The sequence below is a fragment of the Nannocystis exedens genome (assembly GCF_002343915.1).
GTDB classification, from domain to species: Bacteria; Myxococcota_A; Polyangia; order Nannocystales; family Nannocystaceae; genus Nannocystis; species Nannocystis exedens.
The window spans coordinates 1,440,834-1,498,504 of record NZ_NETK01000001.1 but is presented as its reverse complement, the minus strand read 5'-3'; the positions used below and the strand labels follow the sequence as shown (position 1 = coordinate 1,498,504).

47 protein-coding genes (1 of these 47 only partly in view) are annotated in these 57,671 nt (G+C 68.9%); 24 read left to right on the top strand and 23 right to left on the bottom strand.

The annotated features are described in order from the left end of the window. Positions 1-37: 37 nt before the first annotated feature. Positions 38-922 carry a hypothetical protein gene (locus tag NAEX_RS05840; RefSeq protein WP_096326525.1) on the bottom strand — a complete coding sequence of 295 codons (885 nt, stop codon included), beginning with the start codon at positions 920-922 and terminating at the stop codon, positions 38-40. Positions 923-1,033: 111 nt separating this feature from the next. On the opposite strand from NAEX_RS05840, the gene NAEX_RS05835 reads away from it, so the two are divergent. Beyond that, on the top strand, positions 1,034-2,848 hold the full coding sequence (locus NAEX_RS05835) for a WD40 repeat domain-containing protein (protein WP_096326524.1): 1,815 nt from the start codon (positions 1,034-1,036) through the stop codon (positions 2,846-2,848). 56 nt (positions 2,849-2,904) lie between these two features. Here the strand turns inward: NAEX_RS05835 and NAEX_RS05830 are convergent, their stop codons facing one another. Then, positions 2,905-3,312, bottom strand: a complete 408-nt coding sequence (locus NAEX_RS05830; protein ID WP_245913621.1) for a helix-turn-helix transcriptional regulator — start codon at positions 3,310-3,312, stop codon at positions 2,905-2,907. Positions 3,313-3,564: 252 nt separating this feature from the next. Here NAEX_RS05830 and NAEX_RS05825 point away from each other — a divergent pair, with 252 nt between their 5' ends. Genes NAEX_RS05825 through NAEX_RS52775 form a run of 3 tightly spaced genes read left to right on the top strand, consistent with a single transcriptional unit; the run spans position 3,565 to position 4,511 of the window. Continuing rightward, positions 3,565-3,954: a hypothetical protein gene (locus NAEX_RS05825; protein WP_096326523.1), complete on the top strand. Its 390-nt coding sequence runs from the start codon at positions 3,565-3,567 to the stop codon at positions 3,952-3,954. Continuing rightward, a complete protein-coding gene (locus NAEX_RS05820) occupies positions 3,954-4,214 on the top strand; it encodes a hypothetical protein (RefSeq protein WP_143825520.1) in 261 nt (86 codons plus the stop codon). The genes NAEX_RS05825 and NAEX_RS05820 overlap by 1 nt, the downstream gene beginning before the upstream one ends. 3 nt (positions 4,215-4,217) lie before the next feature. Then, positions 4,218-4,511 (top strand): transposase, encoded by a 294-nt coding sequence (locus NAEX_RS52775; protein WP_420814110.1) that lies wholly within the window; start codon positions 4,218-4,220, stop codon positions 4,509-4,511. A 1-nt stretch (position 4,512) separates the two neighbouring features. Here the strand turns inward: NAEX_RS52775 and NAEX_RS05815 are convergent, their stop codons facing one another. Then, positions 4,513-5,754, bottom strand: a complete 1,242-nt coding sequence (locus tag NAEX_RS05815; RefSeq protein WP_096326274.1) for an ISL3 family transposase — start codon at positions 5,752-5,754, stop codon at positions 4,513-4,515. Between NAEX_RS05815 and NAEX_RS49735 the strand changes: the two genes are divergently transcribed. Continuing rightward, a complete protein-coding gene (locus NAEX_RS49735) occupies positions 5,644-6,051 on the top strand; it encodes a transposase (protein ID WP_170135303.1) in 408 nt (135 codons plus the stop codon). The genes NAEX_RS05815 and NAEX_RS49735 overlap by 111 nt on opposite strands. A 290-nt stretch (positions 6,052-6,341) precedes the next feature. After that, positions 6,342-7,700 carry a hypothetical protein gene (locus tag NAEX_RS05810; RefSeq protein WP_096326521.1) on the top strand — a complete coding sequence of 453 codons (1,359 nt, stop codon included), beginning with the start codon at positions 6,342-6,344 and terminating at the stop codon, positions 7,698-7,700. Between the two features lie 756 nt (positions 7,701-8,456). Here the strand turns inward: NAEX_RS05810 and NAEX_RS05805 are convergent. The 3 genes from NAEX_RS05805 to NAEX_RS05800 form a co-directional block, all read right to left on the bottom strand. Further along, entirely contained in the window at positions 8,457-9,773 is a 1,317-nt protein-coding gene (locus NAEX_RS05805; protein ID WP_096326520.1) for an RCC1 domain-containing protein, read from the bottom strand. A gap of 126 nt (positions 9,774-9,899) precedes the next feature. After that, complete coding sequence (locus NAEX_RS47355; RefSeq protein ID WP_143141586.1) at positions 9,900-10,097, bottom strand: hypothetical protein; 198 nt, start codon at positions 10,095-10,097, stop codon at positions 9,900-9,902. 9 nt (positions 10,098-10,106) lie between these two features. Beyond that, a complete protein-coding gene (locus tag NAEX_RS05800) occupies positions 10,107-10,289 on the bottom strand; it encodes a hypothetical protein (protein ID WP_096326519.1) in 183 nt (60 codons plus the stop codon). A 383-nt stretch (positions 10,290-10,672) separates the two neighbouring features. Here NAEX_RS05800 and NAEX_RS49730 point away from each other — a divergent pair, with 383 nt between their 5' ends. Both NAEX_RS49730 and NAEX_RS05795 read left to right on the top strand, forming a co-directional pair. Beyond that, positions 10,673-11,377: a hypothetical protein gene (locus tag NAEX_RS49730; RefSeq protein WP_170135302.1), complete on the top strand. Its 705-nt coding sequence runs from the start codon at positions 10,673-10,675 to the stop codon at positions 11,375-11,377. Then, positions 11,268-12,596 (top strand): IS1380 family transposase, encoded by a 1,329-nt coding sequence (locus tag NAEX_RS05795; protein WP_096326518.1) that lies wholly within the window; start codon positions 11,268-11,270, stop codon positions 12,594-12,596. Before NAEX_RS49730 ends, NAEX_RS05795 begins: the two co-directional genes overlap by 110 nt. On the opposite strand, the gene NAEX_RS54360 is transcribed toward NAEX_RS05795, so the two are convergent. Beyond that, positions 12,530-12,988 carry an IS66 family transposase gene (locus tag NAEX_RS54360; RefSeq protein ID WP_245913941.1) on the bottom strand — a complete coding sequence of 153 codons (459 nt, stop codon included), beginning with the start codon at positions 12,986-12,988 and terminating at the stop codon, positions 12,530-12,532. The two genes, NAEX_RS05795 and NAEX_RS54360, sit on opposite strands and share 67 nt — an antisense overlap. A 707-nt stretch (positions 12,989-13,695) precedes the next feature. Between NAEX_RS54360 and NAEX_RS05785 the strand changes: the two genes are divergently transcribed. Genes NAEX_RS05785 through istB form a run of 3 tightly spaced genes read left to right on the top strand, consistent with a single transcriptional unit; the run spans position 13,696 to position 16,302 of the window. Further along, complete coding sequence (locus NAEX_RS05785) at positions 13,696-14,070, top strand: hypothetical protein (protein ID WP_096327535.1); 375 nt, start codon at positions 13,696-13,698, stop codon at positions 14,068-14,070. Beyond that, positions 14,067-15,557 (top strand): IS21 family transposase, encoded by a 1,491-nt coding sequence (gene istA / locus NAEX_RS05780; protein WP_096325671.1) that lies wholly within the window; start codon positions 14,067-14,069, stop codon positions 15,555-15,557. The genes NAEX_RS05785 and istA overlap by 4 nt, the downstream gene beginning before the upstream one ends. Further along, complete coding sequence (gene istB, locus NAEX_RS05775) at positions 15,538-16,302, top strand: IS21-like element helper ATPase IstB (protein WP_096325670.1); 765 nt, start codon at positions 15,538-15,540, stop codon at positions 16,300-16,302. The genes istA and istB overlap by 20 nt, the downstream gene beginning before the upstream one ends. Before the next feature lie 93 nt (positions 16,303-16,395). Here the strand turns inward: istB and NAEX_RS05770 are convergent, their stop codons facing one another. The 3 genes from NAEX_RS05770 to NAEX_RS05760 form a co-directional block, all read right to left on the bottom strand. Further along, positions 16,396-17,247, bottom strand: a complete 852-nt coding sequence (locus tag NAEX_RS05770; protein WP_096326517.1) for a transposase — start codon at positions 17,245-17,247, stop codon at positions 16,396-16,398. A 94-nt stretch (positions 17,248-17,341) separates the two neighbouring features. Beyond that, complete coding sequence (locus tag NAEX_RS52770; protein ID WP_096326516.1) at positions 17,342-18,334, bottom strand: restriction endonuclease subunit S; 993 nt, start codon at positions 18,332-18,334, stop codon at positions 17,342-17,344. Further along, positions 18,327-20,240 (bottom strand): class I SAM-dependent DNA methyltransferase, encoded by a 1,914-nt coding sequence (locus NAEX_RS05760; RefSeq protein WP_096333532.1) that lies wholly within the window; start codon positions 20,238-20,240, stop codon positions 18,327-18,329. Before NAEX_RS05760 ends, NAEX_RS52770 begins: the two co-directional genes overlap by 8 nt. 176 nt (positions 20,241-20,416) lie before the next feature. Between NAEX_RS05760 and NAEX_RS05755 the strand changes: the two genes are divergently transcribed. From NAEX_RS05755 to NAEX_RS05740, 5 genes are all read left to right on the top strand, one after another. Further along, entirely contained in the window at positions 20,417-22,042 is a 1,626-nt protein-coding gene (locus NAEX_RS05755) for an SIR2 family NAD-dependent protein deacylase (RefSeq protein WP_096326515.1), read from the top strand. A 215-nt stretch (positions 22,043-22,257) separates the two neighbouring features. Then, on the top strand, positions 22,258-23,640 hold the full coding sequence (locus NAEX_RS05750) for a transposase (protein ID WP_096325674.1): 1,383 nt from the start codon (positions 22,258-22,260) through the stop codon (positions 23,638-23,640). Positions 23,641-23,685: 45 nt separating this feature from the next. Continuing rightward, positions 23,686-23,988, top strand: a complete 303-nt coding sequence (locus tag NAEX_RS47350; protein WP_143141559.1) for a restriction endonuclease subunit S domain-containing protein — start codon at positions 23,686-23,688, stop codon at positions 23,986-23,988. Between the two features lie 24 nt (positions 23,989-24,012). Then, positions 24,013-27,135: a type I restriction endonuclease subunit R gene (locus tag NAEX_RS05745; RefSeq protein ID WP_096333531.1), complete on the top strand. Its 3,123-nt coding sequence runs from the start codon at positions 24,013-24,015 to the stop codon at positions 27,133-27,135. Positions 27,136-27,435: 300 nt separating this feature from the next. Further along, a complete protein-coding gene (locus NAEX_RS05740) occupies positions 27,436-28,122 on the top strand; it encodes a hypothetical protein (RefSeq protein WP_096326514.1) in 687 nt (228 codons plus the stop codon). A 755-nt stretch (positions 28,123-28,877) separates the two neighbouring features. On the opposite strand, the gene NAEX_RS05735 is transcribed toward NAEX_RS05740, so the two are convergent. Then, a complete protein-coding gene (locus NAEX_RS05735) occupies positions 28,878-29,585 on the bottom strand; it encodes a GbsR/MarR family transcriptional regulator (RefSeq protein ID WP_096326513.1) in 708 nt (235 codons plus the stop codon). Between the two features lie 667 nt (positions 29,586-30,252). Here NAEX_RS05735 and NAEX_RS05730 point away from each other — a divergent pair. Both NAEX_RS05730 and NAEX_RS05725 read left to right on the top strand, forming a co-directional pair. After that, on the top strand, positions 30,253-31,452 hold the full coding sequence (locus tag NAEX_RS05730) for a serine hydrolase domain-containing protein (RefSeq protein WP_420814159.1): 1,200 nt from the start codon (positions 30,253-30,255) through the stop codon (positions 31,450-31,452). A 77-nt stretch (positions 31,453-31,529) separates the two neighbouring features. Beyond that, positions 31,530-32,192, top strand: a complete 663-nt coding sequence (locus tag NAEX_RS05725; RefSeq protein WP_096326512.1) for a hypothetical protein — start codon at positions 31,530-31,532, stop codon at positions 32,190-32,192. 396 nt (positions 32,193-32,588) lie between these two features. On the opposite strand, the gene NAEX_RS05720 is transcribed toward NAEX_RS05725, so the two are convergent. The 4 genes from NAEX_RS05720 to NAEX_RS05705 form a co-directional block, all read right to left on the bottom strand. After that, on the bottom strand, positions 32,589-33,812 hold the full coding sequence (locus NAEX_RS05720; protein WP_096326511.1) for an IS110 family RNA-guided transposase: 1,224 nt from the start codon (positions 33,810-33,812) through the stop codon (positions 32,589-32,591). 286 nt (positions 33,813-34,098) lie between these two features. Then, a complete protein-coding gene (locus tag NAEX_RS05715; RefSeq protein ID WP_143141518.1) occupies positions 34,099-35,601 on the bottom strand; it encodes a hypothetical protein in 1,503 nt (500 codons plus the stop codon). A 211-nt stretch (positions 35,602-35,812) separates the two neighbouring features. Beyond that, positions 35,813-37,096 carry a serine hydrolase domain-containing protein gene (locus NAEX_RS05710; RefSeq protein WP_096326509.1) on the bottom strand — a complete coding sequence of 428 codons (1,284 nt, stop codon included), beginning with the start codon at positions 37,094-37,096 and terminating at the stop codon, positions 35,813-35,815. 30 nt (positions 37,097-37,126) lie between these two features. Continuing rightward, positions 37,127-37,870, bottom strand: a complete 744-nt coding sequence (locus NAEX_RS05705) for an amidohydrolase family protein (RefSeq protein WP_245913618.1) — start codon at positions 37,868-37,870, stop codon at positions 37,127-37,129. A 128-nt stretch (positions 37,871-37,998) separates the two neighbouring features. On the opposite strand from NAEX_RS05705, the gene NAEX_RS52765 reads away from it, so the two are divergent. Further along, a complete protein-coding gene (locus NAEX_RS52765; RefSeq protein ID WP_096326507.1) occupies positions 37,999-38,340 on the top strand; it encodes a helix-turn-helix domain-containing protein in 342 nt (113 codons plus the stop codon). Between the two features lie 40 nt (positions 38,341-38,380). Here NAEX_RS52765 and NAEX_RS05695 read toward each other — a convergent pair whose 3' ends face one another. Genes NAEX_RS05695 through NAEX_RS05685 form a run of 3 tightly spaced genes read right to left on the bottom strand, consistent with a single transcriptional unit; the run spans position 38,381 to position 42,473 of the window. Continuing rightward, positions 38,381-39,412: a hypothetical protein gene (locus NAEX_RS05695; protein WP_096326506.1), complete on the bottom strand. Its 1,032-nt coding sequence runs from the start codon at positions 39,410-39,412 to the stop codon at positions 38,381-38,383. 18 nt (positions 39,413-39,430) lie between these two features. After that, a complete protein-coding gene (locus NAEX_RS05690; RefSeq protein ID WP_096326505.1) occupies positions 39,431-40,540 on the bottom strand; it encodes a PAAR domain-containing protein in 1,110 nt (369 codons plus the stop codon). A 4-nt stretch (positions 40,541-40,544) separates the two neighbouring features. Continuing rightward, entirely contained in the window at positions 40,545-42,473 is a 1,929-nt protein-coding gene (locus tag NAEX_RS05685) for a type VI secretion system Vgr family protein (protein ID WP_170135495.1), read from the bottom strand. A gap of 1,096 nt (positions 42,474-43,569) precedes the next feature. On the opposite strand from NAEX_RS05685, the gene NAEX_RS49720 reads away from it, so the two are divergent. Continuing rightward, positions 43,570-44,115, top strand: a complete 546-nt coding sequence (locus NAEX_RS49720) for an alpha/beta hydrolase family protein (protein WP_211302354.1) — start codon at positions 43,570-43,572, stop codon at positions 44,113-44,115. A gap of 591 nt (positions 44,116-44,706) precedes the next feature. Continuing rightward, complete coding sequence (locus tag NAEX_RS05670; RefSeq protein WP_170135493.1) at positions 44,707-45,954, top strand: SGNH/GDSL hydrolase family protein; 1,248 nt, start codon at positions 44,707-44,709, stop codon at positions 45,952-45,954. Between the two features lie 98 nt (positions 45,955-46,052). On the opposite strand, the gene NAEX_RS05665 is transcribed toward NAEX_RS05670, so the two are convergent. The 3 genes from NAEX_RS05665 to NAEX_RS05655 form a co-directional block, all read right to left on the bottom strand. Then, positions 46,053-46,901: an oxidoreductase gene (locus NAEX_RS05665; RefSeq protein ID WP_096326500.1), complete on the bottom strand. Its 849-nt coding sequence runs from the start codon at positions 46,899-46,901 to the stop codon at positions 46,053-46,055. Between the two features lie 917 nt (positions 46,902-47,818). Beyond that, a complete protein-coding gene (locus NAEX_RS05660; protein WP_170135492.1) occupies positions 47,819-48,790 on the bottom strand; it encodes an NAD(P)/FAD-dependent oxidoreductase in 972 nt (323 codons plus the stop codon). 4 nt (positions 48,791-48,794) lie between these two features. Next, the gene (locus tag NAEX_RS05655; protein WP_096326498.1) at positions 48,795-49,187 is read right to left on the bottom strand and encodes a dihydroneopterin aldolase; all 393 of its coding nucleotides are present in this window, start codon (positions 49,185-49,187) and stop codon (positions 48,795-48,797) included. An 870-nt stretch (positions 49,188-50,057) separates the two neighbouring features. Between NAEX_RS05655 and NAEX_RS05650 the strand changes: the two genes are divergently transcribed. After that, positions 50,058-51,158 carry a calcium-binding protein gene (locus tag NAEX_RS05650; protein WP_143141517.1) on the top strand — a complete coding sequence of 367 codons (1,101 nt, stop codon included), beginning with the start codon at positions 50,058-50,060 and terminating at the stop codon, positions 51,156-51,158. Between the two features lie 93 nt (positions 51,159-51,251). Here NAEX_RS05650 and NAEX_RS05645 read toward each other — a convergent pair whose 3' ends face one another. After that, positions 51,252-52,031, bottom strand: a complete 780-nt coding sequence (locus NAEX_RS05645; RefSeq protein WP_096326496.1) for a hypothetical protein — start codon at positions 52,029-52,031, stop codon at positions 51,252-51,254. 208 nt (positions 52,032-52,239) lie between these two features. On the opposite strand from NAEX_RS05645, the gene NAEX_RS05640 reads away from it, so the two are divergent. Next, a complete protein-coding gene (locus tag NAEX_RS05640; protein ID WP_096326274.1) occupies positions 52,240-53,481 on the top strand; it encodes an ISL3 family transposase in 1,242 nt (413 codons plus the stop codon). Between the two features lie 272 nt (positions 53,482-53,753). Here the strand turns inward: NAEX_RS05640 and NAEX_RS05635 are convergent, their stop codons facing one another. Further along, positions 53,754-54,623, bottom strand: a complete 870-nt coding sequence (locus NAEX_RS05635) for a hypothetical protein (RefSeq protein ID WP_096326495.1) — start codon at positions 54,621-54,623, stop codon at positions 53,754-53,756. 867 nt (positions 54,624-55,490) lie between these two features. On the opposite strand from NAEX_RS05635, the gene NAEX_RS05630 reads away from it, so the two are divergent. After that, positions 55,491-57,671, top strand: partial view of a PAS domain S-box protein gene (locus NAEX_RS05630; RefSeq protein WP_170135491.1) — the 5' portion only. 444 nt of this gene lie beyond the right edge of the window; only the first 2,181 of its 2,625 coding nucleotides appear in the window; the start codon lies at positions 55,491-55,493; its stop codon lies beyond the right edge, outside the window.

Below are 57,671 nucleotides of genomic sequence, written 5' to 3'. Positions count from 1 at the left end.
GGCGGCAGCGGGCAGGAGTCAGGGTTCGGCACGAGCATCACGACCACGCCGCCGGGCCCGCTGCGGACGACTTCCCACGCGTAGTCCCCGAGCGGGCCGGGGATGGCGAAGATCCAGGCGTCCGCGTCGGTGGCTGGCGCCTTGCGAGACCCCGCGATGACGAGTTTGCCCTCGCGGTCCTCATCGGGCGGATCGTGAACAAGTCACGACCCCAACCGACGATCACGAAGCCGCCGTCGCGGAGCGCCGCCACCCCCATCGCTCCGTCCTCCTCCAACTGCCCCCCGCCCGAGGTCCACTCACCGAGCAGCTCTCCGTCAAGCGAGTACCGCACCACGACCGCGCGCCGGTATATTTTGTTGAACTCGCCCCAGACCGTGCGCTCGCCGACCACAACGATCTGATCGCCGACGACTGTCACGCCGCGCCCGAGCTCGTCGAGCACGTTGTCCTTATCGTCCTTCTGCGGCGTTGCAAAGGTTCGCTCGAGCAAAACCTCGCCGTCCTCCGCCGAGACCCACCAGACCTTGAGGTCATGGGTACCAGGCGTCACCTCGCAGGCCCCGACGACGACCACGCGGTCGCCAGCGAGGGCGACCCCGAATGCCTTGGTGGACTTGACCTCGTCGCCCGCCGTCCACACCAGCGGCAGCGCGTCGGCCGGCCGGACCTTGGACACCGCCCACGTCGGCCCTGAGCGCGTCGACGCCACGTAGACGGAACCGTCGTCGCCCGCGGCGATCGCCGGACCGCTGCCCGCGTCTGCGATGGCGACTTTGCCCAGCGAGACGGGCCCGGCCTCGACCTTGCCCGTCGCACCGTCGAGCTGCACCACGACGGCCATCGGCATCGTGAGCTGACGGCTCGTCGGTGCGACGATCTCGACTTCGTTCCTGGGGCTCTTCCTGGCACTCTTGATCACGGCGGTCCTTGTCGTTTTCGAGCCCCGAGAATCCTCTCGGGGTGATGAGGCCGCCACCTGAAATTTCAACAGCACCCGGGACATGGCCCTGGTATCCCTGGCGCAATCTTCATGCCCTGGACCTCGTATTTCCCGGCCCCGCTCCCCCGCTTCCCCGCCGCCCCGCGTGCTCCGACGCTGCGCATCTTCGCCGGCAAGCCGCACGCGCTGGCCTTCCTCGCCGACGGTTCGCTGATCGTCGGCGCGAGCCACGGCCTCACGCTGCACGATCCGACAGCATCCGCGCCGCCCCGGGCGACCGTTGAGCTCGGCGGCGGCGTGGAGTGGATGGCCGCGCATCCCGACGGCGAGTCGGTGGTGGCCGCGATCCGGGATCCGCGAGGCAACGCGGTGGTGCGGGTGTGGCCGACGTCGGCGCGCGTCGTCACGCTGCTGCGCGAGCTCGACTTCGGCTATCGATTCTGCGGCGGGCTCTCGCCGGACGGTGCCCGCCTGTACTGGCGCCGGAATGCGGCCTCGTGGATGCTGTCCGCGGCCGACGTCGCCACCGGCAGCGCCCTCGGCGAGGTCGAGCTGCCGGGGGATACGGGTATGGCCACTGCGCTCGCCGTCCGCCCCGACTACACGGTCTACATGCGGAGCGAGGGGCTGCTCGTCGTCCATCCCGACGGTCGCCTCGAGTCCCATGAGGACGGCATGTTCCTCGGACTCAATCCGTTCTTCGCCGACGCGCAGGGCGGCATGATGGGCGTCGACGGCAAGCGGATCGCCTTCTTCGACGGCGAGTTCGACGAGCGCGACGGCCTGCCGCACGATGCCGACAGCGCGACCATCTCGCACGACCGCACGCGCCTCACCTTCCACGCGCCACTCGAGCGCGTGCAGGTCTGGGACGTGGTGGCGAGGCGGGTCATCTTCTCGACCGAGCAGCCCGGCGTGTGGGGCGCGGGCCCTCACTGGCGCGGTCAGGGGGCGGCTTCCAGCGCGGCGCACGTCGCCGCGATCGACTACACCGACGCCAGCGTGTCGATCTGGAACATCGACCAGCCGAGCCAGCCGAGCGCGACCTTGACCGGGTACAGTCAGGGCGCGCGCCGCTTGCTGTTCCACGGGGCCACGCTGACAGTGCATACCTGCCAGCCACCCAACACGCGCCTGTCGGTGCTGGAGATCGACCGCGCGAGCGGAGCCGCGAAGATCCTCGACGAGACCGGGGTCCACGACGTCGTACGCACGCCCGATGGCCAACGCCTGCTCGTCATGCGGCAAGACATGCACCGGAGGTTCACGCTGCGCGTGCTCGACGCGGCCGGCGTGGACGTCGAGTCGGTGCCGGTGAAGGGAAACGGCGGCGCGCTGGCGTTGACGCCGAACGGCGCGATCTGGGGCTCGCTCGTGTACTCCCGGGCCCGCGACCCCTCCGAGACGGCCTGCCAGGTCCAGTGGCGCGCGTTCGGGGCGGCGAAAGCGGTCAAGACCCTCAAGCTCAAGGGCATCATGGGGTGCATCGCCCTGTGTGACACGGCCGTCGCCGCGATGGTCGGGGAGGAGCTGGTCGTGGCGGCGCTCGCCAAGGGGAAGTCCCTGCTGTCGATCCGGCTGCCCGACTGCGCCCATGCGATCGCGCTCAGCCCTGACGCCATGCACGTCGCCGCGGCTTGCCGCGACGTCGCGCGCCTGGTCCGGATCGCCACCGGCGCTGTCGTCGAGCTGGGGCCGGCGCCGCGCAGCGTGTGCTTCGGCGACGTGTGGCTGTTCGTCGGTCACGAGTCGGGCGCGATCACGCAGCACCGAGTCCCGTCCGGCGAGCAGGTCGCGGCGCTGTACGGCCACACCGACGAGGTCTGCGCGCTGAGCTGGGTCGACGGCGCACTGTGGAGCGGCTCGGCCGACGGCACGATCGTCCAGTGGGGCGACCTCGGCTGAGAACTCGCGGTATACGCTTCCCCGCCAACGTACCGTCGGCGTGACGCGCGAGGCAGTCATGGCTGGGCCCCGCCGAAGGCGGTCAACGGGAAGCCCCTCGTCAAGAGGAAGAAAACGTGGGGAGTGACCGCCTCCGGCACGATGAGCTGGAGCAGGTCGCCCACGCACCGGTGCTTCACCATGGGGTGACGTAACGGCAGGTTGTCGTGCACGCGGTACACGTTCCGCCGGCCGCTGCGCTGGCGGGTGATGTACCCCGACTCCTCGAGCTCGGTGACGATCCGCTGTACCGCCCGCTCGGTGATTCCGACTCGCTCGGCCACGTCGCGCAGCCGGATCTCCGGCTCTTGCACGACGCAGAACAGCACATGCGCGTGATTGGTCATAAATGTCCATTCCGGGAGGCTGTCCGGCACAATTCGATCTCCGCTGAACAGCATGAAGAGATCTTCACTTTCGGTCAACGCGGCCCTCCACGTTCGGCGCGCGTTCGCTCGCGCCTGCCAACACCCACGCGCCGCGCCCGCACCGACTACCAGGCCGCGCGCGGACCAACACCCCCCTCCCCGATGCTCGCGCCTCGGCCCCAACGCCCACGCGTTGAGCAACCCGCGCGCCAAGGGGAGCTTCCGCCCGGACCGTTTGTTCAGGCGCCGCCAGCCCGAGGCGGCTTCGACGGCCAGACCCCGGTCACGCAACCGCCGACGTTCCGGCTGGTGGAGGGCTGGAACGAGGCCGAGCTGACGGCGCCGGCGGGCATCCTGCCCGCCGGTCTCTGGGGACAGGTTCCTGCGGGCGACCCGTACCTGCTCCACGCGAACCTGCTGACGACCGACATCCTGAACGCGCAGTCGGTCTTCGAGGTCCGAACCGGCGCTCCGATGCAGGTGCGCGCTCAGTTCACCCCCTACGCGGGGAACACCCGCCTGACTCTGGTGCGGCCCAGCGACGCGCTCCGCATCTTCACGCCGCCGCAGGCCCTCGTGAAGCTCGAGATGCTGGTCGAGAGCATCGGCGGCACGAACGAGCTCGGCTCCCGCCTGTATCAGTGGGCGGAGTCGACGATCAGCCGGGCCAACAGCACCGGGTGCGTGTCGCCCAGGTGATGGCGAACGCCACGCTGGCCGCCTGGACCGGGGTTCTCCACGTCATCTACAACGACAACGCCGCCGGCAGCGTCAACCTGCCGCCGCTCGCCACGGTGCCGACCGACGCGGTCATGACGTTCACCCGCAAGGGGGGCGGCGTCCCGACGATCTTGCCCGCTGCGGGCGAGACGTTTGGCGCCGGCGTCAACGCGCAGGCGGTCACGCGCAGCGGGATCCTCATGAACAACAGCGAACAGTGGGTGTTCGCGGGGAGCTGAGGCATGACGACGAGCCAGAAGGAAGGGAAGGAGATCGAGCCCACTGCTGGGATCATTGACAGCCAAAGCGTGAAGGGTAGCACCCAGGGAGGTGGGTACGGATACGATGCAGGGAAGAAGGTCAAGGGGCGAAAGCGGCACGTTCTGGTGGACGTTCTCGGCCTTTCTCGCCGTAGCGATCACGTCGGCCTCGGTGCAGGACCGCGACGGCGCGGTGCCTGTCATCGAGACCGCAGCCTTGGAGCATTCGGAGCTCAAGAAGATCGGCTCTTCAGGGTTTGTGGTGGATACCGCTGACTCAGCGCGTGATCCCGGCAGGATAGAGGTCGAGGCCGCCGAGGTGGAAGTAGATCGCAGCTCGGAAGCGGTCGCGGTTACGGAAGCCGCGGGCGACGTACTTGAGCTTCTGGATGACCGAGTTAAGGCCCTCGGCAGAGGCGTTGGTGATCCGTTCGGTGGCTGCATGGATGATGCCGCCGAGGTGATTTTTGACCATGCGCGCGGCGGCCTTCATCGGCTCCAGGCGAGAGCGGATAGCCCAATCGTACCACATGCCCCATTGGTCCCGCATGTTGCTCGGCGAGGTGTGCTCCCAGACCTCCATCGCCGCCTCCTTGAGCGCCCACGCGCGGGCCGTCCGCAGCGAGCTCGTCCGCAGCGCCTCGAAGTCGTCCCAGACCTCCTTGCTCATCCGTTCGGGGTTGCGCAGCCAGAGGTACTTGGTGCCCTTGAGCCGGTTGTCGCCGAGGCCGTGGAGAGCGCGGTGTTCCTCGCGTCGCACGTGGTCGACGGCTTGACCGAGGCGCGCGGCGACGTGGTACTTGTCGAAGGCGATCTTCGCGTCGCCATCGGGGATGGCCTCGCGGACAGCTTGAATGTAGGGCTCGTGCATGTCCATGACGACCACGGAGACCGCAGCCCTCTCTGGGCGCGAAAAGCCGCTCAGGAAGCCCTTGAGGGCCCCCTTGCCGCGTCCGTCGGCGACGTGGATGACCCGCTTGCTGGCGGACTTCGGGTCATGCACGATCGTGACGTACTCGTGGCGCCGCTGGAAGGAGGTCTCGTCGACGGCGAGCATCTCCGGCAGCGCGACCTCGCGGCGCTCGAGTCCGCGTTGTACTGCACGCTCCTGGACGCCGGCGACCTGATCCCACGAGAGCCCGAGGCGCTCCGCGACCACTGCAATCGGCGCATCGCGGAGCCAGTCGATCACCAGCGCCTCGAACAGCGCGGTGAGCCGAGCGCTACCGTCCGCCCACGAGACGCGCATCGTGAGCGTACCGTGCTTCGGGCACGACGTCCGCGGTACGCCGGCTTCGATGATCGTCCGATACTGACACGTATCGAGGTGCCGCCATCGGCGAGTCCGCGTATCGTGACGGGGAACAGCCTGGCCACACTCCGGGCACGTCGTTGGCACATCGGGGTCGTGCTCGACCTCGATGACGATCTGCCCCTGCCCGAGCTGCAGCTTCACCGCAGCAACTCTCCAGGGAGCCTCGATACCGAGAATTCGGGCATAGAGTTCGGTCTCTGCCATTTCGCGCACGATATCACGGCGCGATTTCGCGCGCAACCTACGCCACCCTCAACCCTGAAGAGCCGGAAGATCTGGGCTGACAGCGTGTACAACGGTCAGCAAATCAAGGCTCTAGCGAACAGTACAGGTATCGACATTGAAACCGTGAAACGGACTGATGACATGAGTGGGTTTGTCGTCTTGCCTCGCCGATGGACGGTTGAACGTACCTTCGGTTGGCTGGATCGTTTCGGTTGCTCAACCGAGAATATGAGCGATCGGTCGCATCAAGCACCGCAGATGTCTATCATGCCATGATCACGATCATGGGCCGGCGACTCGCTGGGGAGTCACTGCGCTCAAAAGCTTTGCGACCGCGCGGCAGGAGGCGGCTACTTGATAGATCAGCGCGATGGATCAAAGCTCAGTTTCGCGCCACTTCTCTGGGGAGACTCTCTTATGCTTTTGCGATGGCTCGCAGCGCTCTTTGGACGCGACTCACGGCATTTTCTACCGAGGCCTCGACTTCTGGAGCGCGCCGCTCACGCGAGGCTCGTATGAGCGGCTTCAAGTCAGCGACTTCTACCTCGGGCTGCTATGCTCTGTGGATGCGCCGACGTGCGCCCCCGTCCCTGCACGAGCTCAAGGTACCGCTCGCCGATCTCGCGCAAGCCGAAGCTCTCGCCGACGGCGCGGCGGCGGCGGGCCCCCGAGGGCAGCGCGCCAGCGGACGGCGCGCGCGGCGTATCCTGGCGACGACCCGCCGCGAGTTCGATCGGCTCGCGGAGCAGATCCTGACCGCGCACCGCCGCCGCGTCGATGAGGCCGAACGAGGCCTCGCGCGCGCGGAATCCAAAGGCGCGCAGGCGGCGGACGACCGAACGAACGAGGCCGTCGCCGCGACGCGGGAGCTCGCGCGCGCGCGCGAAGCGCTCGAGCGCGCGCGCGGCGAGATCGAAGCGACGCGGGACGCGCTGCGCGCGCGCGCTGATCACATCGAGGTGCGCCTTCGCGAAGGAGCGGAGCGCAGCGGCCCCGCCCGGGCGGCCCTGCCGCGAACGCCGAACCGGATCGCAGCGCTGCTCTTTCCGCCGGCGCTGCTTCTCGTCTACGCCGCGCTCTTCGCGTGCCTCCCCCTTTCGAAAGGCTGGGAGATGATCGTCGCTACCGTGCTCCTGTTCGGGGCACCCGGCCTCATCGTCGTCCTCGTCCGAGCGAACTGCTTGCTCGCCGCCTCACCGACGACCATTTCGATGGTCCTCGCGATGATCGCACCATTCACGGCGCTCCTCGTCGATCGGGGCGCAGCCTGGCTCGTGCGGGGCCTTGCGAGACAGGTCGAGGTCGCCGAGGCCCCGGCGCACCGGTTTGCCGGGCTCGTGACGTTCGCGAGCGGCACTCTTCGGCCCGATCTCGCCGGACAATCGGTACGCAAGCAGGCGTTCCGGGGCGGCGGGCTCGCGCGCTACGTGCACCACGTGGTCCCGCTCGTTCCTGCCGGCTGGACCCCGTCGCAGCCGGTGCCCGCCTGGGTGGCCGGTCCCGACGAGACGGTCGTGACGACGGTGCTCGAGCGCGGGGAGATCGGACGGGGCGCTCACCGGCACGGCGAGCTCGCGCGCCGCCTCGATGCAGGCGAGATCGTGGTGCGCACGCCGCTACCCGAGCGTGTGCGGGACGCCGTCGTGCTCCACCGCTCGGATGCGGCGCACCTCGAGGAACTCGGGAGCATCGAGCGGGCCATCGCGGCGACCGAGCGGCGGCATGGCCTCCATTCCCATCCCGATGCGCCGATCGTCGTCCCCGTCGCATCGGCCGAGGCCGAGCGCAGCAAAGAACTGCTCTGGCTCGGCGGCGTCCTCTTCGTCTTCTTCAGCGTGAGCCTCTGGGCGCACCTCGCACTCGACGACGGGCGGCGCAAGAGACCCACGGACGCCTCGCGCGCGGGCACGGCATGCGTCCCGTGACCCCGCTTCTGGAGCTGTCCGCGCGGGCGTGGGGCGCCGACGGATGGCTGGGACATCGACGACCAGACGCTCGCGGGCACGTACTCCGCGCGAGCCGTGACGGCGCCCCCGCGAGCGTCCCGCCGGCGGGTCGCCGCACAGGCCGCACATGATGTAGCCGCGCTCGTACTCGGCCGCGCTGACGCGGATCTATCTGCCGCACGCGCAGGCCCGCATCGTCGAGGCCCGCTTGCCGCCCTCGCCGCCTTCGCCACCGGACTCGCCCTCACCGCCCGCGTCCGGGTGTTCGCACAGGAAAAGGCTCACTACGTTGTTGGGAGCGGAAGGCGCGTCAGCGCGCCAGGCTCGCGGCAGAGACCGCAGTCGGCCGTGACGACTCCGCGCGGGCCGTCGCGGGGCCACCGCGAGCGTCCCGCCGACGGGTAGCGATCACGGCGACTGCTTAGGTGGACGCCGGCGCGAGTCCGGACGACGAAGAGTGCCCGATACGGCACCCGCGCAACGAGCGGAGACAGCATCACGTTCTTGATGAGCACGACGCCGAGGTTCCATGCCGTCAGGCGCGGTGTGTCGCTGCCCCGCGGCCGGAGCGACATCCGGATCGAGGCGGCGCACGGCACTCGCGATCCGGTCGTCCCGTTCGCGGCCGGGCAGGCGACCGCGCCGCTCTTCGAGGCCGCCGGCTACTCGGTGGGCTTCTCGCCGTTGCGGCTCGCAGGCCACGCGCTGAGCAGTGTCGGCCCTGGCGGACTCGCGTCAGTCCCAGCGGACCTGGACCGGGGTGTGGCGGCGTTCGGTGGTCCCGTCGCCGAGCTGGCCGTCGCTGTTGTCGCCCCAGCACCAGACCCGGACGTCGGCGCTCGCGCCCGCGAGCGCGCAGGTGTGGTGGAAGCCGAGCGCCAGCGCACGGACCGGCGGCAGACCGCCGACCCGGGCGATCTGCTCGCTGCTTTCCCCAGGGACAGGCGCGTGGCCGAGCTGGCCGAACGAGTTGTTCCCCCAGCACCACAGCTCGCCGTCCGCGGTGCGGGCGCAGGCGTGGGCCTCGCCGGCGGCGAGCTCGGCCATCGGGGGCAGCCCGTCGAGCGCGTACGGCCGGTACTTGGCGAGGTCCTCGCCGTAATCCATCCTCTCGCCCTGCTGTCCCCAACGCCAGATCCGTCCGACCTCGTCGCGGGCGTGGGAGAAGTAGCCGCCGAGCGCGAGCTCGACGATCGGCGGCAGACCGACGGCGCGGACCGGAACCGGCTCGTGCTTGCACTCCTTCGGCGGCAGGCGGCGGCCCTCCCGGGGAAGCGGGTGTTTGTAGCGGCAACCGCCCTGGCCGTTGCCGAGCTGGCCGCTGACGTTGTGACCCCAGCAGCGGACCTCGCCGGCCTTCAGCGTGCATCCGTGGGCGCCCGCGAGGGCGAGGTCGTCGACGCCGGCGAGCGCCGCAATCTCGAGCGGGAACGGCTGCTGGCGTACGTGGCCGTCGCCGAACTCGCCGCGGCCCCAGCAGAAGAACGCGGCGCCGCGGCCGGCGCAGACCCGGCCGAAGTCGACGACGAGGCGGTCGGCGGCGAGGTCGGCGAGCCGTGCCGGTGTCGTCTGGAGTGCGACGTCACCGATGCCGAGCTGGCCGCGTCCGTTGTCTCCCCAGCAATAGACCGCGTGGTCCTCGGCGAGCGCGCAGGTGAAGTCGTAGTCCGAGGCCACCTGGACGACCGGCGGGAGGCCCGGAACCCGACGCGGTCGCAAGATGTCCTCGAGGTCAGGCTCTCCGACGCCGAGAAGCCCCTGGCGATTGAGCCCCCAGCAGAACACCTGGCCCTGGCGGAGGGCGCAGGTGTGGTTGACGCCCGGTGCGAGCGCGACGAGCTCGCCGCTCGGCGGGGCCGCTGGGGCCGCCGGGGCCCGAGCGGGCGCGACGAGCTCGCCGCTCGGCGGGGCCGCTGGGGCCGCCGGGGCCCGAGCGGGCGCGACGAGCGGCGGCGGCGGGCTCTCGTTCGGCCGGCCCGCGTCGTCCGGCCTGCGGTGCGGCGAGCAGGCGACAGCCACGAGAGCCGCGGCGAGCGAACGTGACCCAAGCATACCGGGATTGTACGCGCTCCGCGGGTGTTCGTGCTCCGCCGAAACCCGGCCCGCCGGGTCGGGTGCGGCGCTGGGGCGATATTCGGGACCCAGAGCTCGGCCGCGATCCGCCGCGCCCGCTCGTTGTCACGGGACACCCAAACCGGGACCCTCGGCGGCCTGCGCCAGGCCCGAGCAGCGCGCGTTCACCAGTGAGCGCTCGTCACTGGGGGATAAAGGCGACACCAGCGCACGCTCGAGCTCGCCGGCGTTGAAGGCCGCGCGTGCGGCTTCTTCGGACGGTGGGGCGAGCATCGACAGGACGAAGGCGAGGTGGAGAGTCATCGTCGGCTCCTACGGGGCTACAAAGAAGGTGTGTTGGCGTTGGCCGCTGCTCACCGCCAGGCCGAAGCGCTCCAGCGCCTCGCGGACGCAACGCGACGCGTCTGACCCAGAGGCCACCCCGCGCACGCTCGGCAGCTCGCCGGCCGAGAGTGTGACGACCAGCGGCTTGATCGTCGCGCCCGACTTCTCCATGCACCGGCGAACGTGAGCCTCCGCGCGACGCATGCGAGTCTCCCACGACGCGGCCGGACGCCGCGCCGCGGCAGGCGGAGGCGCTTCACGGGAGCTCACGGGGGACTGGTCGCGGTGAGGCGTGCGCGTCGAGAACTGCGGCGTGTCGGTGCTGGCCATCTCCGTCGTGCCGTCCCCCGCGTCTTCGCCGTCTCGGCTCGCTACGAGTTCATCCGAGTATCTGCGAAAGATCGCACCGAGCCGCAGACCGACATCGGCTGCGGCAGGCGCTCAAGCGGCTACAGATCCGCGGCTGACGTCGGCGTGCCTAATTGACAGAGTTTTCGCTTGCCGCTCGCTTGTCGCTACTTGGTTCCCAGTCAAAGTTTATCGTACAACCAATCATGCCCAGCATCATCCGATGTGCCATTCAGCACCATACAGTCATCGCTATCGTTCTCACCTGTGCCGTTTTGGAGACGAGCGCGCCAGCGTCGAGCCTTGTGCCGTCGCCCTCGCTGGAGCCGGCAGCAGTCGTGTCTTTGTCGCCTCTGTCAGTGGCGCCGCAGCCCGCCGAGGATGACATGGTGAGCGACGAGGACCGGCCTGCTGCGCTCGTAGGTGCTGGATGTAGCGGAGAAGGGGAAGCTGAACCCACAGACTCGGAGCTTCAGAGCGCGGTCACGCTGGCCCCTGTTGCCAGCTCGGATGACGAGAGCGTCGACAATCCTGCTGCCGTTGCCAAGCTGGCCGCCGCCAGAATCGATTTCCCTGGAGATGAGGGGCCGACAGGGACTGGGCCGACAGTGCCGGGTCGGTTGGCCGAGGTTTCAGACATCAATGGGTCGACTGTCGACATCGACGTCGAGGGCACCGCGCTGTCCCTTACCATTCACCACGCCAATGGCGAGGCCAGCAGAGTTGACAGCGAGACCCAGCTAGTCCGGATTTCTCACCACGGGAAGGAAAACCGGCCGCACTTCCCGAGTTCGAGCGGGTGTGAAACGATTGCTGACCACCCAGGGGTACGGCCGGAACACGACAAGGTGTATCCGCACCGAGTTCGATTTTCAACCGGCCGGGCGGAGGCGTGTCGAGGCTGCCTTTGACGGCGGACGGGTCAGCTCGGACGGGGGCCTGCTGTTGCTGCGGGAGCTGACCGAGAGTTCAGGTGTGTTTCGGGACTTCGCGGCCTGCTTCCGGGACCACCGCGACCCGAGCCGCATCGAGCACACCGTCGAGGAATTGCTCGCGCAGCGCGTGCTGGGCCTGCTGTGTGGTTACGAGGACCTGAACGACCACGACGTGCTCCGCGACGATGCCTTGCTCGCGCTGGCGATAGGCAAGGCCGATCCGACCGGCGAGCAGCGCAAGCGGGTGCGCGACCGGGGCCATGCGCTGGCGGGCAAGAGCACGCTGAACCGCCTGGAGCTGGCGAAGCCCACGGTGGCCGGCGACGAGCGCTACAAGAAGATCAGCTACGACGACCACGGCATCCAGCGCCTCTTCGTCGACACCTTCCTGGCCGCGCACGATCGGCCGCCCGCCGAGATCGTCCTCGATCTCGACGCGACGGACGACCCCGTACACGGCAAGCAGGAGGGTCGCTTCTTCCATGGCTTCTACGACAGCTACTGCTACCTGCCGCTGTACGTCTTCTGCGGCGACTTCATCCTCGGCGCCGCGCTGAACACCGCCGACAAGCAGCCAGTCAGCGGCGCGGTCGAGGAGCTCGAGAGGATCGTCAGTCAGATCCTCGCTCGCTGGCCGGCCGTCCGGATCATCGTGCGCGGCGATTCCGGCTTCTGCCGGGACGAGGTCATGCGCTGGTGCGAGGACAACGGCCTCTTCTTCGTCCTCGGCCTGCAGAAGAACTCGCGCCTGATCGCCGAGCTCGAGGACGAGATGACGCAGGCCCGCGCCACCTCCGAGCAGACCGGCAAGGAAGCACGCGTCTTCAAGGACTTTCGCTACGAGACCAACCGGACGTGGTCGCGAGAGCGCCGGGTGGTCGGCAAGGCCGAGTACACGACGGACAAGGAGAATCCGCGCTTCGTCGCCACCAACCTCTCGCAGGACGAGTACGACGCGCGCTCGCTCTACGAGGACCTCTACTGCGCTCGTGGGGACATGGAGAACCGGATCAAGGAGCAGCAGCTCGGCCTCTTCGCCGACCGCACCAGCGCCCACACGCTGCGCGCCAACCAGCTCCGCCGTAATCGTCCGACAGACTGCGTCTGGCTCGGTCGGGGGCGCCTGGGCTACATCGCGGTCGGATGCTCGCCGAGGGCGATACGGCGGAAGAGGTTGGCGGCGAGGAGCTGCTGAGCCTCTGGCTGCTTGAGCGTTTCCTGCCAGGAGGCGGGGGCGAGCTCGAGGACGCGGGGGCGCGGCCAGGAGGGCAGCAGGCACAGGAGGTCGCGGAGGTAGCCGAGGGGCTCGATGCCGTGCATCTGGCAGCTAGCCAGCAGGGACACGAAGAGCGTGTTGGCGCGGGCGCCGTCGTCGCTGCCGACGAAGAGCCAGTTTTTGCGACCGACCGCCTCGCGCCGCAGCGCGCGCTCGGAGATGTTGTTGTGGAGGGGCAGACGGCCGTCGTCCAGGAAGCGCCGCAGCGCGGCCTTCTGGTTGGTGGCGTAGGTCAGGGCTGCGGCGAGCGGCGAGCCGTCGAGGGCGACCTCGGCTTGCTGGGCGCACCACGCGAAGAATTCGTCGACGATCGGCGCGGACAGCTTGCGGCGTGTCAGCGACGATCTCGATCTGCGTAAATCCAGCGGCGAGGCGACGAAATGGTTTTGGTAGAAACTCGACGGGCCGCAGGCTTGTAGGCCAGATCACAAGAATTTCTGGTCGAGCGTAGCCGGGCCGGAGGCGTGTCCGGAGATTGGCGCCGCGTGGCGAGGCCGGGTAGCGGGGAGGCGCCGGAAAAAAAAACGGGGACGCCGGGATCAAGAGTTGGCGCTCTCCGGCGTCCCCCAACAACCTCCCCCAGCGACATTGTCGAAGAGACAGGTCGCGTGAAGGCTGCCACAGGACGGTGGGATCCGCAACGGGGACCGGCACGGAGGTGTCGTCGATCGAGAGCCGAACGAGCCGCGGGAGCCGAGGGGGATCCCGCTGCGCTGTGGAGCGTGCGGGAGCGCGACGTGGGTGTGCGACGCGTGCTGGTGCGGGCGGCGCTACTGCGGGCCGGGCTGCGCCAGGCAGGGGCGGCTGCGGAGGCAACGGGCGTCGAATCGACGGTATCAGCAGTCGAGGAAGGGTCGGCGCAAGCACGCTCAGCGACAGGCGAAGTATCGAACGGCGCAGCGGGCGAAGAAAGTGACGGAGCAGTGTCTCCCGCAGGACGGCGGAGACGGCGATGACTACCGGGACGCGGGATCGATCAGCGTGGAGCTGGTGACCGCGTCAGAAGGAGATTCATCGCATGAACATCGGGACATGGTCGATGAGGCTGAGGCCGCGACCGACGACGATCGAGCTGAGGCTGCAAGCGCGGGGGCAGGAGCTGCTGCGGGCGATCCTGCCGCGGCCCTCCCATCCGCGGGCGCTGGTGGCGCTGCTCGAGGGCCTCGCGCTGTGGCAGGGGGATGCGCTGCGCGTTGCTGTGTGTGTGGACGGCAGCTGCGATTCGTCTGGGCTCACGGGTCTGGGACTCTTCGGCGCGACTCTGGATGATCCCGGGAGCCCGCTGGTGCACGCTTACGAGCTCGCTCCCTTGCGTCTTGTCCTCCGTCTCCGACGACCACGGCCGCCGTCGACCGTGCAGTGGGATCTCGATCTGACCGGAGGTGAGAAGTGACGACGTCGGCCTTGACTCGGGCGAATGTCCTGCGGCTGTTTCACGCCGAGGGCTGGCGGATCGGCACGATCGCCGCGCAGCTCGGCCTGCACCACGGCACGGTGCGCAGGATCCTCCAGCACAACGGCGTGAAGCTGCCGGCGCCGAAGCGGCGGACGAAGGTGGATCCGTACCGCGCCTTCATCCGCGAGACGCTCGAGAAGTACCCGAAGCTGCGCGCGACGCGGATCCTGCAGATGGTCCGCACGCGCGGCTACACCGGCCAGATCTCGCGGCTGCGCGAGGTGGTCCGCGAGCTGCGACCCCGCCGGGCCGAGGCGTACCTGCGCCTTGCGACCTTGCCCGGAGAACAGGCCCAAGTGGACTGGGCCGACTTCGGCAAGGTCCAGGTCGGCCGGGCGACGCGCAAGCTGATGGCCTTCGTCATGGTGCTGAGCTGGTCGCGCGCGCTGTTCGTGCGCTTCTTCTACGACGCGCGGATGCCGAGCTTCCTCGCTGGCCATGTGCATGCATTCGCGTACTTCGGCGGCGCCGCGCGGGTCGTGCTCTACGACAACCTGAAGAGCGCGGTGCTCGAGCGACAGGGCGACGCGATCCGCCTCCACCCGACGCTCGTCGAGTTCGCGGGGCACTACCGCTATGAACCCAGGCCGGTCGCGCCGAGGAGGGGAAACGAGAAGGGTCGTGTCGAACGCGCGATTCGCTACCTGCGCGACGCATTCTTCGCCGGCCGCACTTTCGTCGGCCTCGACGACCTCAACGCGCAGGTGCTCGCATTCTGCCAGACCCTCGCCATGCAAAGACTGTGGCCCGACGACCGCGCCCGCACGGTCGAAAGCGCCTTCGCCGAGGAGCGCCCCTTGCTGCTGGTGGCGTCCGGCGAGCCGTTTCCGTGCGCCGAGCAGCAGCCCGTGCGCGCCGGCAAGACCCCGTACGTGCGCTTCGATCGCAACGACTACTCGATCCCGCACACCCACGTCTGCAAGGAGCTCGTCGTCGTCGCCGACGCCGAGCGCGTGCGCGTCGTCGACGGGACGCACGTGATCGCCGAGCACGCCCGCTGCTACGGCGCCGGCGAGGTCCTCGAGGACAGGTCGCACATCGACGCGCTGTGGTCCGAAAAGACCGGCGCCCGGACACATCGGGAGCTCGATCGCCTGCGGCGCGCGGTCCCGCGGAGCCAGGACTTCCTGCGCGCCCTCGCCGAGCGCGGCGAGCCGCTCGCCCGCGCCACCCGTCAGCTCGAGGAGCTCCTCGACGCCCACGGCGCCTGTCTCTTGGAGCAGGCCATCGACGACGCGCTCGCACGCGAGTTGCTATACATCCCGGCGCTGCGCAAGGCGATTGAGCAGCTCGCCCCGCCAGGACACCGGGAGGCGCCGGAGCTCCCGACGCGCCTGCGCGCGATCGTCGTGCGCCCGCACGACCTCCGCACCTACGACGCGCTCACCGCCGAGGAGAACGACGATGGCGACGAAGACACCTGACGCGACGCTGCGCGAGCGCGCCGCCGCGCTCGGGCTCTACGGCCTGCTCGCCCGCTGGCACGCCATCGAGGCCGAGCCGTGGCTGCGCCCGCTCATCGAGGCCGAAGAGGACGAACGCTGTCGACGCAGCCTCGCGCGTCGCCTCGAGGGCGCCAAGATCGGCGCCTTTAAGCCGATCGCCGACTTCGATTGGACGCACCCGCGGAAGATCGACCGCGAGGCGATCGAGGCTCTCTTCGAGCTCGACTTCCTCCGCGAGCACACCAACGTCGTCCTGATCGGCTCGGGCGGCGTCGGTAAGACGATGATCGCCCGCAACCTCGCCCACCGCGCGATCCGGGCCGGCCACACCGTCCGCGTCGTCGAGGCCGCCCAGATGCTCGGCGATCTCGCGGCCCAGCCCGACACCACGCGCCTGCGGAAGCGCCTCCGCCGCTACACCTCTCCCGCGCTCCTCGTCGTGGACGAGGTCGGCTACATGTCCTATGGGCAAGGCTACGCCGATCTGCTCTTCCAGGTGGTCAGCCAGCGATACCAACGACTCTCGACAATCGTAACCACCAACCGGATCTTCAGCGAGTGGCAGGAGGTGTTTCCGAGCGCGACCAGCATCGTCGCCGTCATCGACCGCCTGTGCCACAACGCCGAGGTCCTCACCATCGACGCCGAATCCTACCGGAACAAGGAGACCGTCGAACGCAACACGACCCGCAGAGCCGCCAGGCGCTCTCGTCGCAAATCCTGAGCCGCCACGGTCACCCTCGCTCGACGCCGGCCTCGCCGGCGTTTTCTGCCGCCGATTTTCGCCGCTGATTTCTGCCGCTGGATTTACGCGGATCTACGCCGTCGTCAACACCGAGCCCTCTTGGCGCACCTCCGCGAGATTGGCGTCGGCGACCTCCAGCGTCTTCTCGATGGTCTTCGTGTCGCCCGCAGCGCCGCCGTGCACCGTCACGCCGACGATGGCGCCGGTCTCGAGGTCGACCGCCTGCTCGTGCTTGTGCGCGAGGTGGGTGCTGCCGTCCTTCATCTTCATGATCTGCGCCTCGGGATCGTGCGGGTGTACCCACTCGTCGTTCGAGCCCTTCTTCGGCCGCTTGCGGTCCAGCCGCGCCAGGTCCTCGCGCGTCGGTTCCTCGATCCCCTCGGCCTTCGCCAGGTCGGTCAAGTACTCCTTGTACGCGCGTCCGTCGTCGCGGCGCACGATCGATCGCAGCGCCGCGTTCGCCTCAAGTGTCGTTGCGTCGATCCCGAGCGTCTTGCCGCGCAACAGGCCATGCTCGGCGACCAGCTCCAGCACCCGCGTGAACACCCGCTCGTGCACGTCGGTGCTCAGCCGACGCCGCGTCCGCGAGATCGTCGAGTGATCCGGCGGCTGCTTCTCCAGGCCGAGCCCCAAAAACCGCCGCAGACTCAGCGAGTCGGCGACCCGCCAGGCGATGCCCCGCTCGCTGCCGATCCCCTCGAAGTAGCCGATCAGCAAGCAGCGGAAGTACACCCCCGGCGCGAGGCCCGGTCGTCCCATCACCTCGGCGTAGAACGGCTCGCACTGCTTCTCCGCGAAACGGTCGAAGCCGTGCTTCCGGAGCAGCTTGTCGAGCGCCTCGTAGAACGGGTGCCCGAGCCCCTGCAACTTGTCATACGTGATGAACAGCGTCGGCTGCTCCCCGTTGTCGTGCCCCATGGCCATGGCAAAGCCACTTTATCAGCTTTCATCGCAGAGCGCGATACCGCGCGCCGCTCCGCTGCTCGCGAGGTTCCTCGCGGCGTGGTTGCCGCGACTTTCACCACGGGCTGTTAGGGATGAATTTGCACACGCGTTGGTTTACGACCGCCGTAGCTCCTAGCCACAGTTGCGCCCGGAATTCCCCGTCCATGCCTACAAGGATCTCTCCAGATTCCACTGTAAAGCCGGCCGGATGTAACTCTTCCGTGAACACCTCTGGATTGTGAGTGGAGAGGTCGCGGATTCTCACTAATGGGAAGCCTCGACCTTCTGTGTTGAAGAGTCTTGAAGCATAAGGCGCGCCGTAGCGCACCTTGCACAACTCATATACCGAACCGTAATGCCAGCCTCGGGGAAGTGTACCTTCGCTGGAATCCTCTAGCGACTCTGGGAAAAGGCGAGCAGTGGCGGCGTCCCCTTCCGCCGGTAGACGGCCCTCCATCTTGGCGCGGACGGGGTCGAAGTCGACGAACCAGCTCTGGAACAGCGCCCGCGCCATCGCCTCCAGCGTCTCGTTCGTCTGCCGGTTCAACTCGATCTTGTCGTCGAGCGCCGACAAGATTCCCTCGATGGCTTCGCGCTCTTTCTTGGGAGGTAAGGTGATCGGCAAGCGCGCTACGTCCCGCAGATTCAACGTAGCCTGCACCGTCGTGTTGCACCATTCTCGGAGCAATGACCGAAGCTCCGGCGAGCGCAACACGTAATGGACCCAACGCGCACCTGGGTCCGCCAGGATGGGCAGAACTCCTACGGCTCTGGCTGTATTCCATCCCGCAAGCTCCGGAGGTACAACCGCCGTCTCACCTACAGTTCCGACCAAGGTTAGTAATAGCTCGCCACCACGAAGGCGCGAACGAGCGTACTTAGCTTCAATCTCGCTTTGGATGCGGAGTGGAGCCGCGGTCGAAACTCGGCCGCCTCGGATGTCGTTCACGCGAACAATCTGTATGCCATCGGCGCAATCCTCGCCGGGCTGAACGACTCCGTAACAGATGCCCCGTGCGGGATCCACGAGCTCAGAGAGGGGCAGCCTGCGCCAGCGCTCACTCATATCGCAGGACCCCGAGCCTCTGGCGGATTACTTCTTGCAAGCGAAGAGCCTCCGCAAACTGGATGTCGAGTCGTGCGGTCAGTCGAGTAAACCGTTGCTCGAATGGCTCGTCCTCGTCTTCGACTTCCTCCGCGCCCACATAGCGTCCAGGCGTGAGTACGTGCTGGTGGAGGCGGATCTCGTCGAGCGTCGCGCTCTTGCAGAAGCCCGCGATGTCTTCGTACTTGCCGGCCCCCTTGTCGCCGCGCCACGCGTGGTACGTCTCGGCGATCCTGGCGATTTCTTCGTCCGTAAGCTCGCGCTGGGTGCGGTCGATCATACGCCCAAACTTGCGGGCGTCGATGAGGAGCACCCGGCCACGGCGGTCGCGAAAGCGGTGGTTCTTCTTGTCACGGGCCAGGAACCACAGACATGCGGCGATCTGCGTCGAGTAGAAGAGCTGGCCGGGGAGCGCAACCATGCAGTCGATCAGGTCGGCCTCGACGATCGCCTTGCGGATCTCGCCCTCTCCAGACTGATTGGAAGACATCGAGCCGTTGGCGAGGACAAATCCGGCTTGCCCGGTCGGCGCGAGGTGGTGGATGAAGTGCTGCACCCAGCCGAAGTTGGCGTTGCCGGCTGGCGGCGTGCCGTACTTCCAGCGCACGTCCTCGGCCAGGCGCTCGACGCCCCAATCCTTTGCGTTGAAGGGCGGGTTGGCGAGGATGTAGTCGGCCTTGAGGTCGCGGTGAAGGTCGCGGTGGAAGGTGTCGGCGTGCTCGGGGCCGAGGTTGGCCTCGATGCCGCGAATGGCGAGGTTCATCTTCGCCAGGCGCCAGGTCGTCTCGTTCGACTCCTGGCCGTAGACGCTGACGTCGCCGTGGCGGCCGCCGTGCTCCTCGACGAACTTCTCCGACTGCACGAACATGCCGCCGGAGCCGCAGCAGGGGTCGTAGACGCGGCCCTTGTACGGGGCGAGCATCTCGACCAGCAGCCGCACGACTGAGCGCGGGGTGTAGAACTGGCCGCCCTTGCGGCCCTCGGCGAGCGCGAATTCCGAGAGGAAATACTCATACACGCGGCCGAGGATATCCTTGGACTGGTGCTCCTTCGTGCCGAGGCCGATCGTGCCGATCAGGTCGACGAGCTCGCCGAGCCGCTGCTTGTCGAGGCCGGGGCGGCCGTAGTTCTTGGGCAGCACGCCGCGCAGCGACGGGTTGTCCTTCTCGATGGCGACCATCGCGTCGTCGATCGTCTGGCCGATGCTGGCCTGCTTGGCCTTGGCCTGGATTCCCGACCAGCGCGCCGCCTTCGGCACCCAGAACACGCGCTCGGCGCGGTACTCGTCGCGGTCCTCCGGGTCGGCGCCCTCGGCGGCCTGCTCGACCAGGCGCGCGTGCAGCTCCTCGAAGGCGTCGGAGATGTACTTGAGGAAGATCAGGCCGAGGACGACGTGCTTGTACTCGGCCGCGTCCATGTTGTTGCGCAGCTTGTCGGCGGCCTGGAACAGCTTGCGCTCGAAGCCGAGATCGCCGCCGTTGCCGTCCGGCTTGCTCGGCGGCGCGGCCTTGGCGGCGCGCTTCGCCTTGGCCGGCGCTGGCGCCGGTGTGGCCGGCTCGAGGTCCAGGGCGGTCTGCCCCGCGGGCTTGGCGGCGGACGCGGGCGCCGTGCCGAGGATCCGGGCGACGATGCCGGCCTTCTCCTTGCCGCTGTCGTCGAGCCCGAGGCTGCGGCAGATCTCCTTGAGCCGGTCGCGGGAGAAGCCGCCGAGGTGCGCCGCGAGGTCGACCTCGCGGGACCCGGCCACGGCCTCGATCAAATCCTCCCGCACGCGCCGATCCCGCACCTTGAGCCCGTTCTGGGCGACAAGGTCCTGCAGTTCGTCGCGGGCGAGGGTCTCCAGGATCCGTCTGGTCTTGGTCGTCATCGAGCCGGCGAACTGCATTCTAGGGCAGGCAGACGCGGCTTGGAAGCCCCTGTCGCCGCGCGCACCATCCCGCGAAGCCGACGCCGGATGCGCCTATTGGGCCTTCACGGGGGGAGTCAGGCCAAGCCGCCGAAATCGTCGTCATCGGCGCCGTCGTGATATCCTGCCGTCCTCGTATGTCCGGTCTTCTCGAGGACCTCCGTCAGACCCTCGCCAGCACGCCACAGAACGTTGTTTTTATCGTCGGCGCTGGCGTCAGCATCGGGGCGCTCCACGGTGGCCCGCGCGCCGTGCTCGCCAGTTGGGGGGGCCTGCTGCATGACGGCCTCCGACGCATCTACGAGCTGGGCGCCCTCGACGCGCGAGAGAACGCCGTCTATCAGCAACATCTCTGCCTGGCGAGTCCCCAGGCCCTCCTGAGCGTCGCCGACATCGTCGGAGGCCGCCTGAGCGCCCCGCACGGGGGCGAGTTCAGCCGCTGGCTACGCGAGACAGTCGGCGCCTTTCATCACGATATCCGCGATCGCTCCGTTCTCGAGGCACTCGCCGCTCACCAGCGCCGTGGAACCTTGCTGGCGACCACCAATTACGACCACCTCCTCGAGAGCGTGACCGCGCTCAAGCCCGCCACATGGACGCGCCCCGCCGTGGTCGAGCGGGCGGTCCGGGGCACAGAACCGCGGGTGCTCCACCTGCACGGCCAGTGGGAAGAGCCCGAGTCGATCGTCCTCGGCACGCGCTCCTACATCGACGTCGTCCGCGACCCGCACGCCCAGGCTGTCCTGTCGACCCTGCGGACGGCGTGGACCTTCGTCTTCGTCGGCTGCGGCGCCGGCCTGTGCGATCCCAACATCGGCGCCTTCCTGCGCTGGACTGGTGAGGTCTTCGCGCGCTCCGAGGTCCGCCACTTCCGGCTCTGCCTGGCGAGTGAGATCGAAGCCCTCCGCCGCGAGCACCCGCCCGAGCAGCGGATCTTCCCGCTGCCCTTCGGGAACACCCACGCCGACCTCGCGCCCTTCCTTCGTCGGCTGCTCCCGCCCGGAGGGTTGCACCTGGGCGGCGGAGGCGCCGGGCCGCCGCTAGGCTCGTCCTCCCACGTCATCACTCCGTCGACCAGTAGCGCGTCTTCCCGCGGTCAAACATCCTTCACCGACGAACCGGAGTTCGATATCCCGCCGCGGCTGCTTCAGCCTGGCTCGCGGGGCACAGCACTCGTCGTCGGGGCGCTCCTGGTCGGTACTGTCGGAGCATTCTGCATCTTCCGCGAATCGCCGTCCGAGCCGAAATCAGCGCCTGACGTGTTTCGCGGGGTCTCGGTCGCTGCACAGAAGCCCGGCCCCTGTGCCGAGCTCACGCCGATCGTGGGCCAGTGGCTCATGACGACCTCGGTGAACTGGACGGCGAACACGCAATTCTCGGGCGCGAGCGGGCACTACAGGCTCGAGATCGCCTCGCGAAAGAACTGCATCGCCAGCATCATCGTCCGCAAGACCGGCGATTCGGGGAAGAACAGGTACAAGCAAGCCTATCAGGACCGCGCCGAGGCACGCATTGTCGCCGGGGCTGATGGCACGGCGATCGCCGATTTTGAGGCCTGGCTCGGGCCGAACAAGCCCGTCGACAAGGCCACCCCGGCCCAGGATGGCGATTGGCATTATCGTTTCATCCTGCGCATGAAAGACGGCCGCATGGAGGGCACCTGGGAGATGTTCGACAAGAAACCCGGCAGCACCATCATGCGAGGGGATCTCAAGGGAACCCGCAGCAGCATTCAGCCCGGATCCTTGCCGAGCCCGTTGTGATCCGGAAATAGTGCGTCGGCCTCATATCGACGATGCGGGCGACGATGTCGGCCTTCTCCTTGCCGCTGTCGACGCGGACGAAGGCGGCGGCCGGCCAAAGTCGCTTAGCAGCCCGTGGTGAAAGTCGCGGCAACCACGCCGCGAGGAACCTCGCGAGCAGCGGAGCGGCGCGCGGTATCGCGCTCTGCGATGAAAGCTGATAAAGTGGCTTTGCCATGGCCATGGGGCACGACAACGGGGAGCAGCCGACGCTGTTCATCACGTATGACAAGTTGCAGGGGCTCGGGCACCCGTTCTACGAGGCGCTCGACAAGCTGCTCCGGAAGCACGGCTTCGACCGTTTCGCGGAGAAGCAGTGCGAGCCGTTCTACGCCGAGGTGATGGGACGACCGGGCCTCGCGCCGGGGGTGTACTTCCGCTGCTTGCTGATCGGCTACTTCGAGGGGATCGGCAGCGAGCGGGGCATCGCCTGGCGGGTCGCCGACTCGCTGAGTCTGCGGCGGTTTTTGGGGCTCGGCCTGGAGAAGCAGCCGCCGGATCACTCGACGATCTCGCGGACGCGGCGTCGGCTGAGCACCGACGTGCACGAGCGGGTGTTCACGCGGGTGCTGGAGCTGGTCGCCGAGCATGGCCTGTTGCGCGGCAAGACGCTCGGGATCGACGCAACGACACTTGAGGCGAACGCGGCGCTGCGATCGATCGTGCGCCGCGACGACGGACGCGCGTACAAGGAGTACTTGACCGACCTGGCGAAGGCCGAGGGGATCGAGGAACCGACGCGCGAGGACCTGGCGCGGCTGGACCGCAAGCGGCCGAAGAAGGGCTCGAACGACGAGTGGGTACACCCGCACGATCCCGAGGCGCAGATCATGAAGATGAAGGACGGCAGCACCCACCTCGCGCACAAGCACGAGCAGGCGGTCGACCTCGAGACCGGCGCCATCGTCGGCGTGACGGTGCACGGCGGCGCTGCGGGCGACACGAAGACCATCGAGAAGACGCTGGAGGTCGCCGACGCCAATCTCGCGGAGGTGCGCCAAGAGGGCTCGGAGAAGGCCAGGGAGCAGATCGCCGAGCGCGTCGAGGAGGTCGTCGCCGACAAGGGCTACCACAGCAACGACGTGCTCACGAGCCTCGAGGAGGTCGACGTACGCAGCTACATCCCGGAGCCCGCGCGTGGTCGCCGGCGGTGGAAGGACAAGCAGGCCGAGCGTGAGGCGGTGCACCGGAACCGCCGCCGCGTGAAGCGAGGCAAGAGCAAGGAACTGCAGAAGAAGCGCAGCGAGCTGGTCGAACGGCCCTTCGCGCACATGCTCGACTCCGGCGGAATGCGCAGGGTCCACGTCCGCGGTCACGACAATATCCTCAAGCGGCTGGTCATCCACGCCGCCGGATTCAACCTGAGCTTGATCATGCGAAAGGTCCACGGAATCGGGAAACCGAGGGCCCTCCAGGGCCTTCGGGCCGCGCTTTCTGCCGTGCTCGTGGCTGTCCTCACGCTTCTGCGGTGGCTCGGAGCGCTTCTTGACCGCCATTCGCGGCACTCCCTACCGGGAGCTCGACTTCCAGAGCACGTCGCTCACTCGAGATACGCATGAGCGATTTCGTCTCACCGACTTCTACCTCGGGCTGCTAATGCACACGTGCCGGTATTTTTCCTTCGGCAAGCAATTGAGCCGCGTCTGGCCTTCTTCGAGCGTGCCAAGGTGGGAACCACAGTTATTCATCTCGGGAAGAGCGATATTGACACGATGCGTATTGTGGTGCCGCCGCCTGCCCTGCTTGAGAATTTTGGCGCTGCAACAAATCCGCTCCTTAAACTTATCTGCTCTAACGCTAAAGAGATTCGCGTATTGACAGAAATGCGTAACTCGCTGCTCCCGCGTCTGATCTCGGGCGAATTGCGCGTGCGCGATGCCGAGAGCGTCGTGGAGGCGGCTGTGTAATCGTTTATCAGGGGGTATGTGGTGATGAGGCGGGTAAAAGTATCCGAAGACGATGTTGAACAACTCGCCATGCTGCACTTCGCGCAGCTAGGCTATGAACAGGCCCACGGCCCCGACATCGCTCCCGGCGAAGCTGCGAGCGAGCGGGCCAGCTACGGCGACGTCATCCTGCGCGGGCGTCTCGAGGCCGCGCTGCACCGCCTCAACCCGGAAGCTCCCCCCGCGGCCGTCGAGGCCGCGCTGCGCAAAATCTTGGTCCCCGAGGCCCCGACGCTCGTCCAGAACAACCGCGCCTTCCACAAGATGCTGCGCGACGGCGTCGAGGTCGAGGTCGCCGGCAAGAAGGGCCAGACCCTGACCCCGCGGCTTCGCCTCATCGACGCCGACGACCCGGACGAGAACGACTGGCTCGCCGTCAACCAGTTCACCGTCATCGAGGGCCAGCACAACCGCCGGCCCGACGTCGTCGTGTTCGTCAACGGCCTCCCGCTCGCCGTGCTCGAGCTCAAAAACATCGCCAGCGAGAACACCACGACCCGGGACGCTTACCGCCAGCTCCAGACCTACAAGAGCCAGATCCCCTCGCTGTTCCTCTGCAACGAGATCCTCGTGATCTCGGACGGCGTCGAGGCCCGCGTTGGCACGCTGACCTCCCCCTGGGAGCGCTTCGCCCCGTGGCGCACCGTCGACGGCCAGGAGGTCGCCGACGCCGACAACCTCGAGCTGTCCACGCTCCTCTCCGGCGTCTTCGACAAGTCGCGCTTCCTCGAGCTCGTGCGCAGCTTCATCGTCTTCGAGGAGGGCGACGACGGCGTGATGAAGAAGCTCGGCGGCTACCACCAGGTCGGAGCCGTGCGCGAGGCCGTGGCCCAGACCGTCCGCGCCACGCGCCCGCGGGGCAACCGCAAGGTCGGCGTCGTCTGGCACACGCAGGGCTCGGGCAAGTCGCTGACCATGGCCTACTACGCCGGCCGCGTCATCGACGAGCCGGAGATGGAGAACCCCACTCTCGTGGTCATCACCGACCGCAACGACCTCGACGAGCAGCTATTCGGCACCTTCTCCCGCTGCTCCGAGCTGCTGCGCCAGAAGCCCGTCCAGGCGCGCGACCGCGACCACCTGCGCGAGCTGCTGCAGGTCGCCTCCGGCGGTGTCATCTTCACCACGATCCAGAAGTTCCTGCCCGCCGAGCGGGGCGAAAAGTTTCCAAAACTGTCCGATCGCCGCAACGTCGTCGTCGTCGCCGACGAGGCCCACCGCAGCCAGTACGGCTTCCGCACCCGCGTCGTCAAGAGTAGCGACGGCCAGTCTGCCCACCTCGTCCAGGGCTTCGCCAAGTACATGCGCGACGGCCTGCCGAACGCCTCGTACATCGGCTTCACCGGCACGCCGATCGAGCTGACCGACAAGAACACGCGCGCGGTGTTCGGCGACTACATCTCGGTCTACGACATTCAGCGCGCGGTCGACGACGGTGCCACGGTCCCGATCTACTACGAGAGCCGCCTGTCCAAGCTCAGCCTCAGCGAGGATCAGAAGGCCGTCATCGACGACGAGTTCGAGGAGGTCACGGAGAGCGAGGAGGTCGGCCGGCGCGAGCGGCTCAAGTCGCGCTGGGCCGCTCTCGAGGCGATCGTCGGCGACGACAAGCGGGTCGAGCGGATCGCCGAGGACATCGTCAAGCACTACGAGCAGCGCACCGAGACGATCGCCGGCAAGGCTATGATCGTCTGCATGTCGCGGCGGATCTGCGTCGCCATGTACAAGGCGATCACCAGGCTCCGCCCCGACTGGCACGCCGCCGAGGACGACAAGGGCGCGCTGAAGGTCGTCATGACCGGCTCGGCCGCCGACGAGGAGGATTGGCAGCCGCACATCCGCAACAAGCCCCGCCTCGAGGCCCTGGCCAAGCGCTTCCGCAACGACAAGGACCCGCTCCGCCTGGTCATCGTCCGCGACATGTGGCTGACCGGCTTCGACGCCCCGTGCCTGCACACGCTCTACGTCGACAAGCCGATGCAGGGCCACGGCCTCATGCAGGCGATCGCCCGCGTCAACCGCGTGTTCCGCGACAAGCCCGGGGGCCTCGTGGTCGACTACTTGGGCGTCGGCGAGTGCCTCCGGCACGCCCTGGCGAACTACACCGAGAACGGCGGCAAGGGCGAGACGGCCATCGACCAGGAGAAGGCCGTCGAGGCGATGCAGAAGCACCTCGAGATCTGCCGCGACTTCTTCCACGGCTTCGATTACCGCAAGTTCCTCCACGGCAACCGCTTCGAGCGGATCCAGGTCCTCGGCCGCGCCGTCAACTTCGTCTACGGCAAGGAGGACGGCCGCGACCGCCTCGTCGCCGCCGTGACCGCCCTCGAGCGGGCGTTCGCCCTCGCCGTCCCCCAGGACGCTGCGATCAAGGTCCGCGACGAGGTCGCGTTCTTCCAGACCGTCAAGGCGATGGTCCTCAAATCTTCGGTCGCGACCGGAGGCCGCGCGCAGCCCGACGTCGAGACGGCCATCCGTCAGCTCGTGTCCAAGGCGCTGATCGCCGAGGGCATCATCGACGTCTTCGAGGTCGCCGGCCTCAAGAAGCCCGACATCAGCATCCTGTCCGACGACTTCCTCGACGAGCTCCGCAGCGCCGAGCACAAGAACCTCGCCGCCGAGCTGCTCCGCAAGCTCCTGCACGACGAGCTCAAGACCCGCCGCCGCAAGAATGTCGTCCAGTCCGAGGCGTTCTCGGAGAAGCTCGAAAAGACCATCGCCCGCTACCACAACCGCGCCATCGCCACCGTCCAGGTCATCGAGGAGCTGATCAACCTGGCCAAGGAGATGAACGAGGCCGGCCGGCGCGGCGAAGACCTCGGCCTCACCGACGACGAGCTCGCCTTCTACGACGCACTCGAGACCAACGACTCCGCCGTCAAGGTGCTGGGGGATCAGGTGCTCCGGCAGATCGCCCGGGAGATTACCGACACCATCCGCCGCTCGGTGACAATCGACTGGACGGTCAAGGAAACGGCCCGGGCGAAGCTCCGCACCCTCGTGAAGCGCAAGCTACGTCAGCACGGCTACCCGCCCGACAAGACCGAGACAGCCGTCGACACCATCATCAAGCAGGCAGAGACCATCGCCGTCCAGTGGGCGGCGTGAGGCCGGGAGGCGAAACGCGTCCCGGAGTCACTCGACCATGCCTGTCCTCGTAAACAGGGTGCATGAGACAGGCTGGGCGACGTCGCTCATGTCCCCGCGGCGACCCGTGGGGATACCAGGGGATCGCCCAGCCCACGGGCCGTGGTCGCAAGCCGGCTGGCCGTCCGGCTGCTGTGGCCCAGCGCCGGGATGTTGTACCGCGTTTGGTGCGGGAACGCGATCTCCGTCCCCGGGATGAAATTGGGTCGTTTCTGGTTCGATTTCTCGGACCGGCGGAACAAAATGCCGTAAACGCCAGAATTGAACCCGTTTGCGGGCCATGTAGACAGCAACGGCAACGCGGTCGACACCGACGCGTGCACCACCGCCTGCAAGGACGCCGCGTGCGGCGACGGCTTCGTCTGGGCCGACGCCGAGGCGTGCGACGACGGCAATCAGGCCGACGGCGACGGCTGCGAGAGCGACTGCAGCGTCACCCCGGCGCAAAAGATCATCTTCGTCACCAGCCAGATGTACACCGGCAACCTCGGCGGCCTCGCCGGCGCCGACGCCAGGTGTCAGCAGCTCGCCGAGGCGGCCGAGCTCCCGGGCACCTACCTGGCGTGGCTCAGCGACGTCAACGCCTCGCCCGCCTCGCGCATGACCAAGGCCGACGTGCCCTACGTGCTGTCCAACGGCACCAAGGTCGCCGACAACTGGGCCGACCTCACCGACGACTCCCTCGACGCCCCGATCAACGTCACCGAGCTCGGCGGCCCTGCGCCGATCGGCGACACGATCTGCGCCAACGGCGGCTTCGCCACCGTCTATACCGGGACCTCCGCCAGCGGCACCCTCATCAGCGTCAATGCCACGTGCAAGAACTGGACGACGGAGTTCGCCAACGCGTACTGGGGCCACGCCGACGTCGTCAACGACAATTGGTCGGAGTGGTGCACGAGCGGCAAGTGCTCGTGGCTGTCGCCGATCTACTGTGTGCAGCAGTAGGACTAAGTCAAATTCATCTCGACATATCGAGCACTTATCGTGCTCGGAAGCGCGTCTCCCCGACGTCTCCAACGCGCGGAGCGCGCTAGAGCTGCCGCCCCGGCGGTTTGCAGCGGGCCCTGGCAGAGCTTCTGATCGACGTTTTGGCGTCTCAGGCTTGCGCGAGCATTCTACTGGAAACGCATTCGGAGGTGGCGTGCTCGTCGGATGCCACGGACATTCGGGACGGCCTGAACCGTCTCGCCACCCGATTTTCTCGCAGAGTAACCTACTTGGGCACGTGCTTGAGCGGCGAGCCGCGGAGAACTACGCTCCTTCTAGCGAAGTTCTTCCTCGACGCGCCGAAGTGAGCAATTCGCCCGCCTCTCGGCCGGCTCATGCGGCCATGTCGCCATGGTGTCCAGCTCGCGCGGTAGCCCTGCTCGATAGCGAGCGCCCGGACGACGGCGCGGCCTTCATCCGGACCGTTGCCGACTCAGGCACTGGACCCGGCGCGAGATGAAATTGCTTGATCGCAACACCCACAACTCGGAACCGCTGGTGAGATTCGTCGCCGTCCGCTGCGAACTGGACGTTCCCCTCGGCGCCAAGGGCGGAAGCGGCGTCCTGCACAAGATGGAGACGCGCGCCGCGTTCCTGTCGGACCCGTCGGATCGGATCCGGTTCGTACTCGACAGCACACAGGTCCGCGACCGCCCGAACCTCGCGGCCGTGCGACCGCACGAGAGCTCGGAGGCGATCGTCGGCACGCCCCGCTACATGGCGCCCGAGCTGTGGCGCGCCGCGATGACCTGCCGCAGGGACTCGCTCACGAGGAGAAGGAGTTCGACGGAGGACGCGAAGCGGGCGCCCGCCGGGGTGGCGGCCCCGAGGATCTCGGCGCCGCGCCGCGCCGCGGCCGCCAGGGCGTCGTTCATCTGCACGGTAGCGAGGAGGGACTGGATTAGCATGTCATCGTCGACGGCATAGCGCTCGCGGCGCACGCCGGGAGTTCGTTCCCGCCTGAGCATTCCCTGCTGTTCGAGGTAGGCGATGGCGTGCGAGACGGACGCGGGGCTGATGCGAAGCCGCTGAACCAGTTCGGCGGCGGTGAGGGTGCCGGAGTCGGTGACGTACAGAGTGACCAGCACCCTGGCCGTCATCCGTGGCATCCCCTGCTGAACCAGGAGAGCGGTGAAGGACTCGGTGAAGTCCTGGACTGCTCGAGGGTCACGCCCATGACCGCTGTCAGGGGTCGGCGGCGCCGACGTCCGAGCCTGCTTGCGTCGGCGCGCCCGCTGCCGGGTGGCCTGGTGCGCCCGGTCCGCCCTGTAGTCGTCGGGTCCCCCGTTGCGAGCGACCTCCCGCATGATGGTCGAGGCGGGCCTCCCCAGGTGCTTCCCGATCTCCGTGTATCCGAGTCCCTCGGCCAGCCCCGCGGCGATGTGCTGACGCTCCTCGTGGGTGAGCCTGTCTCCGGGCACGTTCGTCTCCTCTCTGCCGGGCGCCCCGCGTACCCCCGCCGCACAGTATGCGTTCACCCGGAGCTCATTGCAATTTCAGATCTTGATCGTCTCTTGCGTTCAGCTTCATCCTCATTGCAACAGGACCTGACATGGGAGTAATTTGGGGGGAGAACCCCAGTTTGGTTGTTGACGGATCCATGAACGCAATGTAGCTTCGCAGACGTTCAGCGATCCCCGAACGTTGGCAATTGACCGATGGCGCGGCGATCCTGTCCGTGCAGTCGAATGTCGTAGCAGAGAGGAGCACACAATCATGTCCGTCACCCTGACCGATCAGGACAAGCTCACCCTGCGGACTGCCGCGTACGGCGCTGTCTCGCTGTTGGCCGCCGCCAGTGCCGCCAGTGCCGCCGGCGGCTCGCCGCACGAGATCGCCACCGACGCCTCCCGCTCCCTGAGCTCCGCGACCGGCCTGGTCGGGCACGTGCTCGCCGAGAAGCCCGAGGACGTGCAATGGGACGGCAAATCCGTAGCCGCACTCGTCGACCGGGTGCTGCCCGCTCTGAGGGCAGCCATGAGCCTGCTCGGGAAGCAGGCCCCGGGCGAGGCCGACAACTTCCGCGGCACCATCAAGGTCGCCATCGAAGCAGCCAACCGGACCCACACGGGGGAGCCCAGCTTCACCATGGCCGAGATGGCCCGCAAGATCACGGCAGCCCTCGACGCCGCGGACAGCGGTGCCCTGCCGAAGGCCGCTGCAGGGCAGGATCGCCCGGAGCTGCAAACGGCTATCCAGGAGATCGTCGATTCAGGATTCGCCGGGGTGCAGCTGCGCGTGCATGATGCGCGGGGCGAGTGGGTCGGCAGCGCCGGGGTGCGCGAGCTGGGCGAGACGGCGAAGCCGCCGACGAACGGGCATTTCCGGGTGGCCAGCATTACCAAGACCTTCACCGCGACCCTGGTGCTGCAGCTGGTGGCCGACGGCAAGATCGGGCTGGACAGCCCGGTGGCCGACGACCTGCCCGAGTTCGGGCTGGACCGGCGGATCACCGTGCGGATGCTGTTGCAGCACACCAGCGGGTTGTTCAACTTCACCGGCGAGTACTACCCCGATGGGACGGTCGTGCCGGGGATCCCCTGGCAGGGCCAGGAGTGGGTGGACAACCGGTTCAAGACCTACCGGCCGCAGGAGCTGGTCGAGCTGGCGTTGTCCAAGCCGGCCCGGTTCGAGCCGGGGACGGACTGGAGCTACTCCAACACCAACTACGTGCTGGCCAGGCTGCTGGTCGAGAAGGTCACAGGCCGCTCGTTCCCCGAGGAGATGCAGCGGCGGATCCTGCGGCCGCTCGGGTTGTCGGGCACCGTGGTGCCGGAAGCCTCGCCGGAGATTCCCGAGCCGCACGCCCACGGCTACTACACGTACCAGGACGCCGCCCAGTGGAAGACGGTCGACATCACCCGCATGAACCCCTCCTGGGTCTCCACCGGCGGAGACATGATCTCGACCACGCGGGATCTCCACCTGTTCATCTCCGGGCTGATGGGCGGGAAGCTCCTGCCGGCCCCACTGCTGGCCGAGATGTGCGAGCCGCATCCGACACCGTTGCCGACGATGGGCTACGGCCTGGGGGTGTTCGTGCAGGACATGGGTCCGAACCGCGGCACCCTGATCACCCACAACGGCGGTTTCGCGGGCTGGGCGGCGCTGATGTACAGCACTCCCGACGGCGGCAAGACGCTGACCGCCTCGCTGACCACCGGAGACGCTGCGCTGGAATTCGCGGAGTGGGCGGCGGCGTTCCAGAAGGCGCAGCAGCGGCTCGTCGACGAGGTCTTCCGCGGCGGGCAGGCCGGGTCGGATGACGAGGCCGAGCCGGCCCGGTAGCCGGGGCCGAGCACCGCGGACCCGCGACCCTTGAACGTGACGCGCTGTCTCGCCCTCGCCGCCGCCGTCGCGCTCGGATGCGGCAACGACAGCTCGGCGGCATTCTCGACCGGCCCGGGCGTCACCTCCGTGGCGCACACGTCGAGCAGCTCGGGCAACGCGACGACGTCGACCTCGACGTTGAGCTCGACCAGCGGGGCGCCGAGGACAGCGCCGCCGCGAGCAGCTCGGGCGCGGCGTCGACGTTCGACATGGCCCCGCCGCCCGACCTCGGCGATCCGACCCCCGCGGGCTGCAAGGGCAAGATCGATTTCGTGTTCGCGATCTCGGAGCTCGGGACGATGGTGACCGAGCAGGCCCAACTGATTGCCAGCCTGCCCGGGTTCATGGAGACGATCGCGGCCGACTTCGCCGACTTCGATCCGCACGTCATCTCGATCCACACGGACGGCAAGTGGCGCGGCCAGTTCTGCGAATCGCCGACGTGGTGCCTGAACCTGGGCAACTGCGGTCCGAACGCGATCGGCTACGAATGCGGGAAGTACGTCGATCAGGTCCGGACCTGCGACAAGACCCTCGGGGCCGGGCTCATCTTCAACGCGGGGCCCTACGCGTACAACAAGCCGTGCGACCTCTACGGCGGGAACCGCGACATCATCCATGATGAACACGAACACCAGGAGCGCGTCGGGTCGGAGAAAGCCGGCGTTGCAGCCCTCGGGCCCGTTGATCTCAGGTGACAGGGCCGCGACCAGCGAGTCGGCGAGCGGCGGATCGTCGCCGAAGGTGCCCACCTGCGCGATGCATTGGAACGCTTCGACCGGGTCTGGCTCGCCGGCGGCAGAACGGCTTGGGCTCGCCCTCCAGCAACTGCGGGATGACGGCGAGCGCGACGACCGCGTCCTCGTCGCCCCCCTTGGACCCGACGATCGCTGTGCAGCCCGGCGCACCACGAGCGCGGGTGCCCGGGTGCGCCTCCGGTCGGTGCGGGCGACGCCCGCGAGACGTGGGGCGCCGCGACCGCCCGAGTTCGAGCCTGTGCGACCCTCTCAAGAAACGGCCCTCTCCGCGCGGCCCGGGCCTGGTTCGCAGGACGTCTTCTCGTCGCGGGGCCCAGGCCTGCGGGGCGCGGACGATCAGGCCGCCGGGCGCATCTCGACTTCGTAGCCGAGGCTGCGGATGCGGCGCGCGAGTCGTGATGCGGTGCGCTGGCGGTCGTTGCGGTTGAAGTGCTCGGCACCGAGGTCGCGGTAGGGCTCGTGGTCGCGGAGGATCCCGTGGACTGCGGTGAGGATCGCCGCGGCAACGGCTCCGATCGCCTTCTTCTTGCCTTGCCGCGCTCGGACGCGGAGGAAGAGCGCCCGGAGATAGCCCTCCCCGCGGATGCTCGACCAGGCACACTGGATAAGCATCGTCTTGAGCCACGCGTTGCCCTTGCGCATGCGGTTGGAGCGGCGCTTGCCGGCGCTCTCGTCCATGCGTGGACACAGACCTGCCCAGGAGCGCAGGTGACCGGCCGAGCGGAAGCGGTTCATATCGACGCCGACCTCCGCGATGATGGCCTGCGCGGCCGTCGTTCCGACTCCAGGGATCGTCTGGAGCAGTTCGACGGCTTCAGAAAAAGGGCGGAGCTCGGCCTCGATCCGCTTCTCGACATCGGCGATCGACGCCTGCAGGGCGTCGATGAGCCGGAGATGCGTCGAGATGAGCATCCGGTGATGGTCGCGCACGCGGCCGTGGAGCGCCTCCATGAGCTTGCCGCGCTTGGCCTTCAGCGTCCCACGAGCAAGCCCCGCGAGCTTCTCCGGGTCGCTCTCGCCGGCGACCATCGCCTCGAGCATCGCCCGCCCGCTCTTCCCGAGGATGTTGGAGGCGACCGACGCGAGCTTGATGTTGCAGGTCTCCAGCACCTTCTGGATCCGCTGCGTGTGCTCGACGACCTCGCGCGAGAGCTGCTTCCGCGTCCGGGTCAAGTCCCGCAGATCCGCGATCGGCTCGGGTGGCACGAAGCTCGCGCGCACGAGCCCGTGTGCGATCAAGTCCGCGAGCCACATCGCGTCGTTCATGTCGGTCTTGCGCCCGGGCACGTTGCGGACTTCGTGCGCGTTCGCCAGCACCAGCTCGACACGGCCCGTGAGCACGGCCCAGACGGGCTTCCAGTACACGCCCGTCGCCTCCATCACTGCGATGACGCAGCCGCGGTCCTCGAGCCAATCGCCCAGCCCGATCAACTCCGAAGTGCTCGTGCCGAAGGTTCGAACCTCCCGGTCGACCTTGTTGCCCTTCATGCACCGCACGCAGGCGACGATGCTGTCCTTGTGGACATCCATGCCCGCGCACGTCCCGTACATCACTTCCATGACGTTCCTCCGTGAAGAACGCCGGCGCGAGGGCCCCTAACTCGAAGTCTCTCAAACGCGCTCCAGCGAGTCCCAGGACCCGCTGCTCGCAAACAAGGGTGCTCACGGGCCCTCCGGTCCAACTCAGAAACGGGCTCACCCTGCGCCAGTGCGTGAACGACCTCTTTGCCGGCATTCGCGGCAAAGCTAACCCAGTGTGCGAATCCGCGCCAAGCCCGCCATCGGCCTCCCGCGAGGGTTCCAGGGCCGTTTCATCCCCGCGGGTCGGCGCCAGCCGGTGGGTAACTCAGAACGTGGTGAGCGTCAGATTCATGGTGGTCGCGTCCACCGCCTCGTAGCCGATGTAGAGCGTCAGTACGCCTCCGTTATAGGTTCCGGTCACCTCATCGATCGGCAGCGTCGCCGAGCCGAAGGTGCTGATCGGCGTCCCATCGAGCGCGACCGCGCCGGCGGAGAGCCTGACCCAGAAGACCTCGGAGGGGAAGGACACGACAGGGGGCGAGGAGGGGGAGGACGGAGCGATCCTGCCGCGAACCGGTTCTACCAGTGAGATCCAGATCCCGTCCACGCTGAAGGGGTACGGAGCGTCCACCGCGTCGTAGAAGGTGCCCGCGTACTCCGCGTAGTGCAGGCCGAAATTCTTGATCGTGATGTCGCAGGCGTGCCCGACGCAGTTCTCGACGCTGTAGTCGATGAAGCCGAGGTTGTCGCTGCCGACCGACGCGTGGGCGCCGCTGTCGAACAGGAGGTCGCCGCTGAAGTGGAAGGGTTCGACGTTCTTCTCGGGGTCTTCGATGCGCAGATCGTAGTACCGATTATGGCACTCTTCCTCCACGTCGCTGACCCACTCCATGGTGAGGCCGTCGAAGACGCTACAGTCGAGATACCCCTCAGGCCGATAATTGGTGCCGTATTCCTCGAGGTAGAGATCGTGCGCCTCGAGGCACACCTTCGTGCACAGATCGGACGCGGCGGACTCGTTCGCTGCGATCACGCAGTAATTGCGCCCGCCGGGCTTCGTATAGGGGCAACGATCCGTCTCTTCCTCGCTGTAGGGCCAATCCTCGTAGACGAACCCGCAGGCCGAGCCGGTCGAGCCGACGCAGCGCCACGGGCGGTCGGCCTGGGGATCGCCGCTGGGGCCGAGGTTGCACCAGGGGTCCGGCTCGAGGCCGAGGCTGGGGTACACGTCGATCAATTCCGCCAAGGTCGTGCAGTAGCTCTCGCGCGAGCATTGGTCATAGTGCCCCGTGTTCAAGGGGAGCATGTTCGTGGCGGCGGGCACTTCGTCAAAGTCCTCGAACGGCCGCGCGACGTTGCAAAGCTCCATGGAGTCGAATTCGAACGTCGGGTAGTCATCGACCAGGGTGTACGCGTCCTGGACCTCATTCGCCTCGTAGTCCTGCGGGTCTCCGCCGAATGTCCGCGCGCAGATCGCCTGGAGGTATTCCGTCTTGAGCCCGTACGTGAAACAGTCGGGGTCCGCCGGCTGATAGCTCCCCCCGATCGAGTCAGTGGGCACGCAAGTGACCATCGGCGGCTCGTTCGCGCCGGTCGCTGCTCCGGTTCCGCCTGCCGGACGGCATTCCACGAACCGTCCGTCCAGGTCGGAGATGTCCCAGTCAGGAGGCAGTGAAGGGGGGTCCGGGGGACTCCATGAGGCAGAATTGATGGCCGGTTCGGCGGTGCTGCAGCCGAGGAGCGCTGCTGCGCCCGCGATCGTGAGCGCCACGCACATCGCGCTGCGTTGCCAGTTCTCCTGCTTTGAAGTGACGTTGCTGATGCTCATCGTTTCTCTCCGTCCTGCCGTCTTTGCGGCATCCTCGACGGCGCACGCATCAGCAACCGACGTGCCTCGAATTTGTCGTGGAGTTCTGCGAGCCGGCGGCGATGTGTCGGCGCGGGACCGGAGGGCAGCCCCGGGGCGCCCCATGGGGCCGCGCGAGGCGCCCGGGTGGCGCGCCCCGGGGCCAGGGGCGAGCCGAGGCGATGGGATGAAATCAACGATCGGTGCTGGTGCGTGCGTTCGGTTCGAAGGGCTGTCGCGGGGCGCGGGCGGGGCAGCTTTCACATCGCGGCGCCGACGAGCGAGCGGGCCGCTCCGCGCGGTCGGTCCCGCCGGTGAAGATCGTGCGTGCGAATCGCTCTTCCAGCTCGGCCGCCTTGCCGCCGGTGTTCGTGAGGACGATGAGCATGAGCTCCGCTCGAGGATAGTAGGTCACCTTCGCGCTGAACGAGCTGAAGGAGCCGCTCGGACCGATCGCCCGCTGACCGTCCAGGCAATACGAGCGGATGCCGAGGCCGTAAAAGGCCGCCTCGCCCGGCGGGCCGGCGATGCTGCCGTCCCGGAGCCGCGCCGGGGCGAGCATCGACGCGACGGTCCGCGGGCTGACGATCCGTCCGTCGAAGAAGGCGGTGAACCAGGCCGAAAGCTCCGGGACGGTCGAAAGGAGGGCGCCCGCCGCGTAGACGAAGCTCATGTCGAGCGGGGGCCCATGGACGAACGCGCCGCGGCGGCCGAGCGCGGGCACGTAGCCGGACGCGCGCCCGCGAACGAGGTCGATCCCGTCGTCGACGCGGGTACGGCCGAGCCCGGCCGGCGAAAAGACGTGCGCCGCCAAATACTCGCCGTAGGACCGGCCCGTCACGCGCTCGACGATCAGACCGAGGAGGACATAGTTGGAGTTGCTGTAGGACCATCGCGTCCCGGGAGCGAAGTCGAAGGGGACGGGCTGCGCAGCGATGTGCCGCACGAGGTCCTCGGGCGTCGCACCCATTCGCTCGAGCACGGGGCTGGAGCCCGCATACTCGTGGATCCCGGAGCTGTGGCTGAGCAGGTGCCGCACCGTCACTTCGTCCGCGCGAGGGAAGGCGGGCAAAAAGCGCGCGAGCGGGTCGTCGAGGCCGAGCTGGCCGCGCTCGACCAGTTGCATGATCGCTGCCGCCGTGAACACCTTGGTCACCGAGAAGATCCGGAAGACCGTATCGGGCGTGATGCGGGTGCCCTGCTCGAGATCGGCAGATCCGAAGCCCCTGCTGAAGACGAGGCGGCCCTGGCGTACGACTCCCACCGCGAGACCCGGGACTTCGCCGTCGGCGACCGCGCGGCGGGCGGCGGCATCCAGTCGCTCCAACGCAGCGGACGCCAGATGGAATGGGTGAGGCGCGGCCGTGGAGGCGCACTCAGGCGGAGGCTCCGGCGAAGCGGCCGCGAGCGCTCCTCCGCCGGTCCCGATCGTCAGCACGACGCCGGCGAGGATGAGCAGTCGGTCGGTCCAGGTCATGACGATCCTCGGTCGCTGCACGGAGGCGGATCAGCGTATGTACGGGGCGACATTGTCGGCGATGGCCCTGAATTCTTCCTCGGTCAGCGGCAGCCGACGGAACTGCTCCCACGCCGTCCGCGCCGTGAAGCGGGGGCCGCCGGCGGGCCGATCCGTCCCGAAGAGGATCCGCTCCGTCCCGATCTGGCGGAGGCGCCGAGCGATCGGCTCGAGTTGCTCCGGCGTCATGAAGTCCATCACGTTCGAGGCGACGTCGAAATAGACGTTACGCAGGCGAGGATCACCCGCCTCGATCGCCTCGGCGAATGCGGCGAGCGCTTCGCCGCCGTGCGCGGGGCCGTGCCCCGCGAGGTGCATGATCTGGATCGGGACGTCCGGGGCCATGGGCAGGATCCGGTCGAGGTAGATCGCGACGTGTCGGCGGCCGAAGTCGAGGTCCTGATTGGCGATATGCGCGGCGATCGCCAGGCCATGCCGATTGGCGGCGTCGAACACGCGCTGCAGCTGCTCCACATGGGCCGGGTTGTCGAGGTCGACGTTGGCGTCGGCGATGTGCAGCTTGATCCCGCGGAAGGCGGGGATCGTCGCGCAGCGGGCGATCTCGTCGAGCGCGTAGCGCTTCAGCGGGTTGAAGCTGCAGAAGCCGACCAGGCGGGTGGGAAAGCGGGCGACCTCGGCCGCGACCCAGTCGTTCTCCTCGCGCACGCGGGCAGGTTCGTCGTGGACCGGGGGCAGGATCGAACTGCCCCACCAGTAGGCGCTGGAGGGCACCATCGCCTTCTGGACGCCTGCGGCGTCGAGCTCGGCGATCAGCGCGTCCGCGGGGGCGGCCTCGGCGCGCGCGGGGGCGGTGAGGTGCAGCGATTCGGCGGCGATGAGCCAGTCGCCGCCAGTCGGAGCGGGTGAGGCGACCGGCCTGGCTCGACGCCGTCGAGGCGAGGCTCGATACAGCGGCGCCGCCGTCGACGACGGACCTGGCGCGCGAGCTCGGACTGAACCCCGCCTGGCTGGCCCAGGCCTACCGCGCAGCGATCGGCGAGGGCATCGGCGAGACCGTACGGCGCAAGCGGGTGGAGCTGGCGACCAGCCTCCTGCGCGGCTCGGACGCGCCCGCCGCCGAAATCGCCGTCGCGGCCGGATTCTGCGATCAGAGCCACATGATCCGCGCTTTCCGCAGTCTCATCGGTCGCACGCCGTCGCAGGTCCGCGCCGAGTGGCAGGCGCCGAAACGTCGCGCGCGCTAGCGGAGGCCGCCCCGCGCGGGCTCGACGCTCGCCGCCTCGCTCACTCGACCTTGAGGTACCGCAGCACCACCTCGAATGCGCGGGTGTTCACGGCCCAGCACTCGTCGTCTGCCGCGCGCGCCGGGCCGTACAGACCGAGGAAGAACCACGCGTCGGGGCGCTCGCCGATCCACGCCCGCACCTCCATGGGCACCGGGCCGAGCGCGGCGACCGCGGTCGCGTGCCACGTGCGCTCGAAGTCTCGCCGTGGTTCGCCGGGCAGCAGCGGCGGCACCTCCAGCGTCGCGCCGGCGCGGCGGACGTCGTCGATGAAGCGGGCCAGGAGCTTGTGCGGGTCCGACTCGGCGTCGCGGGCCACGGTCACGAACGCGAGGGTGCCGACCGCGACGTTCTCGACGCGCTGGACCAGCTTGATCTGCAGCGCGCGCTCGTCGTTGCCGGGGTCCTCCGTCAGCGTCCACGACTCCGGGTACAGCAGCAGGAAGTCGCCGGGGAGGTGGCGCGAGTAGCTCAGGAGCCGCTCCGCCAGCGGCCAGTCGACGGGGTTCAACAGGCTGACGCTCGTCACCGCGAGGAAGATCGCCTCGGCCTCGCTGGGGTAGTTCGGCGCCAGCGCGCGGCCTTCGATCAAGAACAGGCGGTTGTAGTTCTTCATCGCCAGCCAGCGCGTCACCAGCGGCTCGTCGCTCGTCGGGCTGCGCGTCAAGACGTCGGCGACCGTCCCGCCCTCGGTCCTCACCTCGCGGCGCTCCAGCAGCTCGACGCCGAGGCGGTCGAGGTAGATGTCGAGCCACTGCGCCGGGGCGACCTCGCGGGTCAGCATGCACGCGTGGACCTCGACCTCGGCGGTGACGAGCGTCGCGTTGCGATAGACCCCGAGGCTGACCAGCGGGCCGCCGACCGTCGGCGGCGTGACCGGGGTGTCGAGCGCACCCCAGCCGTTGGGGATGACGATGCTGAAGTGGAACGACTCGTCCGGGCAGCGCTTGTCGTCGCAGCGCCAGAAGTGCTTGAGGACGAGCTCTCGGGAGCGCTGGGGGCGGGTGGGAAACGGCAGGGACGAGGCACTCATCGGTCCGCTCGCGTCATACTAACCGCCGATGAACACCGTGGGGCAGCCCTCGGCGATGGCGTTGGGCACGCCGCCGGAGCCGGAGCCGGTGACGGGACGGCCGTCGGCCCCCGGCGGTTGGTTGGGGTCGGGCGGGTCCTCCCGATAGGGCCGGCCGATGCTGATGTCGATGTCGAGCCCGAGCACGAGCTCGCCGAGCGCTCCGATGTGAAAACGCTCGGTCTGGCGGTCGAAGAAGGCCCACAGGCCGCCGCCGCCGCTCAGTCCGGCCGCCGCGCCGCCCTTGACCCGCGCGTCGATCGTCCAGCCGATGAGAGGAATGGCGATCGACCGGCGCCCCGACACGTCGCCGCCCACCACCTCGGCCCCGGCCTTGCCCATCAAGCGGAAGCCGACGCGGCGGCCGTCGTCCCCGAGCAGCGCGTCGCCCTCGGCTTCGGCGTGAAAGAAGCGGTACTCGCCGCCGAGCTCGAGCATCGGGTTGCGGCCGTTGTCTCCGGCCGGCCCGAACAGGAGGGAGCCGCCCTGCCGGAAAGTGGTCGCCGAGGCCTTTCCGCTGACGGATCCCGCGTTATAGGGGTTGCCCGCTCCGAACAGCCGGTCGCCTCTGGAGTAGCTGGCGCGCCCGCTGACGGAGAACGCGTCCAGCTCGTGGCGAGCGCCGAGCTCGACGCCGCCGACGTCGCGGAACCCCTGGTTGCGCATGCGCAGCAGCGCCGCGTCGGCGCTCGCCGTGTCGCGGACGCCGTCGCCGTCGCTGTCGAGGAGCCGCGCCTCGGCGTAGGGGCCGCGCGCGGGGATGTTGTTGTCGGCGCACTGGTTGAAGAGGCCGTCGGTCGAGACCTGCAGCGGCGCCGCCCCGCCCGCCGGACCGAGCGCCGCCGGGCAGCCCGCGCCCGCCCTGCCCGCCGCGTTGCAGCCGCAGAGGTGGCCCTTGCGCGCCGCCTGGGCGCCCTCGATGAACACCGTCGACGAGCCCTCGACGATCACCCCGCCGACGTGGGCCGGACACACGTGCGGATCGCCGCGGCGCGCCGCCGGCAGCCCGCCGATGAACGTGTGCGACGCGCCCTGGGCGATCGTGCCGACGTGGACCGTCGGGTCCGTGGTGCGTGCGGCCTCGTGCATACGATCACATGTTGATCTTCACGTTCGGCCCGCCGCGGATCGTCAGGTCGCCGCCCTTGGCCGTCAGCGCCACCGTCGTCGCGCCCTCCGCCTTCAGGTCGGCGGCCGTCGAGACCAGCTCGATCGTCCCGCGCGCGATCAGGCGGATCGTGCCCTCGGCCTCGAGCGTGATGTCGGGGCCGTCGAGGGTGAGGGTCGCCTGGCCGGTCGTCAGGCGGTACTTCCTGTCGCTCATCTCCGTCCCGGTCGGAGGGATCGTCGGCGGCGGCTGCGACGGCTGCGCGATCGTCACCGTCTGCTTGATCCCGACGAGGGTGCTGTCGACCGTCCCGATCGTCGTGTTGCGGCTGGCGCCGACGCGCCGCGTCTCGCAATTCTCGATCACCGAATTCATGTCCTTTTGGCCATGTATGAAGATCTCTTCGGCCCCGCGCAGATCTTCGAAGCGGATCTCGTTGTAGCCGCCCCCGCCCGGCGAGCTCTCGGTCTTGATGGTGCTGCGCGTCTTGTGGTCGGGGAGGTCGTAAGGGAAGGGGTTGCTGCCGTCGTAGACGCGCCCGACCACGATCGGGCGATCCGGGTCGCCCTCGAGGAAGCCGACCAACACCTCGTGGCCGATCCGCGGCAGGAACACCATGCCGTAGCCGGGCCCGGCCCACGGGTGACTGACGCGGATCCAGCACGAGCTGCGCTCGTCGAAGCCGTCGCGCCGGTCCCAGTGGAACTGCACGATCACCCGCCCTTGCGCGTCGGTGTGGATCTCCTCGCCTTCGGGGCCGACCACGGTAGCCGACTGAAACCCTTGCACGACCGGCCGGGGCGTCACGCGCGGCGGCCGGTAGACCGTCCGCCGGGGGATGCAGTGGAATTCGTTGTGGTACGAAAATTGCCCGAACGCCTGCTCGTCGAGCACCTGCGGCTGGCTGCCGCGGTGCAGCACACGCAGGAGCAGGAACTCGCCGTTGTGGTGGGCCGTCGGGTGGTCCGCGAGCTCCAGCCAGTGGCCGGGCGCCAGGCGAGCGCAGTCGGTGCGGCCGTTGTACTCGCGCCGACCCGCCTGGAGCTCCGCGAGCCGGGTCTTGACGATGGTCGCGCCGAAGTCCGGCCCGCCGCGACCGGGGTCGCGGTATTCGCCGGGGTAGTCGTAGATCTCCCACTCCGCCTTGACGTCGACCTGCTCGCTCACCTCCATGCGCTCGTCCGGGCGCGGGAAGTAGAAGTCGCGCAGCGTCGCCCGCCCCGGTCGCATCGCCTCTCGCATGCAGAACGTGCCCACGTGCTCGCCGGAGTTGATGAAGCCGCTGTCCTCGCGGTACGGCAGCAGCGGCCCGCCCGGCATGGCCGGACAGACGCTGTTCGCGTCGCACAGGACGAGCACGTGCTCGCGTTCGCGGTGCTCGAAGTAATAGAAGATGCCGTCCTCCTCGAGCAGCCGGCTGACGAACGCGAGGTCGGTCTCGCGGTACTGCACACAATAGTCGCGCGGCGCGTACGTCTGGTGCAGCACCGCCCGGACCCGCGGCGCCGAGATGCCGTGCTCGCGGAGCACCGCCTGCACGATCTCCGGGGTCGTCATGCCCTGGAAGATCCGCGAGCCCCGCCGGTTCTGCAGGCACCACAGGCGCGGCACGAGCCGCAGCAGCAGCCGCGTGTACGCGCCTGCGCGCCCCATATACTCGACGCTGTGGATGTAGCCGTGGACGAAACGCGCCTCCACCAGCCCCTCGATCGTCAGGCACGCCTCGCGGTCGAGCAGGTCCTCGTATTCGTCGTCGGCGCAGGCGACCTCGATGCGGTACTCGTAGATTTCCGAGACGCCCTCCGCGCCCTCGAACTCGAGGACCCGCGGCTCCTGGCCGCCGGCCACGACGAGCTTGAATAGCGGCTGGTTGCCGAGGAAGTAGAGGAGCTTGACGAGCGAAGAGGACGGCATCGTCGACGGCACGCAGTGTGCCATGGCCCGCGAGCCCATGACAGCAGGGGGCGCTCGTGAATGCGCGGGGGATCGAACCTCGCGGAGCGAATCACAGGGCCACAGTCGAGCATGGCCGGGACCCGCTCGCGCTGAAACGCGCAGCAGAGCGATGAGGGGGTGCCCGAGCGTCGGCGCGGGCTCGCTCGGCGCTCGCAGGCTCGTCGACGGTGGACGCTGTGCCGTCTTGCCCGTGCCGCTGGCCACCGCCCTTTCGCACAGGCGGCCAGGCAATCGCGTTTCGTGTAATCACGGTCCTGCAACGGGCGCAGGATGGAGCGTGCGCAGGGACCAGCCAGAAGCTGCCGATCGTCTCGCGCGCCGGCGCGCGAATGCTCGCGCCAGTGCGGGAACTCGCGGGCATGCGCGGCCAGGAGCTCGAGCTCGAGCTGAGCCAACCTCGTGCGCCGGCAACAGCGGGCCCCGACGGGGCCGGGCATGGCCGCGTCGGAGGGGCCGAGTCCCCGGTTCCCCCAATCATCGTGGCCCGCCGGGTCCCGACGGCGCGACTCCTGGTCGGCCTGCGGATGATCCGAGATACCTCGGGCCGCAGTGATGAATGGCTCGAGCTCGAGAACGTGGATCGATGAATGCGGGTGAAGAGTGTTCATATTCGTCAACGGCCCGGCACCCGCGGCGGCCCGTCACGGGTGCCACGATCGTTTTCCTGGCAGCGGGCGATCGCCAATGGACACTCGCGGGCGTGCGCAACCAGGAGCGCGAGCGCCCGCGCCGGCGCGTCGGCGGCGAGCGGGGCCTGAGCGAGTAGCTCGACCTCGCGGGCGAGCGTGTCGCGTTCTGGCGGTCCCCCGCGTGCGGCACAGGTCGCTACGACCGGCGGCGTGGCGGCTCACGCCGACGAGCGGGCTCGGTCCCCGGGCCAGGGCGACGATGATGTCCGACGTCCTGGAGTCCCTGGGTGACATGACCCTGGGCTTCGAGATCCCGCATTCTTTCTCCCGCGCATCACCGTCCAGTCCGCGGTATTTGCATCGGCAAGGACTGCGGAGATCGCGACCTCGACCGGAGGCAAATGTCGAGGGACACCGACCGTGCCATGGGTCAGGTGCTCGCGGTCGCTCCGCGACCTGCGCCAACACGCCTGCTGTCCATCCGGCGCGGCGTGGGTCTCCGGGTCGAGCGGCGGCAAGCTCGTCTCGATTCGCAGCCCGAAGGCCGTCCAACACCGCGACGCAGTGGACCGCTCGCGTCTCGCAATACCGCCGTCGTCTCGGCCCCGGTGGCCAACATCCTGTCTCACTTCGGGACCTCGGACAGCGGGTACTACGTGACCCCCTACGCAATGGCCGGCGAGGTCTGGGAGGCCCGCGAGAAGTATCATGCATTGTCGCCCGTCGAATATCTCGAGCACGCGACGACCCCGACCTTGATCCTGCAAGGCGAAGAAGATCAGCGCTGCCCGATCGGGCAGGCCGAAGAGGTGTTCGCCACGCTCATCCGCGCCGGGAAGGCGCCGGTCGAGTTCGTACGCTACCCCGGGGGCGACCACCACCTGGCGGAGCAGGGCCCTCCGTCCCACCGCATCGATTACACGCGACGCATCGTCGAGGGGGTCGAACGCTGGTCGGCTTGCCGGTCATGAGCCGTCGGTCCGACGACGCGGCCGGTTCGTCGTGGGCAGAGAGTCACGGGACCCGGGACGTGCCCGCCCGCGCTTGTGAACCGTCGCCGGTGGTTCGACTTGGGGCGCAGCCGCGATCTGAAGTTGAGGCCGCTTCCCCGCCCGCTTCCGGCCCCTGAGCAGGCGGCCGGGTGGGGCATGTTCACGGCGCCTCGCGGCGAGCTCGCAGCGCGTAGAGCTTCGTGCCCGCGCCAGATGTGAGCCGGCCGGCATGCCGGTTCCCGTGCGGTCGCGCGCGGGAGGCATGGGCAAACCCCTGGGCACCCGGGGTCGCAGCGCCGCGCGTTCTCCTGCAGCGGAAGGCCGCGGGCTCGCAGACGGGCGCGCTGGGCCGGCCTCTGCGGCTTGGGCCCATCATGTCGCCGGTCGGGTTCGCTTTCGGCCCAGCGAGACCCCCCTTCCTCCGCTGCGCTCGCCCCTTTTTTAAAAAATTCCGCCCGTCCGCGGCTCGGCGTGTCGATCCGGCGCACCCTCGTTCGTCGAGCAAGGGGGAGCGGGGGGCCGCCCCCACCGAGGGCACCGACCATGCTGACGTTCATGAGAGATCTGACCATGGGAACTCTTTTCACCCGCCCGACGAAGATCGGTGCGTTCGTTCTGGCGCTCGCCGCTGCCGGCTGCGACGACGGCGGCGGGGGTGACGACGAGGGGCCGGACGCGCGCTGGGTCGCCGCCTGGGCGACGAGCATGATGGAGCCGGAGCCGGCGATCATCGAGACGAAGTCGCGCAGCTTCAGCGACGAGACGCTGCGCCAGACGGTCACCGTCACCGCCGCGGGCGATCGGGTCCGGCTGCGGCTCTCGAACCTGTTCGGGAGCCAGCCCCTCGAGCTCGCCGAAGTCCGGGTGGCGAAGGAGCAGGAGCCCCTCGTCACGGCGCCGGGGAGCGATCGCCAGGTCCACTTCGCCGGCCGGCCGGGCGCGACGATCCCGGCGGCGGCCGAACTGCTCAGCGACGGCGTGGACCTCGAGGTGAGCCCGGGCGATCGCCTGATCGTCAGCATCTACGCGTCGAAGCCGTCGGAGCTCGCGACCTGGCACCCGTTCTCGTTCACGACGCACGCCGTCGCCGAGGGCAACCAGGCGGCGAGCGAGCGCCTGACCGAGCCGAGCACGCTTTCTTCCGCCTTCTGGCTCGCCGGCGTCGACGTCGAATCGGCGGAGACCGACAAGGTCGTCGTCACGTTCGGAGACTCGATCACCGACGGCTCCTATTCGACCGTCGACGCGCGCAGGAGCTACCCCGATCGGCTCTTCGCGCGCTTGCAGGACGACCCGGAGACCCGCTCGGTCGCGGTCGTCAACCACGGGCTCGGCGGCAACAGGCTGCTGCGCGACTCGGTCGGTCCGAGCGGGCTGTCGCGCTTCGAACGCGACGTCCTGGGCACGCCGGGAGTGACCCACGCCATTGTCCTGATCGGCATCAACGACATCGGCATGCCGGGATTCGTGGGACCCTCCGAGCAGGTGACGGCGGACGAGCTCATCGACGGGCTCGAGTCGCTCGCCGACCAGGCGAAGGCGAAAGGGGTCAAGGCCTTCGTCGGCACGATCTTGCCGTTCGAGGCGGCGTTTCCACCTTACTACACGATCGAAGGGGAGGAGATTCGCCAGGCCGTCAACACGTGGATCCGCGACAACGACGCATACGACGGGGTGATCGACTTCGAGGCCGCCGTGCGCGACCCGGAGCATCCCACCCGGATCCTCGCCGCGTTCGACGGCGGCGATCACCTGCACCCCAATGACGCCGGCCATCAGGCGATGGCCGACGCCGTGCCCCTGTCGCTCTTCAAATAGCGCGACCGTCGACACCGACCGGCCGGCGTTCCGGTGCGGCGACCTGTCGACGAGCCGTCGATCGCATCGGCTCCACCGGCGAGCATCCCGGGCGACCCTCAGCGCGGGAAGTCGGTCGAGACCGCCACGGCGCGCCACGCGTCGAGCTCCTTGGCCACGAACGCGTTCTTCGCCTCGATGGCCGCGACGGCGTCGCTGCCGAGCGGCAGACGCAGCGGGGGATGCTCGGCGCGGGAGAGGTCGACCATCACGCGAGCGAGGCGCACCGGGTCGCCCGGCTGCCGGAGGCTGACCGACTTCGCGACCGCCCGCACCTTGCCGGCCGAGTCGGCGTAATCGGCGATGCTCGCGTCCGTCTCGACCACCGACTGCGCCTCGAGGAACTCGGTCCGGAAGTACCCGGGCTCGACGACGGTGACCCCGACGCCGAGCGGCGCGAGCTCGGCGTGCAGCGCCTCCGAGAGGCCCTCGACGGCGAACTTGGTCGAGCAGTAGACGCCGAAGCCGGGGCCCGACCGGTAGCCGCCGACCGACGACAGGTTGATGATGAGCCCCGAGCGCTGCTTCCTGAGCGTCGGGAGCACGGCGCGGGTGACCGCGAGCAGCCCGAAGACGTTGGTCTCGTAGAGCCGCCGCACGTCCTCGCCGGAGGTCTCCTCGACCGCGCCGATCAGCCCGTAGCCGGCGTTGTTGACGAGCACGTCGATCCGCCCGAAACGGGCCAGCGCCGCCTCGACCGCGGCCGCGACCGACTGCTCGTTCGTCACGTCGAGCGCGACGGGCAGCAGTGATTCGGAGCTGCCGAGCCGCTCGGTGATTCGCCTCGGATCGCGCGCGGTCGCCACGACCTCGTCACCCGCCGCCAGCGCGGCGCTCGCGATCTCCGCACCGATCCCGCGCGATGCCCCCGTGATGAACCAAACCCGTTTCGATTGCTTCGTGACCATGATGAGTTCCTTTCGACGAGGAGAACGTAGCGCCGTCGATCGTGAAGAAAAACCGGCCAGCGATGAATGCTTTGTGAACTATGGCTTCACAATCGATGCCGGGGGTCGACACGTGCAACGGGCCTCGAGCCAGCCACGAAGCCGCCCGCTCGGGCCGGCTGCGTCGGACCGCGCCGGGCCGCGCCGGCCTCGTCATCACGCCGACCATGGGGCCGTCACGGGCTTCGAGATCCTGTCGGGCGACGACGACCTCGTGCGGTGCGCCGGAGCTTTGCAGCCGCGCTCTCACCCCTCGTCGGGCCCGTCCGTGCGCCGCGCGGAGTCCCGAACAGGTCCGCGGGCGACGGCACGGCGCCGCTCGCGGGGCGGGAGGCGAGCCTCGGCGGCGAACGCTCGGCGGCCTCTTCCTTGCGGGGCCGGAATTCCGCGCCGGTCCGCGACTCAACGCATGGGTGCGACCGAGAGGCCGCGCCGTCGAGTGGGTCGGCGGTCGGGCCTTGAGCTGCAGGAACTCCCTGTTCTCGGCCCGCCACAGGGCGCGACCGCGGAGGGTCCACGACCAGTGCTCGTCCAGCAGGAAGCCGCCGCGGTGCCGCACGAGCTCGGCGAGCGCGCGCGCGAGCGCGGGCGTGTCCCTCGCGTCGATGACGATCCGCGACAGACGCACGCGCCGGAAGAACAAGCCGATGACGAGCTCCACGCCGAGCTGGTGCCACTGGCTCGTCGGTACGAACGCGGCGACGTCCTGACCTCTCACGACGACCCCTTCGCGCGCGCGTGCCGATCGAACGGCTGGCGTCGGTCACGAAGGCCCGAAGCGCGCTCGCGGGCGCGGCCGTCGCGGCGCTCGGCCCTCGTCGTCGACCTCGCGGTCCATCACTGGAGGTTGCGCCACGCCGTCGAGCTGTGCCTCGCGCTCAAGCCTCCCAGCCGGTGGGCGCGAACGTCGGGCCGGGCGCCAGCAGGGCCGCGAATTCGTCGGCGGCCAGGCGTCGCTCGAAGTCCTTCACGGCGACACCGGCCTGGCCGATCGCCGCGCTGACCGTCCACCAGGCTCCGGCGCACACGTCTCCGATCGCGTACAGGCGCGGCGACGAGGTCCGCTGGCGTGCGTCGACACGGACGAACCCCGCGCCGTCGACCTCGACCTGTCCGAGGACGAGCTCGCTGCGGGGCGCCATGCCGGCGCAGACGACGACAGCCGCGGCCTCGACGTGGCGCTCGCCGGCGGGTCCGGCGAGCAAGACCCCCTCGACGTCCGGGGCGCCGAGGATCGCCGCCAGTCGTGTCTCGAGGTGCAGGTCGATCCGCGGCTCGGCGGCGATCGCCGCGCGAAAATCGGGGCGAGCCCGCAGCTTCGAACCGCGGTGGACCAGAGTGACCCGCGGGCACAGCCGTGCGAGCAGCGCTGCCTCCTCGAGCGCCACGTCGCCGCCGCCGACCACGACCACCGGCCGGCCCGCGAAAGCCGGGCCGAACCGCCGCGCCGCCGGTGACAGGCCTCGACCCGGGACGTCCGCCTCGCCGGGCACGCCGAGGCGGCGACGGGTCGCGCCGGTCGCCAGCAGGATCGCCGTGCCGACCAGGCGCTCACCGGCCAGCTCGACGGTACCGCCGGCGGCATCGATCCGCTCGACCGGCGCGTTCACGCGGACGTGGCCGCCGAGCCGCTCGAGGTGGTGTTGCAGCCGGACCGCGAGCTCGGAGCCGGTCGCGACGTCGAGGCCCGGGCAGTCGAGGATCGGCGTGTCGTTGACGAGGAGCTGGCCGCCCGGGCGTGGGCCGGCGTCGAGGACGACCGCGCGCAGGTGCAGCGCGCGCGCGGCGATCGCAGCAGCGAGCCCGCCTGGGCCGGCGCCGACGATCAGCAGGTCGTACTGCGCGGCCACGAGGTCACCCGGCTTCGGCAGCGAAGTCCGCGGCGGACCGTACGCACTCGACCGCGACGGAGCGGACGCGGGGCATGTCGAGCGGCTGCTTGACGATGCGCACCCGGACGATGGTCTCGGGGTGGAGCTTCGTGATCTCGCGCGCCAGGTCGACGGCGAGCGCCTCGATCAGCGCGTATCGCCGGCCCTCCACGTGCGCGGCGAGGTGGTTGGCGATCACGTAGTAATCGACGAGCCCCGTGAAATCATCGCTCGCGGGCCCGCGGCCGAAGTCGGTGGTCAGCTCGAGGTCGACGTGGACCGTCTGTTTGACGCCTCGTTCGACCTCGTGGAATCCGATCTCGATGTCGAGCGCGAGCTGATTGCAGTACACGACATCGCCCCTGGGTCGGTTCATGGCGAGTGACTCCTCCGTGGGTTCCGGAACGGCGGCGGTTCATGATGCGTTCGCCGATCCTGGGGCCGACGCGACCGAGGTGCAGATTGGCTTGAACGCATGGCTGTTTGCCGCCGGATGATGACGCATGGCGTCGGCGAGGGCCCGCTCCCGGCGATCCTCCTTCGCCGAATGCGGGCCTGATCCATCGTGCCAGGCCCTGGCTCCGAGCTCACCGACGATCACGAGCGATGACGACGGCGACGCTCGGATCGATTCGCACAAGAGAGGCCGACAGTAAATCAGGACCTCCCCCAGCGTGGCCCCGAGCCGGTGTCGTCGTCGAGGCGTGGGCGACCGCCGGGCGCTATGTTCAGAGTTTGCGAGGGCGCCCGTGGGCGCCCGTGGGCGCCCGTGGGCGCCGCAGGTCGGGCTGGATGCCTGGAGAAGCCAAGGGGAGGTGATGTCGAACCCGGCGGAAAATCGCCTCACTGCCCGCTATCGGTCGCGTCGTCGAGGACTCGGCCGCGCGGACTTATGCCGACACTCGCCCGACCGAAGAAGGCCGGCGATATTTGTCGGCAGCGCGGCGAAGTCCGCGCGCAAACCCTCGGTTTCGAGGAGCCCCATGCATCGCTGTCGGCGTCCGTCTTCCACCTTTCTTCGACCGCTCGGCCGCGACGGCCGCTGCGGCGCTCGCCGGGCAGTTCGCAGGCTCGGGGCGCGCGCGCTCGCCCTCGGCGAGATCGCACGACACCCTCGTCACACCAGGACGGCGACGCGGTCCTGCCCCGCCACGGGGCCCTCACCGACCCGCGCCGCGAACCGCGTCCACGCCGCCTGGAAGGCCGCTCGGCGGCTTGGCACGGCCCCTGCTAAGGCCACGCCCGCATGACGACCTCGACTCGCCTCCTCGCCCTGTCCACGCTCTTCCTCTCACTGCCCGCTTGTGACTCCAAGGTCGAGGGTCACCCCGTGAACGACGGCGACAGCACGACCGCCGAGAACGACAGCGAGGGCGGGGAAGAAGGCGAGGGCGACAGCGAGGGCGAGCCTGCCAGTGAGGACGAGGGCGAGCCCGAGCCCAAGGCCGATTTCGGCCGCGCGGGCGAGGTCTGCGACCAGTCCCAGCTGTCCGCGGAGTGTCAGATCGGCGGCGTCGCCGGCCTCGAGTTCTGCGTCTGGTCGCTCGATCGGTACAGCCACATCTGGACCGCCTGCCTGACCGAGACGTGCGCCGAGGAGGGCGACTCGCGCGCCTGTGACGGCGGCACCCAGCACTGCGTCGCGTACGAGGCGACCCCCGACACCGGCGAGACGCGGTGGGGCCAGTGCGGCGAGGCCGACGAGTGCAAGCCGGGCGAGAGGCAGTCGTGCGGCTTCGGCGAGGAAAGCTTCGACATCGACATGGGCTGCATGGTCGACGAGGAGACCGGCCGCCACGTGTGGAACTGGGAGGACTGCAACACCCCGCTGGTGCTGAGCTTCGGCGACGCCATCGAGTTCGCGCCGACCTCCGCCTCGGCGGCCGACTTCGACATCCACGGCGGCGCCGGCAGCTGCGCCCGCGCCGACTGGCCGACCGCCGCCACCCCGTGGCTCGCGCTCGACCGCGACGGCAGCGGCAGCATCGACGGCGGCCAGGAGCTGTTCGGCGCCGCCACTCGCCTGTCCTTCGGATCAGGTGTCCACAACGGCTTCCAGGCCCTCGCCGAGCTCGACAGCGACCGCGACGGCAAGATCACCGCCGCGGACGCGCGCTGGGGCGAGCTGGTGCTGTGGGCCGACCACGACGCCGACCGTCGCTCGAGCGGCTGGGAGATGCTGCCGCTCGCCAGCTTCGAGATCGTCGAGATCGACCTCGGCTACACCACCCGCCGCGAGTGCGACGCGCGCGGCAACTGCGGCCTCGAGCGCGCCAGCTTCGTCTACCGCACCGCCGGCCAGCGGCGCACCGGCGAAGTCGTCGACGTGCGCGTCGCCTGCGAATGACAAAACATGTCCGCCACGGCGCCTATCGGGTGAGTGTGGCGGACCGGGGGTCAGGACGATGAGCAGGGCGCGGAGCGGGCGAGCGCGGCCCGCCTAGCCGAAGCGCCAGCCGACGAATGCCCGGGTCCGGAACAGGATGAGCACGCCGGGCCACGTGAAGTCGAAGGAAGGCTCGACGCCCAGCAGGAACCGCCCGCGAGGACCCAGCGCCCCCTGGATCCCCGCTCCGAGCGAAAGAAGAAAGAACAACGCCGTCCGCCGACCCGGCTCGTCGTAGAAGTCTTTCGGGATCACCGCGATGTCCAGGCCGGTGCGCGCCAGCCCGTAGCCGAAGACGCGCTCGTTGCTCGCGCCGACGCGGAACTCCCCGCCGAAGCGCAGCAGATCGACCGCAGGATCGCGTGGACCCGCCAGGTGCTCGAAGAAGCCGCCCAGCTGCGCGGCGAAGCGGCGGCCCCGGGCGACCGAGCGGCCCCCGCTGACCCCCCACGCATATTGACGGTACTTCGGATCGAGGACGTTGAAGGATGCGATGCCCGGAGCGACGTGCAAATAAGGACTCGGGCGGCGAAAGCCCTCGGTGAGGAGCGGCGCTTCGGACGGAGTCTGTGCGCGCGCAGGGCCGGGCTTCTCGTCGTCGGTCGCGCTGGGCACGGCGAGCTCGGGCGGAGGCGCGACCGTCTGCGCCTGCGTGTCGGTCGCGCCCGGCTCGGGGCTCTCCGCCGACTCGACGCGCGTTGCGGACTCGAGCTCCGCGGATTCGTCGCTCACTCGGGTCTCGACGGGCGGCGGGCTCTCGGCCGGGGCGAGGTCACCTGCCGACGACACACTCGGCGTCCAGCTCCATCCGACGAGGGCGAACAGGATGAACATCTGCAGCCTCGCACCTTAGACTCCGATCGACTTTGCGTCAACCAACGGCGGGACATCGCGCATTCCCTGGGATCGCCCGTCACCGCGACGCAATCGTCGAAGCGCGCGTCACACCTGTAGCCGCCCAGGTCCCGCGAAATTCTTGGCTCTTCAGGGTTGAGGGTGGCGCAGGTTGCGCGCGAAATCGCGCCGTGATATCGTGCGCGAAATGGCAGAGACCGAACTCTACGCCCGAATTCTCGGTATCGAGGCTCCCTGGAGAGTTGCTGCGGTGAAGCTGCAGCTCGGGCAGGGGCAGATCGTCATCGAGGTCGAGCACGACCCCGATGTGCCGACGACGTGCCCGGAGTGTGGCCAGGCTGTTCCCCGTCACGATACGCGGACTCGCCGATGGCGGCACCTCGATACGTGTCAGTATCGGACGATCATCGAAGCCGGCGTACCGCGGACGTCGTGCCCGAAGCACGGTACGCTCACGATGCGCGTCTCATGGGCGGACGGTAGCGCTCGGCTCACCGCGCTGTTCGAGGCGCTCGTGATCGACTGGCTCCGCGATGCGCCGATTGCAGTGGTCGCGGAGCGCCTCGGGCTCTCGTGGGATCAGGTCGCCGGCGTCCAGGAGCGTGCAGTACAACGCGGACTCGAGCGCCGCGAGGTCGCGCTGCCGGAGATGCTCGCCGTCGACGAGACCTCCTTCCAGCGGCGCCACGAGTACGTCACGATCGTGCATGACCCGAAGTCCGCCAGCAAGCGGGTCATCCACGTCGCCGACGGACGCGGCAAGGGGGCCCTCAAGGGCTTCCTGAGCGGCTTTTCGCGCCCAGAGAGGGCTGCGGTCTCCGTGGTCGTCATGGACATGCACGAGCCCTACATTCAAGCTGTCCGCGAGGCCATCCCCGATGGCGACGCGAAGATCGCCTTCGACAAGTACCACGTCGCCGCGCGCCTCGGTCAAGCCGTCGACCACGTGCGACGCGAGGAACACCGCGCTCTCCACGGCCTCGGCGACAACCGGCTCAAGGGCACCAAGTACCTCTGGCTGCGCAACCCCGAACGGATGAGCAAGGAGGTCTGGGACGACTTCGAGGCGCTGCGGACGAGCTCGCTGCGGACGGCCCGCGCGTGGGCGCTCAAGGAGGCGGCGATGGAGGTCTGGGAGCACACCTCGCCGAGCAACATGCGGGACCAATGGGGCATGTGGTACGATTGGGCTATCCGCTCTCGCCTGGAGCCGATGAAGGCCGCCGCGCGCATGGTCAAAAATCACCTCGGCGGCATCATCCATGCAGCCACCGAACGGATCACCAACGCCTCTGCCGAGGGCCTTAACTCGGTCATCCAGAAGCTCAAGTACGTCGCCCGCGGCTTCCGTAACCGCGACCGCTTCCGAGCTGCGATCTACTTCCACCTCGGCGGCCTCGACCTCTATCCTGCCGGGATCACGCGCTGAGTCAGCGGTATCCACCACAAACCCTGAAGAGCCAAATTCTTGCAGCCTCGCCGCACATGGGCACGCGTAACAGCCGCTGCCGCGAAGGTGACCGGGGCCCGACCCCGAGCGTCAGCGCGAGGACCGGCAGCACCGACAACGCCGAGAGCGTCCTCCTCGAATCGCCCGGCCTCGCCGGGCACGAAGCTCGGGCGGTCACCGTTCCAAGGTGGATTTCCCCTGCTGCAGCAGGTGCGACCGTCGCAGATCCGCGTGCCCCGGCGGGCCCGGCCTCACTGGCGTGCCAGAGCGAAGGCGGCCCAGTCGTCGCTCGGGCCGTCGCACTGGTACTCGCTCTCGGAGTCCGACAGCCACGACGCGCCGGCGTGGACCGCGTAGGGCCCGAGCTGCCCGGCTTGCAGCGGGAACGCCTCGAGCGTGTCGTCGCCGCTCGAGAATCGCAGCACCGCCGGCTCACCGAGGGCGAAGCAGCTCCCCTGTCCCTTGGGACAGAATCCGCCGAGCTCCTCGACGGAGACCGGCGCGAACATGTTGCCGATCTGCCCCTCGCCCTCGACGAAGGGCAGGGCGCTGCTGCCGGCGGCCAGACCGAGCAGCAGGACGTCGCGGAAATCGCCGATCGCCAGCCATTCGCCGCGGTACTCGTAGTCGGCGCGGACGTAGCGCAGCGACACCGGCGCGTCGAGCTGCTGTAGACCCTCGGGCAGCTGCACCGCCGCGTTGTCGAAGCTCACCGCGACCTCGACGTCGGTGCCGTCGACGTCGCAGCTCAGGGTGACTGCGTCCGACCCATCTCCGAGCGACGCGCCCTTGACGGTGCACGACGCCTGGACGTGGCCCTGAAAGTCCTCGGGGAAGCCGACCACGTCGAACATCACGTCGGGCGTCTGCGGCGCCGGGCACATCGCCACCGGTCCGGTGGTCTCGCTCTCGCCGGTCGCCTCGCTGCCGGGGGTGGTCGTCTCGGGGGTCGTGCTCGCGGACGTCGTCGTCGAGGTCGTCGGTTCGACGTCGCCGGTCGTCGTGGTGCTGGTCGAGGTCTCGCCGCTGGTGTCACCGCTGCCGCCCTCGGTCTCGCCGCCCGGGGTCTTGGGGCCGCACGCGGCCAGGGTGAAAAGGAGCCACGCATAATTCAGTCGCATGTCGGGGTCATACCATTTCCCGCACCCCAGCGCACACGCTCACGGCCGACCGGCCCTGAACCTCCGTCCGGACCGCCAGAGGCCCTCCGGGCGGCCGCGGCGTTCGGGCGGCCGCAAACGCTCGCGGGCAGCCTCTGCGGCCCGAGCCTCGGCCCGTCATCCCGCCGGTCCGGCTCGCCCTCGAGCGGGTGCTCGACATCGATCGGGTGCCGGGAGGGCGGGTCAACTGCTTCGGGACCGCGAAGGGGGGCGAGTTCAACCAGATCGACGTCTACGTGTGGCGACGGCTCCGCGGCGGCTCCAGATCCTTTCAGGGATCGTCTTGCCCACAGTACATGTCCTGAAGGACATGTAAACTCGTTCGGCGCACATACGAATGTCCCGCGAGGCCCCCGGGCCAGCTCTTCTCGTCTCCCCCGCGCACCCGTGGCACCCCCGGCTCACCGACCTCCGCGCGCTCGCCCCGGCGGCCGCGCCGCGGCGTCGTCGTCATGCCCCGAGCGAACCTCACGGCGGGCTCGACCGCTTCCGGTGACCCGCCGGGCAGGGGACCGCAGCGAGCGCCCCGACGGACGGCAGCGCCTGCGACCGGCGATTCGGCGAGCTCGGAGCTCGATCACCGCATCCCGCCCGGTCGGACGCGTATCGACGCCGCCTCGCCGCACCCGCGCGATGGGCCGCGCCAACCGCGGCTCGGCCCGGACGCGCCGTCCATGACTGAGCTCGTCGATTGCCCGACGCCGGGTTTCGCGGGCGAAAGTCGCGCTCTGTCCTCCGTGGGTAGCTCGCGCGGGAAGGGGGACAACACTGGCAGCAGTGATGCGACGGCAGAGTCCGGGAATACGGCGCGCCGCGCTGGCCTGCGCCTTGGCAGTCGCCGCCACCGCGACCGCGGTGCTGGCCCGGCTCGCGCTGGCCCCTTCACGGCTCGAACATACGTCGCCGATGCTGTTCGTCCCCGCGGTCCTCGCAGCCGCCGCCGCGGGCGGTCTTTGGCCCGGCCTGCTGGCGTGGCTCCTGAGCGTCGTCGCCGCGATGTGCTTTCTCGACGCGCTGGGCCGGCCGGTGCGGGGCGAGGCGACGGCCGACTGGCTGCAACTCGTCCTGTTCACCGTCACAGCCGTCTACATCTGTTGCATTTGCGAGCGGCTGTATGCGGCGCGCCATGACGTGGCCCGACGAGCCGCCGAGGAGTTGCGGAAACGGACCGAGGAGATCGATCGACTCATGGAGCTGATGCCGGCGGTGGCCTGGTTCGCGCGCGACGCCGAATGCCGCGTCGTCGTCGGGAACAAGCAGGGCTGCCAGCTCATGGGCGCTCCGGCCGGCTGCAACGTCTCGGCCCAGCTCCCGCCGGAACAGCGGCGATGGCTGAGGTTTCAGCGCGACGGCCAGGAGCTCCCGATCGAGGCGACCCCGATGCGGCTCGCCATCGCCACGGGGGCCCCCGTCACCGACGCCGAGCTCGACCTCGTCCTTATCGACGGTACGACGATTACACTGCTCGGCAACGCCGCCCCGCTGTTCGACGCCGCCGGCTCGGTGCGAGGGGCGGCCGCCGTGTGCCTCGATATCACCGGGCGCAAGCGATTTCAGGAGAAGCTGCACGAGAGCGAGGAGCGCCTGCGCCTGGCGATGGAGGGCGCCGAGCTCGGCGAGTGGGAGATCAATCTGCTCACCGGCGCCGTCGTCTGGTCGCCCCGGACCTGCGAAATCTTCGGCCTCGACCCCGACACGCCGGTCACGCTCGAGCTGTACCGAGCTCGGCTGCACCCGGAGGATCGAGCGGCGGACAGCGAGGCCCTGCGGGCCAGCCTCGTCAGCGGCGTGTACGAGAGCGAGTACCGGATCGAGCGGCCCGACGGCGGATGCCGCTGGGTCTCCGCGCGCGGCAAGACCGTGCGGGACCGTCAGGGACGACCCGTCCGCACGCTCGGCGTCGTCAGCGACATCACGCCTCGCAAGGCGGCCGAGCTCGCGCGGGCCCGCAGCGAGGAGCGTCTCCGGCTCATCATCGAGAGCGCGAGAGACTACGCGATCTTCACCACCGACCCGCGAGGGATCGTAACGAGCTGGAATGCCGGGGCAAAGAACGTCCTGGGGTACGACGAGCAGGAGATCGTCGGGGAACCCAGCAATATTCTGTTCACGGCCGAGGAGCGAAACCTGGGCGTCCCGGAACAGGAGCTGCGCGTCGCGCTCGCCGAGGGACGGGCGGCGAGTGAACGCTGGCACCTGCGCAAGGACGGCAGCCGGTTCTGGGGCAGCGGCGTGACGGTGCCGCTGCGCGACCACGGCGACATCCGCGGATTCCTCAAGATCTTACGCGATCGGACCGACGCGCAGCAGGCCAAGCGTTTGCTCGAGCGCGAAGCCGAGGCGCTGCAGCAGGCCGATCGGCGCAAGGACGAATTCCTGGCGACGCTGGCCCACGAGCTGCGCAACCCGCTGGCGCCGCTGAGCCACGGCCTCGAGATCCTCCGCCGCGCGGGCGACGACCAGGCCGTGGTCGAGCGGGCGCGCGCGATGATGGAGCGGCAGCTCGGGCACATGGTCCACCTCATCGACGACCTGCTCGACGTGAGCCGGATCTGCTCCGGCAGGATCGAGCTGCGAACGCAGCGCGTCGCCCTGGCGGAGGTGCTCCGCAGCGCCCTCGAGGCGGTCCAACCGCTGATCGAGGGCGGCGGCCACGAGCTCACGATGGAGGGGCTGCCCGAGCCCGTGTTCGTCGTCGCCGACGTGGTCCGGCTGGCCCAGGTCTTCGCCAACCTGCTCGGCAACGCCGCGAAGTTCACTCCTCACGGCGGGCATATCCGGCTGACGGTCGAGCGACAGGGCGGCGACGTGCTAATCCGCGTCAAGGACGACGGCATCGGCATCCGCGCGGAGATGTTGCCCCGGGTCTTCGACCTCTTCACCCAGGCGAATCACTCGCTCGAGCGGTCCCAGGGCGGTCTCGGCATCGGCCTCTCGCTGGTCAAGAGCCTGGTCGAGCTGCACGGCGGCGCCGTCGAGGCGAGGAGCGACGGCCCCGACCTGGGGAGC

What these genes read in the sequence shown, in the direction of transcription:
- NAEX_RS05835 (WP_096326524.1), top strand. Translation starts at nt 1,034, where the DNA reads ATGCCCTGGACCTCGTATTTCCCGGCCCCGCTCCCCCGCTTCCCCGCC.
- NAEX_RS05820 (WP_143825520.1), top strand. Translation starts at nt 3,954, where the DNA reads ATGGCGAACGCCACGCTGGCCGCCTGGACCGGGGTTCTCCACGTCATC.
- NAEX_RS52775 (WP_420814110.1), top strand. Translation starts at nt 4,218, where the DNA reads ATGACGACGAGCCAGAAGGAAGGGAAGGAGATCGAGCCCACTGCTGGG.
- NAEX_RS05815 (WP_096326274.1), bottom strand. Translation starts at nt 5,754, where the DNA reads ATGGCAGAGACCGAACTCTATGCCCGAATTCTCGGTATCGAGGCTCCC.
- NAEX_RS05810 (WP_096326521.1), top strand. Translation starts at nt 6,342, where the DNA reads ATGCGCCGACGTGCGCCCCCGTCCCTGCACGAGCTCAAGGTACCGCTC.
- NAEX_RS05805 (WP_096326520.1), bottom strand. Translation starts at nt 9,773, where the DNA reads ATGCTTGGGTCACGTTCGCTCGCCGCGGCTCTCGTGGCTGTCGCCTGC.
- NAEX_RS47355 (WP_143141586.1), bottom strand. Translation starts at nt 10,097, where the DNA reads ATGACTCTCCACCTCGCCTTCGTCCTGTCGATGCTCGCCCCACCGTCC.
- NAEX_RS05800 (WP_096326519.1), bottom strand. Translation starts at nt 10,289, where the DNA reads ATGGAGAAGTCGGGCGCGACGATCAAGCCGCTGGTCGTCACACTCTCG.
- NAEX_RS49730 (WP_170135302.1), top strand. Translation starts at nt 10,673, where the DNA reads ATGCCCAGCATCATCCGATGTGCCATTCAGCACCATACAGTCATCGCT.
- NAEX_RS05785 (WP_096327535.1), top strand. Translation starts at nt 13,696, where the DNA reads ATGAACATCGGGACATGGTCGATGAGGCTGAGGCCGCGACCGACGACG.
- istB (WP_096325670.1), top strand. Translation starts at nt 15,538, where the DNA reads ATGGCGACGAAGACACCTGACGCGACGCTGCGCGAGCGCGCCGCCGCG.
- NAEX_RS05770 (WP_096326517.1), bottom strand. Translation starts at nt 17,247, where the DNA reads ATGGCCATGGGGCACGACAACGGGGAGCAGCCGACGCTGTTCATCACG.
- NAEX_RS52770 (WP_096326516.1), bottom strand. Translation starts at nt 18,334, where the DNA reads ATGAGTGAGCGCTGGCGCAGGCTGCCCCTCTCTGAGCTCGTGGATCCC.
- NAEX_RS05760 (WP_096333532.1), bottom strand. Translation starts at nt 20,240, where the DNA reads ATGACGACCAAGACCAGACGGATCCTGGAGACCCTCGCCCGCGACGAA.
- NAEX_RS05755 (WP_096326515.1), top strand. Translation starts at nt 20,417, where the DNA reads ATGTCCGGTCTTCTCGAGGACCTCCGTCAGACCCTCGCCAGCACGCCA.
- NAEX_RS05750 (WP_096325674.1), top strand. Translation starts at nt 22,258, where the DNA reads ATGGCCATGGGGCACGACAACGGGGAGCAGCCGACGCTGTTCATCACG.
- NAEX_RS05745 (WP_096333531.1), top strand. Translation starts at nt 24,013, where the DNA reads ATGAGGCGGGTAAAAGTATCCGAAGACGATGTTGAACAACTCGCCATG.
- NAEX_RS05730 (WP_420814159.1), top strand. Translation starts at nt 30,253, where the DNA reads ATGGCCGAGATGGCCCGCAAGATCACGGCAGCCCTCGACGCCGCGGAC.
- NAEX_RS05725 (WP_096326512.1), top strand. Translation starts at nt 31,530, where the DNA reads ATGCGGCAACGACAGCTCGGCGGCATTCTCGACCGGCCCGGGCGTCAC.
- NAEX_RS05720 (WP_096326511.1), bottom strand. Translation starts at nt 33,812, where the DNA reads ATGGAAGTGATGTACGGGACGTGCGCGGGCATGGATGTCCACAAGGAC.
- NAEX_RS05715 (WP_143141518.1), bottom strand. Translation starts at nt 35,601, where the DNA reads ATGAGCATCAGCAACGTCACTTCAAAGCAGGAGAACTGGCAACGCAGC.
- NAEX_RS05710 (WP_096326509.1), bottom strand. Translation starts at nt 37,096, where the DNA reads ATGACCTGGACCGACCGACTGCTCATCCTCGCCGGCGTCGTGCTGACG.
- NAEX_RS05705 (WP_245913618.1), bottom strand. Translation starts at nt 37,870, where the DNA reads ATGGTGCCCTCCAGCGCCTACTGGTGGGGCAGTTCGATCCTGCCCCCG.
- NAEX_RS05695 (WP_096326506.1), bottom strand. Translation starts at nt 39,412, where the DNA reads ATGAGTGCCTCGTCCCTGCCGTTTCCCACCCGCCCCCAGCGCTCCCGA.
- NAEX_RS05690 (WP_096326505.1), bottom strand. Translation starts at nt 40,540, where the DNA reads ATGCACGAGGCCGCACGCACCACGGACCCGACGGTCCACGTCGGCACG.
- NAEX_RS05685 (WP_170135495.1), bottom strand. Translation starts at nt 42,473, where the DNA reads ATGCCGTCCTCTTCGCTCGTCAAGCTCCTCTACTTCCTCGGCAACCAG.
- NAEX_RS49720 (WP_211302354.1), top strand. Translation starts at nt 43,570, where the DNA reads ATGGGTCAGGTGCTCGCGGTCGCTCCGCGACCTGCGCCAACACGCCTG.
- NAEX_RS05670 (WP_170135493.1), top strand. Translation starts at nt 44,707, where the DNA reads ATGGGAACTCTTTTCACCCGCCCGACGAAGATCGGTGCGTTCGTTCTG.
- NAEX_RS05665 (WP_096326500.1), bottom strand. Translation starts at nt 46,901, where the DNA reads ATGGTCACGAAGCAATCGAAACGGGTTTGGTTCATCACGGGGGCATCG.
- NAEX_RS05655 (WP_096326498.1), bottom strand. Translation starts at nt 49,187, where the DNA reads ATGAACCGACCCAGGGGCGATGTCGTGTACTGCAATCAGCTCGCGCTC.
- NAEX_RS05650 (WP_143141517.1), top strand. Translation starts at nt 50,058, where the DNA reads ATGACGACCTCGACTCGCCTCCTCGCCCTGTCCACGCTCTTCCTCTCA.
- NAEX_RS05645 (WP_096326496.1), bottom strand. Translation starts at nt 52,031, where the DNA reads ATGTTCATCCTGTTCGCCCTCGTCGGATGGAGCTGGACGCCGAGTGTG.
- NAEX_RS05640 (WP_096326274.1), top strand. Translation starts at nt 52,240, where the DNA reads ATGGCAGAGACCGAACTCTACGCCCGAATTCTCGGTATCGAGGCTCCC.
- NAEX_RS05635 (WP_096326495.1), bottom strand. Translation starts at nt 54,623, where the DNA reads ATGCGACTGAATTATGCGTGGCTCCTTTTCACCCTGGCCGCGTGCGGC.